This window comes from Dechloromonas denitrificans (assembly GCF_001551835.1).
In the GTDB taxonomy this organism is placed as follows: Bacteria; Pseudomonadota; Gammaproteobacteria; order Burkholderiales; family Rhodocyclaceae; genus Azonexus; species Azonexus denitrificans.
Genome location: NZ_LODL01000013.1, coordinates 1 through 54,680, shown reverse-complemented (window position 1 = coordinate 54,680; position 54,680 = coordinate 1). Strand labels below are relative to the sequence as shown.

General features: G+C 62.1%; 59 protein-coding genes (1 of these 59 running past the window's edge). 29 read left to right on the top strand and 30 right to left on the bottom strand.

Features of this window, described 5'->3' with window-relative positions; genetic code table 11:
• The 6 genes from ureC to AT959_RS06475 form a co-directional block, all read right to left on the bottom strand.
• Positions 1 to 1,282, bottom strand: partial view of an urease subunit alpha gene (gene ureC, locus AT959_RS06500; protein ID WP_066881864.1) — the 5' portion only. 425 nt of this gene lie to the left of the window's left edge; 1,282 of the gene's 1,707 nt are visible here — the first part of the coding sequence; it begins with the start codon at positions 1,280 to 1,282; its stop codon lies beyond the left edge, outside the window.
• Complete coding sequence (locus tag AT959_RS06495) at positions 1,279 to 1,584, bottom strand: urease subunit beta (protein ID WP_066881862.1); 306 nt, start codon at positions 1,582 to 1,584, stop codon at positions 1,279 to 1,281. The genes ureC and AT959_RS06495 overlap by 4 nt, the downstream gene beginning before the upstream one ends.
• Before the next feature lie 9 nt (positions 1,585 to 1,593).
• Positions 1,594 to 1,896, bottom strand: coding sequence for an urease subunit gamma (ureA, locus tag AT959_RS06490; RefSeq protein ID WP_066881860.1), 303 nt, complete (start codon positions 1,894 to 1,896; stop codon positions 1,594 to 1,596).
• 9 nt (positions 1,897 to 1,905) lie between these two features.
• Positions 1,906 to 2,760 carry an urease accessory protein UreD gene (locus AT959_RS06485; protein ID WP_066881858.1) on the bottom strand — a complete coding sequence of 285 codons (855 nt, stop codon included), beginning with the start codon at positions 2,758 to 2,760 and terminating at the stop codon, positions 1,906 to 1,908.
• A 173-nt stretch (positions 2,761 to 2,933) separates the two neighbouring features.
• Positions 2,934 to 3,512, bottom strand: coding sequence for a TMEM175 family protein (locus tag AT959_RS06480; protein ID WP_066881856.1), 579 nt, complete (start codon positions 3,510 to 3,512; stop codon positions 2,934 to 2,936).
• Between the two features lie 89 nt (positions 3,513 to 3,601).
• Complete coding sequence (locus AT959_RS06475) at positions 3,602 to 3,964, bottom strand: winged helix-turn-helix transcriptional regulator (protein ID WP_083518247.1); 363 nt, start codon at positions 3,962 to 3,964, stop codon at positions 3,602 to 3,604.
• A gap of 110 nt (positions 3,965 to 4,074) precedes the next feature.
• Between AT959_RS06475 and AT959_RS06470 the strand changes: the two genes are divergently transcribed.
• Genes AT959_RS06470 through AT959_RS06455 form a run of 4 tightly spaced genes read left to right on the top strand, consistent with a single transcriptional unit; the run spans position 4,075 to position 7,959 of the window.
• Positions 4,075 to 4,728: a hydrolase gene (locus AT959_RS06470; protein WP_066881854.1), complete on the top strand. Its 654-nt coding sequence runs from the start codon at positions 4,075 to 4,077 to the stop codon at positions 4,726 to 4,728.
• A gap of 50 nt (positions 4,729 to 4,778) precedes the next feature.
• Positions 4,779 to 5,477 carry a pirin family protein gene (locus AT959_RS06465; protein WP_066881852.1) on the top strand — a complete coding sequence of 233 codons (699 nt, stop codon included), beginning with the start codon at positions 4,779 to 4,781 and terminating at the stop codon, positions 5,475 to 5,477.
• 44 nt (positions 5,478 to 5,521) lie between these two features.
• A complete protein-coding gene (locus tag AT959_RS06460; RefSeq protein WP_083518246.1) occupies positions 5,522 to 7,348 on the top strand; it encodes an amidohydrolase in 1,827 nt (608 codons plus the stop codon).
• Between the two features lie 14 nt (positions 7,349 to 7,362).
• On the top strand, positions 7,363 to 7,959 hold the full coding sequence (locus AT959_RS06455) for an antibiotic biosynthesis monooxygenase (protein WP_083518245.1): 597 nt from the start codon (positions 7,363 to 7,365) through the stop codon (positions 7,957 to 7,959).
• A 23-nt stretch (positions 7,960 to 7,982) separates the two neighbouring features.
• Here the strand turns inward: AT959_RS06455 and AT959_RS06450 are convergent, their stop codons facing one another.
• From AT959_RS06450 to AT959_RS06405, 10 genes are all read right to left on the bottom strand, one after another.
• On the bottom strand, positions 7,983 to 8,330 hold the full coding sequence (locus AT959_RS06450) for a hypothetical protein (protein WP_153130742.1): 348 nt from the start codon (positions 8,328 to 8,330) through the stop codon (positions 7,983 to 7,985).
• Between the two features lie 103 nt (positions 8,331 to 8,433).
• Positions 8,434 to 8,943 carry a YkgJ family cysteine cluster protein gene (locus AT959_RS06445; RefSeq protein ID WP_066881846.1) on the bottom strand — a complete coding sequence of 170 codons (510 nt, stop codon included), beginning with the start codon at positions 8,941 to 8,943 and terminating at the stop codon, positions 8,434 to 8,436.
• Between the two features lie 17 nt (positions 8,944 to 8,960).
• Positions 8,961 to 9,800, bottom strand: coding sequence for an NADPH-dependent 7-cyano-7-deazaguanine reductase QueF (queF, locus tag AT959_RS06440; RefSeq protein WP_066881844.1), 840 nt, complete (start codon positions 9,798 to 9,800; stop codon positions 8,961 to 8,963).
• Between the two features lie 39 nt (positions 9,801 to 9,839).
• The gene (locus AT959_RS06435; RefSeq protein ID WP_066881842.1) at positions 9,840 to 10,349 is read right to left on the bottom strand and encodes an ureidoglycolate lyase; all 510 of its coding nucleotides are present in this window, start codon (positions 10,347 to 10,349) and stop codon (positions 9,840 to 9,842) included.
• Positions 10,346 to 11,368 (bottom strand): allantoicase, encoded by a 1,023-nt coding sequence (gene alc, locus AT959_RS06430; RefSeq protein WP_066881840.1) that lies wholly within the window; start codon positions 11,366 to 11,368, stop codon positions 10,346 to 10,348. The genes AT959_RS06435 and alc overlap by 4 nt, the downstream gene beginning before the upstream one ends.
• Positions 11,369 to 11,377: 9 nt before the next feature.
• Positions 11,378 to 12,106, bottom strand: coding sequence for an amino acid ABC transporter ATP-binding protein (locus tag AT959_RS06425; RefSeq protein WP_066881836.1), 729 nt, complete (start codon positions 12,104 to 12,106; stop codon positions 11,378 to 11,380).
• Complete coding sequence (locus AT959_RS06420; RefSeq protein ID WP_066881834.1) at positions 12,087 to 12,743, bottom strand: amino acid ABC transporter permease; 657 nt, start codon at positions 12,741 to 12,743, stop codon at positions 12,087 to 12,089. Before AT959_RS06420 ends, AT959_RS06425 begins: the two co-directional genes overlap by 20 nt.
• The gene (locus AT959_RS06415; RefSeq protein ID WP_066881833.1) at positions 12,740 to 13,408 is read right to left on the bottom strand and encodes an amino acid ABC transporter permease; all 669 of its coding nucleotides are present in this window, start codon (positions 13,406 to 13,408) and stop codon (positions 12,740 to 12,742) included. The genes AT959_RS06420 and AT959_RS06415 overlap by 4 nt, the downstream gene beginning before the upstream one ends.
• 45 nt (positions 13,409 to 13,453) lie before the next feature.
• Positions 13,454 to 14,245, bottom strand: a complete 792-nt coding sequence (locus AT959_RS06410) for a transporter substrate-binding domain-containing protein (RefSeq protein ID WP_083518244.1) — start codon at positions 14,243 to 14,245, stop codon at positions 13,454 to 13,456.
• Positions 14,246 to 14,271: 26 nt separating this feature from the next.
• Complete coding sequence (locus AT959_RS06405; protein WP_066881831.1) at positions 14,272 to 14,949, bottom strand: FadR/GntR family transcriptional regulator; 678 nt, start codon at positions 14,947 to 14,949, stop codon at positions 14,272 to 14,274.
• A 363-nt stretch (positions 14,950 to 15,312) separates the two neighbouring features.
• Between AT959_RS06405 and AT959_RS06400 the strand changes: the two genes are divergently transcribed.
• Positions 15,313 to 15,627, top strand: a complete 315-nt coding sequence (locus tag AT959_RS06400; RefSeq protein WP_066881829.1) for a hypothetical protein — start codon at positions 15,313 to 15,315, stop codon at positions 15,625 to 15,627.
• A gap of 26 nt (positions 15,628 to 15,653) precedes the next feature.
• On the top strand, positions 15,654 to 17,105 hold the full coding sequence (locus AT959_RS06395) for a DegQ family serine endoprotease (RefSeq protein ID WP_066881826.1): 1,452 nt from the start codon (positions 15,654 to 15,656) through the stop codon (positions 17,103 to 17,105).
• Between the two features lie 34 nt (positions 17,106 to 17,139).
• Here the strand turns inward: AT959_RS06395 and urtE are convergent, their stop codons facing one another.
• From urtE to AT959_RS06370, 5 genes are all read right to left on the bottom strand, one after another.
• The gene (gene urtE, locus AT959_RS06390; protein ID WP_066881824.1) at positions 17,140 to 17,832 is read right to left on the bottom strand and encodes an urea ABC transporter ATP-binding subunit UrtE; all 693 of its coding nucleotides are present in this window, start codon (positions 17,830 to 17,832) and stop codon (positions 17,140 to 17,142) included.
• A gap of 69 nt (positions 17,833 to 17,901) precedes the next feature.
• Complete coding sequence (gene urtD / locus AT959_RS06385) at positions 17,902 to 18,675, bottom strand: urea ABC transporter ATP-binding protein UrtD (RefSeq protein ID WP_205629857.1); 774 nt, start codon at positions 18,673 to 18,675, stop codon at positions 17,902 to 17,904.
• A 53-nt stretch (positions 18,676 to 18,728) separates the two neighbouring features.
• Positions 18,729 to 19,844: an urea ABC transporter permease subunit UrtC gene (gene urtC / locus AT959_RS06380; protein WP_066881820.1), complete on the bottom strand. Its 1,116-nt coding sequence runs from the start codon at positions 19,842 to 19,844 to the stop codon at positions 18,729 to 18,731.
• A 9-nt stretch (positions 19,845 to 19,853) separates the two neighbouring features.
• Positions 19,854 to 21,431 carry an urea ABC transporter permease subunit UrtB gene (urtB, locus tag AT959_RS06375; protein WP_066881818.1) on the bottom strand — a complete coding sequence of 526 codons (1,578 nt, stop codon included), beginning with the start codon at positions 21,429 to 21,431 and terminating at the stop codon, positions 19,854 to 19,856.
• Between the two features lie 130 nt (positions 21,432 to 21,561).
• Positions 21,562 to 22,449: a LysR family transcriptional regulator gene (locus tag AT959_RS06370; RefSeq protein WP_066881816.1), complete on the bottom strand. Its 888-nt coding sequence runs from the start codon at positions 22,447 to 22,449 to the stop codon at positions 21,562 to 21,564.
• 128 nt (positions 22,450 to 22,577) lie between these two features.
• Here AT959_RS06370 and AT959_RS06365 point away from each other — a divergent pair, with 128 nt between their 5' ends.
• From AT959_RS06365 to AT959_RS22095, 3 genes are all read left to right on the top strand, one after another.
• A complete protein-coding gene (locus AT959_RS06365) occupies positions 22,578 to 23,693 on the top strand; it encodes an S-(hydroxymethyl)glutathione dehydrogenase/class III alcohol dehydrogenase (RefSeq protein ID WP_066881814.1) in 1,116 nt (371 codons plus the stop codon).
• A 12-nt stretch (positions 23,694 to 23,705) separates the two neighbouring features.
• Positions 23,706 to 24,560: an S-formylglutathione hydrolase gene (gene fghA / locus AT959_RS06360; protein WP_066881812.1), complete on the top strand. Its 855-nt coding sequence runs from the start codon at positions 23,706 to 23,708 to the stop codon at positions 24,558 to 24,560.
• Between the two features lie 91 nt (positions 24,561 to 24,651).
• A complete protein-coding gene (locus AT959_RS22095; RefSeq protein WP_066881810.1) occupies positions 24,652 to 25,128 on the top strand; it encodes a VF530 family protein in 477 nt (158 codons plus the stop codon).
• Between the two features lie 16 nt (positions 25,129 to 25,144).
• Here the strand turns inward: AT959_RS22095 and AT959_RS06350 are convergent, their stop codons facing one another.
• Entirely contained in the window at positions 25,145 to 26,344 is a 1,200-nt protein-coding gene (locus AT959_RS06350) for a response regulator (protein WP_083518243.1), read from the bottom strand.
• A 386-nt stretch (positions 26,345 to 26,730) separates the two neighbouring features.
• On the opposite strand from AT959_RS06350, the gene trmA reads away from it, so the two are divergent.
• Positions 26,731 to 27,825 carry a tRNA (uridine(54)-C5)-methyltransferase TrmA gene (gene trmA, locus AT959_RS06345; RefSeq protein ID WP_066881807.1) on the top strand — a complete coding sequence of 365 codons (1,095 nt, stop codon included), beginning with the start codon at positions 26,731 to 26,733 and terminating at the stop codon, positions 27,823 to 27,825.
• On the opposite strand, the gene AT959_RS06340 is transcribed toward trmA, so the two are convergent.
• Positions 27,822 to 28,979, bottom strand: a complete 1,158-nt coding sequence (locus tag AT959_RS06340; protein WP_083518242.1) for a GGDEF domain-containing protein — start codon at positions 28,977 to 28,979, stop codon at positions 27,822 to 27,824. The two genes, trmA and AT959_RS06340, sit on opposite strands and share 4 nt — an antisense overlap.
• 157 nt (positions 28,980 to 29,136) lie before the next feature.
• Positions 29,137 to 30,399: an urea ABC transporter substrate-binding protein gene (gene urtA, locus AT959_RS06335; RefSeq protein ID WP_066881804.1), complete on the bottom strand. Its 1,263-nt coding sequence runs from the start codon at positions 30,397 to 30,399 to the stop codon at positions 29,137 to 29,139.
• 267 nt (positions 30,400 to 30,666) lie between these two features.
• On the opposite strand from urtA, the gene AT959_RS06330 reads away from it, so the two are divergent.
• Together AT959_RS06330 and AT959_RS06325 are read left to right on the top strand one after the other, a co-directional pair.
• The gene (locus AT959_RS06330) at positions 30,667 to 30,879 is read left to right on the top strand and encodes a dodecin (RefSeq protein ID WP_066881802.1); all 213 of its coding nucleotides are present in this window, start codon (positions 30,667 to 30,669) and stop codon (positions 30,877 to 30,879) included.
• 30 nt (positions 30,880 to 30,909) lie between these two features.
• On the top strand, positions 30,910 to 31,470 hold the full coding sequence (locus tag AT959_RS06325) for a lipid-binding SYLF domain-containing protein (RefSeq protein WP_066881800.1): 561 nt from the start codon (positions 30,910 to 30,912) through the stop codon (positions 31,468 to 31,470).
• 94 nt (positions 31,471 to 31,564) lie between these two features.
• On the opposite strand, the gene AT959_RS06320 is transcribed toward AT959_RS06325, so the two are convergent.
• Entirely contained in the window at positions 31,565 to 31,978 is a 414-nt protein-coding gene (locus tag AT959_RS06320) for a winged helix-turn-helix transcriptional regulator (protein ID WP_066881798.1), read from the bottom strand.
• A gap of 89 nt (positions 31,979 to 32,067) precedes the next feature.
• Here AT959_RS06320 and AT959_RS06315 point away from each other — a divergent pair, with 89 nt between their 5' ends.
• Positions 32,068 to 32,919 carry an SDR family oxidoreductase gene (locus AT959_RS06315; RefSeq protein ID WP_066881796.1) on the top strand — a complete coding sequence of 284 codons (852 nt, stop codon included), beginning with the start codon at positions 32,068 to 32,070 and terminating at the stop codon, positions 32,917 to 32,919.
• Positions 32,920 to 32,967: 48 nt separating this feature from the next.
• Here AT959_RS06315 and AT959_RS06310 read toward each other — a convergent pair whose 3' ends face one another.
• Positions 32,968 to 33,894, bottom strand: a complete 927-nt coding sequence (locus tag AT959_RS06310; RefSeq protein WP_066881794.1) for a LysR family transcriptional regulator — start codon at positions 33,892 to 33,894, stop codon at positions 32,968 to 32,970.
• A gap of 108 nt (positions 33,895 to 34,002) precedes the next feature.
• Here AT959_RS06310 and AT959_RS06305 point away from each other — a divergent pair, with 108 nt between their 5' ends.
• The 3 genes from AT959_RS06305 to AT959_RS06295 all read left to right on the top strand — a co-directional run bounded on the left by AT959_RS06305 (position 34,003) and on the right by AT959_RS06295 (position 36,084).
• Complete coding sequence (locus AT959_RS06305; protein WP_083518280.1) at positions 34,003 to 34,896, top strand: MBL fold metallo-hydrolase; 894 nt, start codon at positions 34,003 to 34,005, stop codon at positions 34,894 to 34,896.
• Between the two features lie 85 nt (positions 34,897 to 34,981).
• Positions 34,982 to 35,674 carry a DsbA family protein gene (locus AT959_RS06300; RefSeq protein ID WP_066881792.1) on the top strand — a complete coding sequence of 231 codons (693 nt, stop codon included), beginning with the start codon at positions 34,982 to 34,984 and terminating at the stop codon, positions 35,672 to 35,674.
• A gap of 14 nt (positions 35,675 to 35,688) precedes the next feature.
• Complete coding sequence (locus tag AT959_RS06295) at positions 35,689 to 36,084, top strand: nuclear transport factor 2 family protein (RefSeq protein ID WP_066881790.1); 396 nt, start codon at positions 35,689 to 35,691, stop codon at positions 36,082 to 36,084.
• Between the two features lie 55 nt (positions 36,085 to 36,139).
• Here the strand turns inward: AT959_RS06295 and AT959_RS06290 are convergent, their stop codons facing one another.
• Positions 36,140 to 36,472, bottom strand: coding sequence for a hypothetical protein (locus AT959_RS06290; RefSeq protein ID WP_157651229.1), 333 nt, complete (start codon positions 36,470 to 36,472; stop codon positions 36,140 to 36,142).
• Positions 36,473 to 36,696: 224 nt separating this feature from the next.
• Here AT959_RS06290 and AT959_RS06285 point away from each other — a divergent pair, with 224 nt between their 5' ends.
• Together AT959_RS06285 and AT959_RS06280 are read left to right on the top strand one after the other, a co-directional pair.
• A complete protein-coding gene (locus AT959_RS06285) occupies positions 36,697 to 37,374 on the top strand; it encodes a glutathione S-transferase (protein ID WP_066881786.1) in 678 nt (225 codons plus the stop codon).
• Positions 37,375 to 37,454: 80 nt separating this feature from the next.
• Positions 37,455 to 38,603, top strand: a complete 1,149-nt coding sequence (locus tag AT959_RS06280; protein WP_066881784.1) for a GNAT family N-acetyltransferase — start codon at positions 37,455 to 37,457, stop codon at positions 38,601 to 38,603.
• Here AT959_RS06280 and AT959_RS06275 read toward each other — a convergent pair whose 3' ends face one another.
• Complete coding sequence (locus AT959_RS06275) at positions 38,604 to 39,182, bottom strand: SCO family protein (RefSeq protein ID WP_066881782.1); 579 nt, start codon at positions 39,180 to 39,182, stop codon at positions 38,604 to 38,606.
• Between the two features lie 79 nt (positions 39,183 to 39,261).
• Between AT959_RS06275 and coxB the strand changes: the two genes are divergently transcribed.
• From coxB to AT959_RS06255, 5 genes are read left to right on the top strand one after another with little or no spacing between them, the layout of a single operon-like run.
• Positions 39,262 to 40,476 carry a cytochrome c oxidase subunit II gene (gene coxB, locus AT959_RS06270; protein WP_240481766.1) on the top strand — a complete coding sequence of 405 codons (1,215 nt, stop codon included), beginning with the start codon at positions 39,262 to 39,264 and terminating at the stop codon, positions 40,474 to 40,476.
• A 10-nt stretch (positions 40,477 to 40,486) separates the two neighbouring features.
• The gene (gene ctaD / locus AT959_RS06265; protein ID WP_066881778.1) at positions 40,487 to 42,082 is read left to right on the top strand and encodes a cytochrome c oxidase subunit I; all 1,596 of its coding nucleotides are present in this window, start codon (positions 40,487 to 40,489) and stop codon (positions 42,080 to 42,082) included.
• Positions 42,079 to 42,216 (top strand): hypothetical protein, encoded by a 138-nt coding sequence (locus AT959_RS21045; protein ID WP_157651228.1) that lies wholly within the window; start codon positions 42,079 to 42,081, stop codon positions 42,214 to 42,216. The genes ctaD and AT959_RS21045 overlap by 4 nt, the downstream gene beginning before the upstream one ends.
• A gap of 4 nt (positions 42,217 to 42,220) precedes the next feature.
• Entirely contained in the window at positions 42,221 to 42,832 is a 612-nt protein-coding gene (locus AT959_RS06260) for a cytochrome c oxidase assembly protein (protein ID WP_066881776.1), read from the top strand.
• A complete protein-coding gene (locus tag AT959_RS06255) occupies positions 42,829 to 43,701 on the top strand; it encodes a cytochrome c oxidase subunit 3 (RefSeq protein ID WP_066881774.1) in 873 nt (290 codons plus the stop codon). The genes AT959_RS06260 and AT959_RS06255 overlap by 4 nt, the downstream gene beginning before the upstream one ends.
• Here the strand turns inward: AT959_RS06255 and AT959_RS06250 are convergent.
• Positions 43,689 to 43,889, bottom strand: a complete 201-nt coding sequence (locus AT959_RS06250) for a twin transmembrane helix small protein (protein ID WP_066882311.1) — start codon at positions 43,887 to 43,889, stop codon at positions 43,689 to 43,691. The two genes, AT959_RS06255 and AT959_RS06250, sit on opposite strands and share 13 nt — an antisense overlap.
• On the opposite strand from AT959_RS06250, the gene AT959_RS06245 reads away from it, so the two are divergent.
• The 6 genes from AT959_RS06245 (at position 43,882) to AT959_RS06220 (ending at position 54,113) form a co-directional block, all read left to right on the top strand.
• The gene (locus tag AT959_RS06245; protein WP_240481764.1) at positions 43,882 to 44,664 is read left to right on the top strand and encodes an SURF1 family protein; all 783 of its coding nucleotides are present in this window, start codon (positions 43,882 to 43,884) and stop codon (positions 44,662 to 44,664) included. The two genes, AT959_RS06250 and AT959_RS06245, sit on opposite strands and share 8 nt — an antisense overlap.
• The gene (locus AT959_RS06240; RefSeq protein ID WP_157651227.1) at positions 44,634 to 45,248 is read left to right on the top strand and encodes a hypothetical protein; all 615 of its coding nucleotides are present in this window, start codon (positions 44,634 to 44,636) and stop codon (positions 45,246 to 45,248) included. Before AT959_RS06245 ends, AT959_RS06240 begins: the two co-directional genes overlap by 31 nt.
• A 134-nt stretch (positions 45,249 to 45,382) precedes the next feature.
• Positions 45,383 to 46,279 (top strand): heme o synthase, encoded by an 897-nt coding sequence (gene cyoE, locus AT959_RS06235; RefSeq protein WP_066881770.1) that lies wholly within the window; start codon positions 45,383 to 45,385, stop codon positions 46,277 to 46,279.
• Between the two features lie 4 nt (positions 46,280 to 46,283).
• Complete coding sequence (locus AT959_RS06230) at positions 46,284 to 47,330, top strand: COX15/CtaA family protein (RefSeq protein ID WP_066881768.1); 1,047 nt, start codon at positions 46,284 to 46,286, stop codon at positions 47,328 to 47,330.
• A gap of 273 nt (positions 47,331 to 47,603) precedes the next feature.
• Entirely contained in the window at positions 47,604 to 49,241 is a 1,638-nt protein-coding gene (gene pgm / locus AT959_RS06225) for a phosphoglucomutase (alpha-D-glucose-1,6-bisphosphate-dependent) (RefSeq protein WP_066881766.1), read from the top strand.
• Between the two features lie 267 nt (positions 49,242 to 49,508).
• A complete protein-coding gene (locus tag AT959_RS06220) occupies positions 49,509 to 54,113 on the top strand; it encodes an AAA family ATPase (RefSeq protein WP_205629844.1) in 4,605 nt (1,534 codons plus the stop codon).
• Positions 54,114 to 54,274: 161 nt separating this feature from the next.
• Here AT959_RS06220 and AT959_RS21770 read toward each other — a convergent pair.
• A partial coding sequence (locus AT959_RS21770; protein ID WP_240481762.1) for a helix-turn-helix transcriptional regulator occupies positions 54,275 to 54,680 on the bottom strand: 406 nt, incomplete at its 5' end.

Genomic DNA, 54,680 nt, shown 5'->3' with positions numbered 1-54,680 from the left:
CTTCGATGGAGCCGACGGTGTGCGCGATGCCGTGGGTCAGCGCCGGGTTGATGGTGTATTTGGCGATGTAGCGCTTGACGCGGAAGTTGTCGTTGCGGGCGTTGTCTTCCGGCAACGCCCCGCGCTGCAGCTTCATCTTGTGCGCCGCCTGCCAGGTGCGGATGATGACTTCGCCGACACGGCCCATCGCCTGCGAGTCGGAACTCATCATCGAGAAGGCGCCGAGATCGTGCAGGATGTCTTCGGCGGCAATCGTTTCGCGCCGGATGCGCGATTCGGCAAAGGCAATGTCTTCGGCAATGCTCGGGTCGAGGTGGTGGCAAACCATCAGCATGTCGAGATGCTCGTCGATGGTGTTCACCGTATACGGCATGGTCGGGTTGGTCGAACTGGGCAGCACGTTGGGCAGCCCGGCCGCCTTGATGATGTCCGGCGCGTGGCCGCCACCGGCGCCTTCGGTGTGGAAGGTGTGGATGGTGCGGCCCTTGAAGGCAGCAAGCGTCGCTTCGACGAAGCCCGATTCGTTGAGCGTGTCAGAGTGGATGGCGACCTGGACGTCCATCTCGTCGGCCACCGTCAGGCAGCAGTCGATGGCGGCCGGCGTCGTGCCCCAGTCCTCATGCAGCTTGAGGCCGATGACGCCGGCCTCGACCTGCTCGCGCAGTGCTGCCGGCAGGCTGGCGTTGCCCTTGCCGAGAAAGCCAAGGTTCATCGGGAAGGCATCGGCCGCTTCGAGCATGCGGTGGATGTGCCACGGCCCCGGCGTGCAGGTCGTGGCGAAGGTGCCGGTGGCCGGCCCGGTGCCGCCGCCGATCATCGTCGTCACGCCGGAATACAGCGCCTCGTCAATCTGCTGCGGGCAGATGAAATGGATGTGGCTGTCGATGCCGCCGGCCGTGACGATCATGCCTTCGCCGGCAATCACCTCGGTGCCGGGGCCGATGACGATGGTGACGCCGGGCTGGATGTCCGGGTTGCCGGCCTTGCCGATGGCGGCGATGCGGCCGTCCTTCAAACCGATGTCGGCCTTGATGATGCCGGTCACCGCATCGACGACCAAGGCGTTGGTGATTACCGTATCGACCGTTTCCGCCGAGACGCGCTGGCTCTGGCCCATGCCGTCGCGGATGACCTTGCCGCCACCGAATTTCACTTCCTCGCCGTAGATCGTGTGATCCTTTTCGACTTCGATGATCAGTTCGGTATCGGCCAAGCGCAGGCGGTCGCCGGTCGTTGGGCCGAACATTTCGGCATAGGCCTGACGGCTGATTTTCGTGCTCATAGCGCCCCCTGAATCAGGCCACGGAAACCGTAAACCTTGCGCTCACCAGCCAGTGCGACCAGTTGCACGGTCCGCGTCTGCCCCGGCTCGAAGCGCACGGCGGTGCCGGCGGCGATGTCGAGACGGAAGCCGCGGGCAGCGTCACGGTCGAAGCTCAGGCCGGCATTGGTTTCATAAAAATGGTAGTGCGAGCCAACCTGGATCGGCCGGTCGCCGGTATTGGCGACGACCAGCGTGATGGTCGGTCGACCGACATTCAGTTCGAGTTCGCCGGGTTCGGCGAGGAGTTCTCCGGGGATCATGTCTGCACCTCAAACGATGGGGTTATGCACGGTGACCAGCTTGGTGCCGTCCGGAAAAGTCGCTTCGACCTGGATCTCCGGGATCAGCTCGGCGATGCCGTCCATCACGTCGGCCCGGCTCAGCACCTGGGTGCCGGCGTGCATCAGTTCGGCCACCGTTTTCCCCTCGCGGGCGCCTTCCATGATCGCGCAGGTGATCAGCGCCACGGCTTCCGGGTAATTGAGTTTCAGGCCCCTGGCCTGGCGCCGTTCGGCAAGCAGGCCGGCGGTGAAGATCAACAGCTTGTCTTTCTCTCTTGGCGTCAGTTCCATGACGATTCCTCAGGTATTCCAGATTCTTGGGTTTACGGCCGGTCGACCGCAGCAGGCCGGGCGCAGGATCGCCCACAGGTCGGCGAACCACCGGCGGGCGGCTTCGCTGTTGTCGCCGAGATAGCGGGCGACGAGCAGGCCGGGCAAGGCGGTCAGCGCGTGACTGGCGGCATCGGCCGGCACCAGTTCGCGGCAGGCGGCCAGCATTTCGGGGGTGTGCGGGAAGGCAGCGAGCAACGTACCGCACACCGTTGCGCCAGCCCAGCCGGCCGGACTGTGCAGCATGGCGTCGTTACCGGAAAAGCCGCCGCGCTCCAGCCAGATCGGCTGACTGGAATAACCATTCCGCCGGTCGACCCGGTAAAACAGGTCAAAACGGCCGCGCTCGAAACGCTCGCCTGCCGCCGCCCGGCCGAGGCAGAGAATGTCCCAGCCGAGGTAACGGCTGTCTTCGGCCAGCGCAACGCGGGTTTCCATCCGCGCCCGCGCCCCGTCGAAAACGATGGTCTCCTGCGGCAGCCATTCCAGCGTGGCGCCCTCGTCCACCGTCCAGGCAATCTTCTGCGACGCTTCCGCCCCGGCCGAGCGGTACCACTTGCCGGCGCCCGGCGTCGTCAGTTGGGCGTGCGCACCGGTACCGATAACGGCCGAAATATTCAGTTGATCGCCACCGGCGATGCCGGACGGCGGGTGTAACAGGATGGCCTGGCAAACAGCCTCGCCTTCCGGGTAGAGCGCCTTCTGCACGCGCAACGGCCCCTGATGGCGATTTTCGCGCAGCACGGTGCGTTCACCAGCACAGGCAAAAGCCAGGTGCAACGAGGCATGCCAACTCGGCAAAGTCAGGGGAAGGCGCGAATTCATGCGGCGATTATGGCGAGAAGGCCGAGCGATGGGAATACGCAAGAGTACGCAGGGAGCGCGTTTCGAAGGAAATGGGCGGCCTGCCGACGGTCGACTTGTCGCAGGGGGCGAGCAACGAATTTCGCAGCATGGCGGACCAGCACGCCGCCAAACGCACTTCAAGCAGCCCGGCCTTAATTGCCGGCCAGCGCTTTCTCGATGCGGCGGTCCGGAATGAGCCAGATCAAGGCGACCAGGACGTACATGGCCTGCGCCAGCGATGGTGACCAGAAAGCCAGCAGCACACCGATGGCGTATGCCACCGGCGACGCCTTCCCCTTCCAGTCGCTACCCAAAGCTTCGCGCAACAGGGAAGCGCTGCCCTGCGCCGCGATGATGGTCTGCTCCAGTATCCAGTAGGCCACCGCCGCCATGAACAGCACCACACCGTAGACGGCCGACGGCATTGCCGCGAAGTGGTTCTCCCCCATCCAGCCGGTGACGAAGGGAAACAGCGAGAGCCAGAACAGCAGGTGCAGGTTGGCCCACAGGATCGGCCCGGTGACGCTGTGCGCCGTGTGCAGCATGTGGTGATGGTTGTTCCAGTAGATGCCGACGTAGACGAAGCTCAGCACATAACTGAAAAACACCGGAACCAACGGGGCCAGCGCTTCGATCTGCTCGCCATGCGGCACCTTCAACTCAAGCACCATGATGGTGATGATGATGGCAAGAACGCCATCGCTGAATGCTTCCAAACGCCCCTTGCCCATCGTGTTCTCCCCGATCCCCGTAGTCGCACTCCGGTAAGGACCGCAGCGCCAGCAATTAGTGCCCGCCAGGAAAGTCGGCGGCAGTCCGCTTAGCCTTCCTGACGCGGCGGGCGGTGCTGCTTCAGGCGCCGGGCGACCGCTTCCATGCTGTTGAGGACCGGCTCCAGTTCCCGACTCAACGCGGTCAGGGAATATTCGACCTGCGGCGGATTGCTGGGCAGAACCTGGCGCACGAGCAGACCGTGCGCCTGCATGACGCGCAGGCGATTGGTCAGCACCTTGGTCGACACCCGCGCCAGATCACGGCGCAGATCGCCGAAGCGGCGCGGGCCGGCGCGCAGAAACCACAGAATCTGCACGGTCCAGGCACCAGCCAGCAGGCTCAGCACATCTTCCAGCGGGCAGTCATGAGGCAGGGGCGGCTGGGTCGCCGGCTTGGGTCGCAAAGGCATGATGGATGGCTAATAGTTACCGTCAGGAACCTACTTTTAATAAAAATTCTTGCAACTAGACTGGGGGCTCGCACTCACAACGAGTGTTCCACAAGCGAAGGAGAATGACCATGCCCCAAGCCACGCCGACCCCGGGAAAAACCCTCCTCAACCCGAGCAACCACCTGCTGATCATGATCGATCACCAGTCGCAGATGGCCTTTGCCACCAAATCGATCGACGCCATCACGCTGCGCAACAACGCCGCGCTGGTCGCCAAGGCGGCCGACGAATTCAAGGTGCCGACCATCCTGACCACGGTCGCCGAAAAATCCTTTTCCGGACCGATGTTCGATGAAATCAAGGCGGTCTTCGCCGACGCCCCGGTGATCGACCGGACGACGATGAACACCTGGGAGGACGCGCGGATTGCCGAGCGGGTCAATCAGATCGGCAAGGCCAAGATCGTCTTCGCCGGGCTATGGACCTCGGTCTGCATCGTCGGCCCGACACTGTCGGCACTCGATCAGGGTTTCGAGGTTTATGTCATCGCCGATGCCTGTGGCGATGTCTCGGACGAGGCCCATCAGCGCGCCATGGAACGCATGATCCAGGCCGGCGTGCGGCCGATGACGGCGCTGCAGTACCTGCTCGAACTGCAACGCGACTGGGCACGCGGCGAAACCTACGACGCGACGGTCGCCACCTCGATTGCCCACGGCGGCAGTTATGGCCTCGGCCTGATCTACGCCAAATCGATGTTCGGCGGCAGCGAAGGCCACTGAAGCCCCCGCCCTGCCCGACGCCCACCACCTATCACCCCATCGAGATTGCCATGATTACCCTGCGCAAAAGTTCCGATCGCGGCCAGGCCGACCACGGCTGGCTGCACAGCCAGCACAGCTTTTCCTTCGCCGATTATTACGATCCGCGGGAGATGGGCTGGGGAGCGCTCCGCGTCATCAACGAGGACCGGGTTGAGCCCGGCCAGGGGTTCGGCACCCACGGCCACCGCGACATGGAGATCATCAGCTACGTCCTGGCCGGTGAGTTGGAGCACAAGGACAGCATGGGCAACGGAACGCTCATCCGCCCCGGCGACGTGCAGCGGATGAGCGCCGGCAGCGGCGTCCTGCACAGCGAGTTCAACCCCTCGCCCCGTTCGCCGGTGCATTTCCTGCAGATCTGGATCGAGCCGGCCACCCTGGGCATGGCGCCGAGCTACGAGCAGAAATTCTTCGCGCCCGAAGACAAGCGCGGCCGGCTGCGCCTGGTCGCTTCGCGGGATGGCCGTGAGGGCAGCGTCACCCTCCATCGCGACGTCGACCTCTACGCCAGCCTGCTTGCCCCCGGCGAACAGGTCTCGCACAGCCTGGCCGCCAAGCGCATGGCTTACCTGCATCTGGTGCGCGGGGCGGTACGCGTCAACGGCGTTCAGCTCGAAACCGGGGATGCCGCCAAGATTGAGATGGAACAGAAACTGACGATCGCGGCCGACGCCGATTCGGAAGTGCTGTTGTTCGATCTGGATTGAGCCCTGACGGCCGAACGGCCGTCAAACCCGACGCAGGAGGCAGCATGGCGAACATCACCAACGATCAGGCAGCGGCTGATCTTATCCTCCACAACGGCCGGATCGCCACCAACGACCCGACCCGGCCTTTCGTTTCCGCCCTGGCCATCGGCGCCGGCCTGATCCAGGCGAGCGGCGACGACAGCGAAATCATGGGTCACCGCGGTCCGCAGACCGAGGTCGTCGATCTCGGCCGGCGCACGGCCATCCCCGGCCTCAACGATTCGCACCTGCACCTGATCCGCGGCGGCCTCAATTACAACCTCGAACTGCGCTGGGACGGCATTCCCTCGCTCTCCCTGGCGCTGCAGATGCTCAGGGAGCAGGCCCAGCGCACGCCGCCCGGGCAATGGGTGCGCGTCGTCGGCGGCTGGAGCGAATTCCAGTTTGCCGAACGCCGCCTGCCGACGCTGGAAGAACTCAACGCGGCAGCACCCGACACTCCCGTCTTCATCCTGCATCTCTACTGCCAGGCCATGCTCAACCAGGCGGCCTTGCGCGCCGTCGGCTACACCCGCGACTCGCCCGACCCGCCGGGCGGCATGATTGCCCGCGACAAGGCCGGCCATCCGACCGGGCTGCTCCTCGCCAAGCCGAATGCGATGATCCTCTACGCGACACTGGCCAAGGGGCCGAAGCTGCCGCTCGAACAGCAGATCAACTCGACCCGCCATTTCCTGCGCGAACTGAACCGGCTCGGCGTCACCAGTTGCATCGACGCCGGCGGCGGCTTCCAGAATTACCCGGACGACTACCAGGTGGTGGAGGAACTCGATCGCCGCGGCGAATTGACGGTACGCATCGCCTACAACCTGTTCACCCAGAAACCCAAGGAAGAAAAGCTGGATTTTGCGCGCTGGATGAAGTTGACCGCACCCGGTGCCGGCAGCGACTTCTACCGGAGCAACGGGGCCGGCGAGATGCTGGTCTTTTCCGCTGCCGATTTCGAGGATTTCCAGGAGCCGCGGCCCGATTTGCCGGCAGTCATGGAAGCCGAACTCACCGAGGTGGTCAGCCTGCTCGCCGCCAACCACTGGCCGTTCCGGTTGCACGCCACCTACGACGAATCGATCAGCCGCTTTCTCGATGTGCTGGAGTCGGTGCACCGCGAAGTGCCGATCGACCGGCTGGGTTGGTTCTTCGATCATGCCGAAACGATCAGTGACCGCAATATCGAGCGCGTTCGGGCGCTGGGCGGCGGCATTGCCGTGCAGCACCGCATGGCTTTCCAGGGCGAGTATTTCGTCGAGCGCTACGGGGCCCGGGCGGCCGAGCGCACGCCGCCGATCCGCCGCATGCTCGAACTGGGCGTCCCGGTCGGTGCCGGCACCGATGCCACCCGCGTCGCCAGCTACAACCCGTTTGCCGCGCTTTACTGGCTGGTCAGCGGCCGCACCTGCGGCGGCCTGGCGCTCTATCCGGCCGCCAACCGGCTGAGCCGCGAAGAGGCGCTCCGCCTATACACCGTGGGCAGCGCCGGCTTCTCCGGCGAGGCCGCAAAGAAGGGGCGACTGGTCGCCGGCCAGTTGGCCGATCTCTGCGTGCTCTCGGCCGATTACTTCGCGATCCCGGAAGCCGAGATCAAGGCGCTGGAATCGGTCTTGACCATCGTCGGCGGCAAGCCGGTCTACGCGACGCAAGAGTTCCGGCGACTCGATCCGCCCGCGCTGCCGGTCCTCCCCGAGTGGTCGCCGGTCGCGACCTTTGGTGGCTACGGCGCCCCGCTCGCGTATCATCACGCGGCTGCCCGGCCAGCGCCCTGCCGGGCGCACCCGCACCCAGCGCCACACCTGCATGACGGGCTGGGCGGCTGCATGTGCTGGGCATTTTGAAGGCATTTGGAGGAATGATGAGCGACGAAGTGGCTTCAACGCCGGTACGCGGCAAAGCGTCAGACGAGAGCGTCACGCTGCATATCCAGCAGCGGGTACGGCCGGAGGCCCTTGGCCGCTACGAGCAATGGCTGCGCACCATCGCCGCCCGGGCGGCGGCGTATCCGGGGCATCAGGGCGTGCACATCATCCGCCCGACGCCCGGCCACAACGAATATACGATCCTGATCCGTTTTGCCAGCCTGGCCGATGCCGAGCACTGGACCGGCTCGACCGAGCGCCAGGACCTGCTTGCCGAGATTGCCGATGCCTTCGAACACGAAGACCGCTTTCACATCCAGCCCGGCATCGAGTTCTGGTTCACGCCCTCGTCCCCGGCCCAGAAGAAGCCGGCGCCGTGGAAGCAGTGGCTGATCACCACTTCGGTAATCTGGCCGCTAACCATGCTGATTCCACCGCTCTTCAAGCCCTTGTTCGAAGCCGTCCCGCTCCTGGGGACTTGGGGAATCAGCCACGGCATCATCGCGGCGACCATCGTTGCGCTGGTCGTCTTCGTGATCATGCCGCGCTACGTGCAAGCGGTCTCCCGCTGGCTGTTCGAGCCGCGCTGAGCGGCTCGCTTACCTGCTTTGGCTCAGTCCTGGCGGACCAGCAGATAGGGGCTGTGAAACTTCGCCCCCTTGATGTCGGCAACCGCGAAGGAACTGCCGGGCGTCGGCATCTTAATGCGGCCGATCACTTCGCCATCCGTCGTGGTTTCCTTCATTTCGACAATCAGCGGCTCCGGAGCGATCAGGCGGAATTCGAGCGTCGTATTTGGCACACCGGCCGCAGCCACCTTGACGCTGGCGTTCGGCCCGACCAGCGACACTGACTGTTTCAAGTTGCCCGCCAGGTAAATATCGATTTTGACTGCATCCGCCGCAAATGCGTGGAAGGGAGCGGCCAGCAAGGCGGCAATCAGCAGGGGTTGATATTTCATCATCTCATTCCGGTTATGAAGAGCAATCGGCACGATGCTCATGTAAACCGTAAATGGTAACGCCAGAACAATATTTGTTCAGTTACAAATTGTATTCATGCGCTCAAGCACCGCGCCCGGCCGATTCCCAACCCGCGAACCACTCGGTCAGCGGCCGGCTTTCGCCGAGGCCGGCGAGTCGATGATCGATGGCGTCGTGGTTGCCCCAGACCACATCGGCCAGGCGGCCATCGTCAACGCGGGATTCGATGTCATGGCAATAAAGCCCCAGCTCGCGTTGCGCGTAGAAGCCGTAAGTGCGGCAGGCAACCGGGCGCTGGGCATAGACGGGACAGGCGCCGGTAGATGAGTCGAGCAGCGGGCAGACAATGGGGCGCGCTGCGGATGCGCCCAGCGCAGCCATCTTCCGGCTGACTTCCTGCAGGCATTCCGGCGTCAGCGCGGCAAGGCCGTCGCGCAGCAATGCCCATTCCGTGGCGGTCAGTTGCGGCACCTCGGCGAGCCGCCGACAGCACTGGTCGCAGCCCTTGCCGCACAGCCAGTCGGGGTGGTTCTCGCGGATATTTTGGACGCGGGCATCGATCTCACGATGCAGCCGGGAGAGCGCGGTCATGTTCTCCACCGACAGCCTTACTGGCGTACTTCCCGCGTATTGTCGGGTGCGGCAAATTCGCCGCTGCTGCGGAAAGGATTGATGTCCAGCCCGCCGCGCCGGGTGTAGCGGGCGTAGACGGCGAGCGCCTCGGGCGCGCAGTGCTCGGTGAGGTCGCAGTAGATGCGTTCGACGCACTGCTCGTGGAATTCGTTGTGGCCGCGGAAGGAGACGATGTAGCGCAGCAGGCCGGCACGATCGATCGGCCGGCCCCGATAGCGGATGACCACCATCGCCCAGTCCGGTTGGCCGGTAACCAGGCAATTGGATTTCAACAGGTGCGAATAGAGCGTTTCCTCGACCAGTGGGCCATCGGTGGCGTGCAGCAGCTCCGGTGCCGGCTGGTAGCTGTCGCAGGCGATGTCGAGGTCGTCGAGCAGCTCGCCGGCGGGATAAGCGACCGAGACCTGCGGTCGACTGCCCAAAACGGCCACTTTTACCCCGATCTCTGCCCCGGCCGCAGCCGACAGGTCACGGGCCAGCGTTGTCTCGACGGCGTCCTCATCGGCAAAGACCGACTGGTTGAACGAATTCAGGTAGAGCTTGAAGGATTTCGATTCGACCAGATTCGGACTGTCGGCCGGCACCCGGAAAGTGGCCAGCGCAACGACCGGCTTGCCCTTCGGGTTCAGCCAGGAGACTTCATAGGCGTTCCACAGATCCTCGCCGACAAAAGGCAGCGCCGCGCCGCTGATCCCCAGTTCGTCCCGCTTCAGCTGGCGGGGAATCGGGTACAGCAGTTCGGGCGCGTAGTCGGCACGGTACTCGGTCGGCTTGCCGAGCGGGGAAAGGATGCTGGGGTCGTTGGCTGGGCTCATGAGGCCGGATTTTACCGGAGCCCGGCCCGGCCACCGAAATCAGCGTGCAATGCCGACTTGCCAGCCGGCGATATCGACTGCCTCGCAGTTGTCGCCGGGGCCGAGTCGGTCGGCGACCAGGAAATCGCCGGCACTCAGCGCGAGCAGCGGATGGTGCCAGACGCCCCGGCGAAAATTGATGCCCTGCCGGCCGTTGCTGACGAAAACACGCAGACTTTCCGGTGCCGCCCGCGCAGAGGTCGGCCTTGTCTCGGCAACAACCACCAGAAAGGCCTGCCCGTGCAACGGCATGAAGGCCTGCGAGCCAAGCGGGTGGCGCTCCAGGCAACTCAGCGCAAACGGCGCCTGGCGGGCTTCGGCCCGAAAGATGCTGAGCGCCAGTCGGCCCTCGGCATCGGCTTCGAGCTGGGCGAGATCGGTAAAGCGCTGGCTGCTGCCTTCGTTGATCGCATAACCGGCATGGCCGGCGCATTCGATGACCTGGCCGAAAGGCGCAAAGGCCTCGGCGCTGAGCGGCAGCGCCGGCAGCAGGTGGAGGCCGCCGTTCATGCCGGGCCGACCTCGCCCCACAGGCGCAGGCGGGAAACGCCGCCGTCCGGGTGGAGATTGAGCCGGACATGGCTGACCGTACCGAGAGCGGCCACCTGGTCGAGGAAGTTGTGGATGTGGTCGGCCTGCAGCTTCACTTCCGGCAGCAGGGTCGGCCAGAACTGCGCCTGTGCAACCAGCGCCTGGTCGCTCAGGCCTGGCGCGTAGCCGGCCTGCAGCGAGCAACGATCCGGGAAGTTGCCCTTGAAATGGGCGGTATCGACCTCGATGCGTCGGATCGTGCCGGGCTGACCGAGAGCGATGAGGCACCAGTCGAAGCCCGGCTCGCGCCGCCGGCGGGTTTCCCAACCATCACCCATGTCCACGCCGCGTCCGGGCAGCAGCAGGTTGCCGGCGACACCGAAATGAGCGTCGTTCCACGCCACCGGGTAGCCGCCATTGAGCGCGGCGACCAGGTCGACCATGCCGTTCTCGCCGGCAACAGGCGCCCCGCCCGGCCGCCCATAGACGCGCAAGCGAGCAACGCCGCCGTCAGGCAGGATGTTGAGGCGGAGATGGCTGAAGCAGGCCGTACTGTCGAGTGCCAGCAGATGGTGCTGGTTGCCACAGAGGGCGGTCGGCGGCAGCAGGCTTTGCCAGCTTTCGGCCAGCGCCGGGTCGCTGCCCTCCGGGCAGCCGTCAAGCGAGGCGGCCGGCGGATAGTTGCCGGTAAAGAAGCTGGTATCGATATCGACGCCGGCGATGCGCCCCGGCCGGGCCAGGCGGACGATGCACCAGTCGTGGCCGGGACCGCGCTTGCGGCGCGATTCCCAGCCGTCCATCCACTTGCCGTTGGCGTCGTACTTGCCCGGCACGAAAATGGCAGCCGAAGCCTGCAACAGGCGCGCCATCGGCGCAAAGAAGTCGTCGGAACAGGCGATCGCCTCGGCGCCCAGGCGCGGGTCGGCCAGGTTGATCTGCTGGCGCGCCCAGTCGGGCAGCGCGACGGCCGGAGCCGTCAGGATATTGGTGTGATCCATGGTGAAAACTCAGTTGATGGAGCCGATGAAACCGGCCAGTTCGGGCGTTTGCGGATTGCTGAACAAGGTCTGCGGATCGCCGGCTTCGTGGATGCGGCCATGGTGCATGAACACCAGCTTGTCGCCGACTTCGCGGGCAAAGCGCATTTCATGGGTGACCATGATCAGCGTCATGCCTTCGGCAGCCAGGGTCTTGACCACGGCCAGCACCTCATTGACCAGCTCGGGGTCGAGCGCCGAGGTGATCTCGTCGCAAAGCAGCACGCGCGGCTGCATGGCCAGCGCCCGGGCAATGGCGACGCGCTGCTGCTGGCCGCCCGACAGCTGATCCGGATAGGCGTCGAACTTCTCGTAGAGCCCGACTTTGAGCAGCATGGTGCGGGCGATGTCCTCGGCCTCCTTGTTGCCGATCTTCTTAACCACCGTGGTCGCCAGCATGACGTTCTGGCCGACCGACAGATGCGGGAACAGGTTGAACTGCTGGAAGATCATGCCGACCTTCTGGCGCAGCGTACGCAGATCGGTTTCGTGCGGATGCAGGTGTTCGCCATCGACCTGGATTTCCCCCTGCTCGAAGCTTTCGAGGCCGTTGATGGTGCGCAGCAGCGTGCTCTTGCCCGAACCGCTGCGACCGATCAGCGCGATGACCTGCCCTTCCTCGATCTCGAGATCGATGCCCTTCAGTACGTGGTTGCTGCCGAAATGCTTGTGCAGGCCGTTAATGCGCACGAGAGCCATGGATGTTCCTTTCGAGATAGCGGGAGTAGGCGGAAAGCGGATAGCACAGCGCGAAGTAGCCGAGCGCCACCAGCCCGAAGACCATGAAGGGCTGGTAGGTGGCGTTTGCCAGCATCGAGCCGGTCTTGGTCAGTTCTACGAAGCCGATGATCGAGGTCACCGCCGTGCCCTTGACCACCTGCACCGAGAAACCGACGCTGGGCGCGATGGCGATGCGCAAGGCCTGCGGCAGGATGACGTGGCGCATCTGCTCGAAATGGGTCAGTGCCAGGCTGGCCGAGGCTTCCCACTGCCCTTTCGGTACCGACTCGACGCAGCCGCGCCAGATCTCGCCAAGGTAGGCGCTGGTGAACAGGGTCAGACCGAGGGCAGCGGCCAGCCAGGGCGAAACTTCCAGCCCGAGCAGGCTGCTGCCGAAGAAGATGATGAACAGTTGCATCAGCAGCGGCGTGCCCTGGAAGACCTCGATATAGCCCAGGGCCAAACGCCGCGGCAGCGGGTGCTTGGCGATCCGGGCGAAGAGGACGAGCAGGCCGGCGCAGCCGCCGAGGACGAAGGCAGTCAGCGACAGCCCGAGCGTCCATAACAGACCGTCGAACAGATTGCGGACGATGTCCCAGTAGGAAATATCGCTCATCGGGCTCTCCGGGCGATCAGTCGCTGGCCGGCCTGGATCATCGCCTGGCGCACGGCGATGGCGAGCAGGAAATAGATGCCGGTGACGATGAAGTAGGTTTCGAAAGCGCGGAAATTGCGCGACTGGATGAAGTTGGCGGCAAAGGTCAGTTCTTCGGCGGCGATCTGCGAACAGACCGAGGAGCCGAGCATGACGATGACCACCTGGCTGCACAGCGACGGCCAGACTTTGAGCAGGGCCGGCGGCAGCACGACATGGCGAAAAAGCTGCGCCCGGCTCATCGCCAGCGACTGCGCCGCCTCGATCTGGCCGCGCGGCGTCGCCTCGATGCCAGCGCGGATGATCTCGGTACTGTAGGCACCGAGATTGACCACCATGGCCAGGATGGCGGCCTGCCATTCATTGATCTGGACGCCGAGCGACGGCAGTCCGAAGAAGATGAAGAAAAGCTGGACCAGGAAGGGCGTATTGCGGATCAGCTCGACATAGACCGTGAAGATGCGGTCGAACGGGGCCAGCCGCCAGGCGCGGGAAACCGCCCCGAAGATGCCGATGGCCAGCCCGCAGACGGCACCGACGGCAGTCAGCCCCAGCGTCTTGACGGTACCGGCGAGCAGCGCCTCGCGGTATTCGAGGACGGATGAAAAATCGAAAGCGTAAGCCATGGGCGGTTCTCCGGCGCCGTCACACGGGCGGCGCCATTAGCGTTATCAGAGATCGGCGGGCAGCGGCGCCTGCAGCCAGCGTTGCGACACCTGGTTGAGATCGCCGCTCTTCTTCAACTTGGCGATCACTTCGTTGACCTTGGCCAGCAAAGCCCCCTCACCCTTGTTCACGCCAACGTAATTGGGCGAGTTCTTGATCAGGAACTTGGTGTCGAGGCGGCGGATCTTGGTCCGTTCATTGACCGCGGCGGCGACCACGTTGCCGGTAGCGATCAGTTGTACCTGGCCGGACAGGTAGGCCGAAATGGTCGCGTTGTTGTCCTCGAAACGCTTGATCGTCGCCGTGGCCGGGGCGATCTTGCTGAATTCGAGATCCTCGACCGCGCCACGGGTGACGCCCACCGTCTTGCCGGCGGTGTCGGCGGCGCTCTTGATGGCGATATCGGGCGGCCCGAAGATGCCGTTGTAGAACGGCGCGTAGGCACTCGAAAAGTCGATCACCTTCTCGCGCTCGGCATTCTTGCCCAGCGTCGAAATGACCAGGTCAGCCTTGCCGGTCGTCAGGTAGGGAATGCGGTTGGTGCTGGTGACCGGGATCAGTTCGACCTTGAGTTTCAGTTCGCGCCCGATCAGGTTGGCGACGTCGATGTCGTAGCCGCGCGGCTTCATGTCGGGGCCGACCGTGCCGAAAGGCGGAAAGTCCTGCGGTACGGCGATGCGCAGCGTGCCGCTCTTTTCGGCATTGGCCAGCGCGTCGGCGTGCACGTTGGCCGATAGGACGGCGCTGCCGATCAGCGAGGCGCCGATCAGGGCATGGAGGAATTGGCGTTTTTTCATGGCGGGACTCCAGGGAAGGAACGAGGTCAGGGTTGGGTAAAGCGGATGCCGACCCGGCCGGCGGCCGAGCGCAGATGTTGTTGCATGGCCTTGCGGGCGGCGGCGGCATTGCCTGCCGCAACGGCGGCGAGAATGACGTTGTGTTCGTCCGCCGGATGCCAGATGTGGCTGCGGTCGGCGAAGGGCAGACGCAGGCTGTAGGCGAGTTGGGCCTGGAACTGCTGTGTGATCGCGGCGAGCGCCGGGTTGCCGGAGAGTTCGGCCAGCGCCAGGTGAAAGCGCAGGTCGCAGTCGGCAGCGGTGACCAGATCGTTGGCGCCGAGCGCCTTCTGCATTTCGCTCATGCACTCGCGCAGGGCGTCGAGCCCTTCGGCACTGCGGGCGCGCGCCGCCAAGCTGGCATTGGCCGGCTCGATGACGAAACGCATCTGGAAGATGGCGTCCGGCGGCATCGCGCTCGGCCCGGCCGGCAGATCGCTGGCGCTGAGCTTGCTGCCAGCCGTGACGAAAACCCCCTTGCCGGGAAAAGAGCGCAGCAGGCCGAGCGCTTCGAGCATGGAGATCGCTTCACGCAGCGAGGCGCGGCTGATGCCGAGGTTTTCGGCCAGTTCGCGCTGGCCTGGAAGAGCCGCCCCGGCCGGGTATTGCCCGTCGAGAATGCGGCGTTGCAGGGTTTGGGCTGCGATGTTGGAAACACTAGGCATTTTGTTTAACAGTTCAGACCGGTCAGACCAGATGAGAGCTATTAAGCGTTATTCGTGCCAGGTAGATTCCGGGCAAAATTCATTCCATAAACCATTGTTTTATCTACAACAAAACTGGCAACACCGAACCGGGAATGCCTCTCGACAATGCCCCGTTCTAGGGAATATTTCCGACAATGCGTTTGTTTTTGGTGCGTTGCCTGAGCGAATTCTGTCTGTTGGCGAGGACCTCTTTTCCGGTTTTCCTTTTTTGCCGCAGGCAGCCGTTGAAAAAATTGGATACAAACCGTCGCACAAAGACAACTTGAAAATTTCGGCTTTTGCATAAAACTAGGGCTCGAAACGAGACACAAGGAGCTTCCCATGCCAAACAATGAAACCCTTCAAGCCCACGTCATCGCCGGTTTCCTAATGACGGCCCGTCATCATTTCGGTTTGTCTTCCGTGGCACCGAGCAACATTCGCCTTCCCGCCCCGTTGAGCCGGCTGCGCCCCATGCTGCGCTCATTACTGGTAGTCGGTTCACTCGGCACCGTCATGACACCACCGACATTCGCCGCTGAACCGGTCTTCCCGGTGAATGAGTGCAAGGGCTCGGAAGGTTCGAGCAAACGTGAAGGCGGCACTTTGAAGATGCCGGCATTGCAGGCCGGCGCCGAAAAACCTTCCGAACACTGATTCCAGATTACGGAGGAGCACAGATCATGAAAGCAATGAAGATGACCGTTGCAGCAATGGCCGTGGCTGCCGCGATCGGTGGCGCCTATTCCTTCGGCCATCTGCAAGCCCTACCCAGTGCCCAGGCGGCAGGGTCGGTGACCAGTGCGGCTCCCGCCACGCCAGCGGTCATCGCCGCGCCAGCTGCCTTGCCCGACATGCGCAGCATCATCGCTGCCAATGCGCCGGCCGTCGTCAATATCAGCATCACCGGTACGCGCAAGACCGCGGCCACCTTGCCCCAACTGGACCCGGATGATCCGCTCTATCAATTCTTCCGCCGCTTCGGCGGGCAGATGCCGCAAGAATCGACGCCGACCCGGGGCCAGGGCTCGGGTTTCATCGTCGGCGCCGACGGCACGATCCTGACCAACGCGCATGTCGTCGAAGAGGCCAGCGAAGTTACGGTCAAGCTGAACGACAAGCGCGAGTTCAAGGCCAGGGTGCTGGGTGCCGACAAGGCGAGCGACGTGGCCGTACTGAAGATCGATGCGAAGAATCTGCCCACGGTGCGCGTCGGCACCTCGCTGCAGACCCAGGTCGGCGAATGGGTACTGGCGATCGGCTCGCCGTTCGGCTTTGAAAGCAGCGCCAGCGCCGGCATCGTCTCGGCCAAGTCGCGCACGCTGCCGGACGGCAGCTACGTTCCCTTCATCCAGACCGACGTCGCGGTCAATCCGGGCAACTCGGGTGGGCCGCTGTTCAACATGAACGGCGAGGTGATCGGTATCAACTCGCAAATCTATTCACGCAGCGGCGGCTACCAGGGGCTTTCCTTCGCCATCCCGATCGAGGTGGCGATGAACGTCGAGCACCAGATCATCAGCACAGGCAAGGTGCAGCGCGGCAAACTCGGCGTCAGCATCCAGGAAGTCAATCAGGCGCTGGCCGACAGCTTCGGCCTTGCCAAGCCGGCTGGCGCACTCGTCTCTTCCGTTGAAAAAGGCAGCCCGGCGGCCAAGGCGGGGCTGGAACCGGGCGACGTGATCCTCGGCGTCGATGGCAAAACCTTGAATTCCGCGGGCGATCTGCCGGCCACCGTCGCCCTGAAAAAGCCGGGCGAATCGACCCGCTTGCAAATCTGGCGCAAGGGCGGCACCCACGACATCGACGTCAAGATCGGCAGCTTCAACGAGGAGAAGCTCGCTAGCGCGGAAACGCCGAGTGCCGACAAGGGCCGCCTGGGTGTCGCCGTGCGTCCGCTGACACCGGACGAGAAACGCCAGGCAGAGGTCAATGGCGGCCTGCTGATCGAACAGGCCGGCGGCGCCGCAGCCCGGGCCGGCATCCGGCCGGGCGACATCATTCTCTCGGTCAATGGTCAGCCCATCGACAGCGTCGATCAGTTGCGCGGCATCATCGCCAAGTCGGGGAAAAAGGCGGCCATTCTGCTCGAACGCGGCAATGCGCGCCTTTTCGTGCCGGTCGACCTCGGCTAAGCGCCAACATGCGAAACGGCGCTGACGGCAGTTTTCAAACCGCCAGCGCCTCCCGTACCCCATCCTGCGGCATGGTTTCTCCCCTGCCCCGCATGATGAACTCGCCACGCTCCATCAGCAGGTACTGGTCGGCCAACGATTCGGCGAAATCGTAGTACTGCTCGACCAGCAGGATCGCCATTTCGCCGGTTTCGGCCAGCATGCGGATGGCGCGTTCGATGTCCTTGATGATCGAGGGCTGGATGCCTTCGGTCGGCTCGTCGAGTATCAGCAGCTTCGGGCCCATGGCCAGCGCCCGGCCGATGGCGAGCTGTTGTTGCTGGCCGCCGGACAGGTCGCCGCCACGGCGGTGCATCATCTGCTTCAAGACCGGGAACATGTCGAAGATGCGCTGCGGAATCGGCGTGCTGCCCGGCTTGGTGGCCAGGCCCATCAGCAGGTTTTCCTCGACGGTCAGGCGCGGAAAAATTTCGCGGCCCTGCGGCACGAACCCGATGCCGGCCTTGACTCGCTCGTGCGGCGGCAGGTGGGTGATGTCCTTGCCGTCGAAGCTGATACTGCCCGATTTGGTCTTGACCAGCCCCATCAACGACTTGAGCAGAGTGGTCTTGCCGACGCCGTTGCGGCCGAGCAACGTGGTCACTTCGCCGGTTTTGACCTCGAAAGACAGGCCACGCAGGATGTGGCTGCCACCGTAGGCCTGGTTCAGGGTGTCTACTTTCAGCATGATGGTTTTTCCGGTTGCACGGGCGATTGCTGCGGTCGACCCGCGAAAAAGCCCAAAAATGAAAGGCGCTCAGCGGCCAAGATAAACCTCGATCACCCGCTGGTCGTTCTGCACGGTGGCAAGGTCGCCTTCGGCCAGCACCGAGCCTTCGTGCAGCACAGTGACCAACCCGCCCAGCTTCTCGACGAAGGCCATGTCGTGTTCGACGACGACCAGCGAATGCTTGCCGGCCAGCGAGACGAACAGTTCGGCGGTGCGCATCGTTTCGTCATCGGTCATGCCGGCGACTGGCTCATCGAGCAGCAGCAGCTTCGGCTCCTGCATCAGCAACATGCCGATTTCCAGCCACTGCTTCTGGCCATGCGAGAGCAGCCCGGCCTGACGGTCGGCTTCCTTGTCGAGACGGATCAGGCGCAGGGTTTCGGCGATCTTGTCGCGTTCGTCGCCGGCCAGCCAGGCGAGCAGGCTTTTCCAGACGCGCTTGTCGGTCTTCATCGCCAGTTCGAGGTTTTCGAACACCGTGTGCTGCTCGAAGATGGTCGGTTTCTGGAACTTGCGGCCGATGCCGACGTGGGCAATTTCCGGTTCGGTCAGCCGGGTCAGGTCGATGGTCTGGCCGAAATAGGCCTTGCCGGAATCGGGCCGCGTCTTGCCGGTGATGACGTCCATCATCGTCGTCTTCCCTGCCCCGTTCGGGCCGATGATGCAGCGCAGTTCGCCGGCGTCGATGGCCAGGTTCAGGTTGTTCAGCGCCTTGAAGCCATCGAAGCTGACGGTGATGTCTTCGAGGTAGAGCGCGACGCCGTGCGAGAGATCGAGTTCGCCGGTGACGAAGTGCCCCATCTGGTCGGCGCCGTCGCTGCCTTCCGGGCGGTCGTCGAGGGTGGTTTCGAGGATCATGCTGCGGCTCCTTCTTTTTTGGCCATCAGTTTCTTCCACAGGCCGACCAGGCCTTGCGGCAACAACAGCGTCACGACGATGAAGAGCAGGCCGAGGAAGAACAGCCAGTATTCGGGGAAGCTGACGGTGAACCAGCTTTTGGCCAGATTGACGACGAAGGCACCGATGATCGGGCCGATCAGCGTGCCGCGCCCGCCGACCGCGACCCAGATGGCGATCTCGATCGAGTTGCCGGGGCTCATTTCGGATGGGTTGATGATGCCGACCTGGGGCACGTAGAGCGCGCCGGCAATGCCGCACAGCACGGCCGAGATCACCCAGATGGTCAGCTTGTACCAGAGCGGGTTGTAGCCGATGAACATGACGCGGCTTTCGGCGTCGCGGATGGCGGTCAGCACGCGGCCGAACTTCGATTTGACCAGCCAGGCGGCGAAAACCAGCGTGGCGGCGAGCATCACGGCGGTCAGGCCAAACAGCACCAGCCGGGTTTCCGGTGAGGTGATGGTGACGCCGAGCACGCGCTTGAAGTCGGTGAAACCGTTGTTGCCGCCGAAGCCGGTTTCGTTGCGAAAGAAGAGCAGCATCGCGGCGTAAGTCAGGGCCTGGGTGATGATCGAGAAATAGACGCCCTTGATGCGCGAGCGGAAGGCGAAGTAGCCGAAGACGAAGGCGACGACAGCCGGCACGGCGAGGACCAGGAAACTTGCCCAGCCGAAGCTGTCGCTGCCGAGCCAGAACCAGGGCAGTTCCTTCCAGTCGAGGAAGACCATGAAGTCCGGCAGGTCGGCGCCGTAGCTGCCGTCGCGGCCGATCTGGCGCATCAGGTACATGCCGAAGGCGTAGCCGCCGAGGGCGAAGAACAGCCCGTGGCCGAGCGACAGGATGCCGCCGTAGCCCCAGATCAGGTCCATCGCCACCGCCACCAGCGCGTAGCACATGATCTTGCCGATCAGCGTGATGGCGTAGGTCGAGACGTGGAAAGCGCTATCTTCGGGAAAGTTGAGGTGGAGGACCGGGACGACGAGCAGCGCCAGGGCGAGGAAGATGCCGAGGGCGATCCAGCTTTTCGTGTCCAGCGCGGACAAAATTCGAAGGGTGAGAGGTTTGCGCATGGTTCAGCCTTACTCGACGAAGCGGCCCTTGAGGGCGAAGATGCCCTGCGGCCGTTTCTGGATGAAGATGATGATGCAGACGAGGATGCTGATCTTGGCGATGACTGCCCCGGCCCAGCCTTCGAGCAGCTTGCTGAAAATACCGAGGCCAAGCGCCGCCCAGACCGCGCCGGCCAGCTGCCCGACGCCACCGACGACGACGACCATGAAGGAATCGACGATGTAGCCTTGGCCCATGTCCGGGCCGACGTTGGAAATCTGCGACAGCGCGACGCCGCCCAGGCCGGCGATGCCGGCACCGAGCGCGAAGGCCATGGTGTCAATACGCGCCGTCGGCACGCCGACGCAACCGGCCATCGCCCGGTTCTGCGTCACGGCGCGGACGAACATGCCGAGCCGGGTCCGGTTCATCAGCACCCAGACGAGGAAAAGAACGAACATCGCGAAGCCGACGATGATGATGCGGTTCCACGGCAGGATCAGGTTGGGCATGACTTCGATACCGCCCGACATCCAGCTCGGGTTCGACACTTCGACGTTCTGCGCGCCGAACAGCACGCGGGCCGACTGGATCAGCACCAGCGACAGGCCCCAGGTGGCAAGCAGGGTTTCCAGCGTGCGGCCGTAGAGCCAGCGGATCACCGTGCGTTCCATGACGACGCCGACCAGCGCGGCGGCGAAGAAGGCAACCGGGATGGCGGCCGGCAGGTACCAGTCGATGTAGTCCGGTGCAAAGGCGCGGAACAGGCTCTGCATGCCGTAGGTGGCGTAGGCGCCAACCATCAGCAGCTCGCCGTGCGCCATGTTGATGATGCCCATGACGCCGTAGGTGATGGCCAGGCCGAGTGCGCCGAGCAGCAGGATGCTGCCGAGCGACAGGCCGGAAAAGGCGCGGCCGACGTTCTCGGCCATGGCCAGCCGGCTGTCGATGGCCTTCACGGCGGCAATGGCTTCGTAGCGCACCTTGTCGTCGGGCTCGCCGGCTTTCTCGGTCAGCGGCAGCAGCACGCTCTTGATGGTCGGCGAGGAAGTTTCGGCCAACGCCTTGACCGCCTCCAGCCGAGCGGCCGGATCGGTATTGGCCAGGTTGGCCTGGGCGTGGGCCAGGGTCAGCAGCGCCTTTATCTGCGCATCACTTTCCTGGTTCAGGGCGCGCGCCAGCAGCGGCGCCATTTCCGGCGTCACCTGGCTTTGCAGTTTCTGGGCCGAGGCGAGGCGGACGCCAACATCGGCGTCGAACAGTTTCAGGGCCGCCAGCGCGCTGGCCAATTCGCCCCGAATCCGGTTGTTAACCGTAGGACTCTCCGGGTTGGCCGGCATCTTGATCGCTTCACCGCTGGTCGCGTCGAAAGCCTGCTCGCCTTCGATGATGACGACCTTGTCGCCGGCCAGGAACAGGCTGTCCTCGGCCATGGCTTTCAGGACGCGCACGGCGTCCGGGTCGGCGGTCTGGGTCAGTTGCCGGATGGCGGCGACCTTGGCGCTGGAGTCTTCGGCCGCCAGCTGGCGCACCGGCGCCGGGTCGAGCACGGCCTGCGCCGGCAAAGTCGCGGCGCAAAGCAGTAAGGCTATTAAAGTTTTTTTCATCAAGGGTCCGTCCGCAATTTGTGCAGTGCAGCGACAGATTACGGGGCGGACCGGCGAGCGGAAATACGATGAATTGCGTAGTGCACCGCGGCACTGGGATCACGGCTTCATGCCGCGCCGGCGCCAGCCTTCAGCAATATTCCGGGCAAAGCGCCAGCCCGGTCTTCAGCGCCTCGATCAATAAACGCACCTTGGGCAAGGCATAACGCCGCTGCGGGTAGACGGCCCACACGGCGGCATTCGGCGGCTGGTGGACACCGAGCAGCGAGATCAAGTCGCCGCGCCGCAGTAGATCGAGCACGTAATAATCGGGCAACTGACACAGGCCGAAGCCGCGCAATGCTGCATCAAGCACTGCCTGACCACTGTTGCAGCGCCAGTTGCCGCTCGGCCGGAACTGGAATTCGCGGCCATCCTGCTGAAAGCTCCAGGTGTCGCCGGTGCCGATCAGACAATTGTGGCGGCCGAGTTCCGACAGCGTGTGCGGCCGGCCGTAGCGTTCGAGGTAGGCCGGGCTGGCGCACAGGTACATGACGCGCGGCGCGATACGGGTAGCGACCAGGCTGGATTCGTTGAGGCGACCGAGGCGGATGGCCAGGTCGAAACCCTCCTGCACCATGTCCAGCGTCCGGTTGGTCAGTTCGATCTCCAGCTTCAGTTGCGGGTGGCGGGCCATAAACTCGTTGGCCAGCGGCACAATGAAGCGCTCGCCGTAAGCCACCGCCGCGGTCATCCGCAACAGGCCGCTCGGCGCGCTCTGCAGGTCGCCGATACTCAGGAAAGCTTCGTCACGCTCCTCGATCAGGCGCTGGCAGCGGGCGAAAAAGCTCTGCCCGGCTTCGGTCAGCGACACGCGGCGCGTCGTCCGGTAAAGCAGGCGCGCCTGCAAACGGTCTTCGAGCAACGCCACCTTCCGGCTGACATGCGAGGACGACAGGCGCAGACGCTCGGCTGCCCGGGAAAAGCTGCCGCACTCGGCGACGGCGACAAACTCGTCCAGCCCTTCCCAACGACTCATTTTTGGTGCTCCTGGTTGCGGACGGCGATTATCCCCATACAGCAACAATCAATCCTTGAATGGCGATTTATTCACCCGGCAGCACTAATTATACTCAGCCCCATTGCCCCCCTTTCGAGAGCCTGCCCATGTCCATCAAGTCACGCGCCGCCGTTGCCTTTGCCGCCAACCAGCCCCTGCAGATCGTTGAAGTCGATGTCGAGCCGCCGAAAGCTGGCGAAGTCCTCGTCCGCATCGTCGCCTCCGGGGTCTGCCATACCGACGCCTTCACGCTGTCCGGCGACGACCCGGAAGGCATCTTCCCATCCATCCTCGGCCACGAGGGCGGCGGCATTGTCGAAGCGATCGGTGAAGGCGTCACTTCGCTGGCCGTCGGCGACCACGTCATTCCGCTGTACACGGCCGAATGCCGCGAGTGCAAGTTCTGCAAATCGGGCAAGACCAACCTCTGCCAGGCGGTACGCGCCACCCAGGGCAAGGGCCTGATGCCGGACGGCACCAGTCGCTTCTCCTACAACGGCCAGCCGATCTATCACTACATGGGCTGCTCGACCTTCTCCGAATACACCGTGCTGCCGGAAATTTCGCTGGCCAAGATCGCCAAGGAAGCGCCGCTCGAAAAGGTCTGCCTGCTCGGCTGCGGCGTGACCACCGGGATCGGCGCCGTACTCAACACCGCCAAGGTGGAAGAAGGCGCCACCGTCGCCATCTTCGGCCTGGGCGGCATCGGCCTGGCGGCAATCATCGGCGCCAAGATGGTCAAGGCTTCGCGCATCATCGCCATCGACATCAACCCGGCCAAGTTCGAGATCGCCCGGCAACTGGGCGCAACCGACTGCGTCAATCCGAAGGATTTCGCCAAGCCGATCCAGGAGGTCATCGTCGAGATGACCGATGGCGGCGTCGATTACTCCTTCGAGTGCGTCGGCAACGTGAACCTGATGCGTGCCGCCCTCGAGTGCTGCCACAAGGGCTGGGGCGAATCGACCATCATCGGCGTCGCCGGCGCCGGCCAGGAAATCAGCACCCGCCCCTTCCAACTGGTGACCGGCCGCGTCTGGCGCGGTTCGGCCTTCGGCGGCGTCAAGGGGCGGACCGAACTGCCGGGCTATGTCGAAAAGGCGCAGAAGGGCGAAATCCCGCTCGACACCTTCATCACCCACACCATGCCGCTGGAAGAAATCAACCGCGCTTTCGACCTGATGCATGAAGGCAAGAGCATCCGCACCGTGATCCATTTTTAGGCGGGGGAAGGCATGACGCTCGAAAACATATCCTGCCAGAAAAGCTTCGGCGGCTGGCACAAGCGCTACCGGCATCGCTCCAGCACGCTCAACTGCGACATGGTGTTCGCCGTCTATCTGCCGCCGCAGATCGAGCAAGGCGAAAAGCTGCCGGTGCTGTACTGGCTGTCCGGCCTCAGCTGCACCGATGAAAACTTCATGCAGAAGGCCGGCGCCCAGCGCATGGCAGCCGAACTGGGTATCGTCATCGTCGCCCCCGATACCAGCCCGCGTGGCGCCGAGGTGCCGGGCGATCCGGATGGCGGCTGGGATTTCGGCCACGGCGCCGGGTTCTACCTGAACGCGACGCAAGCCCCGTGGGCGCAGCATTACCGGATGCACGACTATGTAGTGCACGAACTGCCGGCACTGATCGAAGCCAGCTTTCCGGTATCCGAGCAGCGCGGCATCAGCGGACATTCGATGGGCGGCCACGGCGCGCTGGTCTGCGCCCTCCGTAATCCCGGGCGCTACCGGTCGGTCTCGGCCTTCGCGCCAATCTGCAACCCGATGACGGTACCCTGGGGCGAAAAGGCGTTTTCCCGTTACCTCGGCGAAGAACGTTCACAGTGGCGCGCCTGGGATGCCAGTGCCTTGCTGGCCGAGGCGACTGAACGCCTGTCCATCCTGATCGACCAAGGCGACCGCGACGATTTCCTGATCACGCAACTGAAACCGGAAACCCTCGAAGCCGCTGCCAAGGCCAGCAGCCATCCGCTGACCCTGCGCCGGCAAGCGGGCTACGACCACAGCTATTACTTCATCGCCAGCTTCATCGAGGATCACCTGCGCCATCACGCACTGGCGCTTGGCCGGTCGGTCGACTGAATCTACGACCGACTCAGGCGAGGCCGGGGGGCATCGAGCCCTCCGGCTGCGGCAGGTACAATGGCGGACTTATCCCAGCCCCCGCATCGCCATGAACACTGATATAAATTACAAGAACAACCCGCTCCACGGTCTTAGCTTAAAAAACCTGTTAACGGAAATAGTTGATTACTACGGTTTTGAGATTCTCTTTGCTTACTTGAATATCAATTGTTTCAAGAGCAACCCCAGCATCGACTCCAGCGTGAAATTCCTTAAAAAAACGGATTGGGCACGTGAGAAAGTCGAAGCCTTCTACTTGTACCAGTTCAAAAGCCTGCCGCGTGCCTCGGCCGAGCAGTTCGAACTGCCACCACGGGACCGCATTGTGCCGCCGGATCAAATACCGGGCGAGCCCGCTGAGTTAAGCCTGGAAGATGCCGAAAGATTGCGCGAAAAGCGGGCCAGGAAAGCCGCTCTGCATGACTCGGGAGCAGCCTATCCTTCCGGCTCAGGCAAGCGTCGGTCGAGTTATTCAAATCCCTCTGCTTCCAGCGACTCAGACCCGTGGGCGAAGTGGAAAAAATAAATCAGGCCTCGAAGCGCTAAAACAACTCAATCAAGTTCTCCCCACGGCCGGCACTCAAGGCCTGCATGACCTGGGCGAACAGGGTATCGAAATCACCGCCTCTGCCCAGCCGGCCGAGAACGCGTTGCACCGCATGCTCCATCGTCGAATTGATCGTCGTTTCTTGTGCCTGGCTGGTGTTTAGCCAGGTATAGGTTTTCTCGATATCGTCAATCAACTCCTGCAACAGCAAGCGGGTGTCCATCAGCATCGCGCGCTGGTTTTCAGCGAGTTCGTTCAAGGCGGCCTCTGCCCCGCTCAGCGCAATTTGCAGTTGTTCGGCACGCTTCTGTGCCTCCAGGCGCATATCCACATTCACAGCAAAAGCTTCAGCTGCTTCAGACAAAATGACCAGGTTATCGCGTAACCCGCCAGCGTGTACCGGATCGTCTGCTTCGTTCGGCATATCCTGAACAACGATAGAGACCCTATCGTTATTCACTACCAGACGCTGCTTGAACTGGAATACCCGCCCCATTTCCGAAGCGTTTTCAAGAATGGCGATCTCCAGTGGCGACAACGCGCCACGCGCCGTCACTGCCGTGCAGTCACCTTGATGCCGGATCTGGACGAGACAGCTCAGGCCAAAGTCCCGGGTGGCCGCCAAAAGTTCGTTGGCCAAGGCGTGGTAATCCTGGCAGACGATGCTTGACCGCATGAAATTCATCAGGGTGCCACTCTGGCTCGCGCTTGACAGAAAAGCCATGGCCATTTTTTCAACGGCCTTTTTTTCCTCGACCAGGGATTCAGCTGCCCGGTATTGGGAAATTGCAACAGTAACTTTGCGCAGCAGAATCTCGCTGCTGACCGGCTTGGTCACGATGTCGTTGCCGCCAACATCGTATGCTTTCAAGTGTTCTTCAAGGGATTGGTGCGAAGTTGCGAAAATGATCGGGATGCCCGTCCATTTGCGCAACAGGCGGCAGGTCTCGTAACCGTCAAGCACCGGCATTTCAACATCGAGCAGAACCAGATCGGGGAGCTGCTGCTGGCACAGAGCCAGCGCTTCGCTGCCCGTAGACGCGGTCAGGACATCGAAACGCCTGGCCAAAATGGCCCGATGCATCGCCCTGCTGACCTGATCATCATCAACCACCAATACCCGACCACTTAGCGCCAGTTCGTCGTTGGCAGGATTGCCTTTGCCATGATTACCACCGGGTGCAAACCTCAACATATCTGCTTATCTCACCTTGGCTAAAACCACGCGTTAATTGAAATTAATATTACAAATGATAATTTTACGATATCGATCGCGGACGACTTTATGACAAAAATCAATAGTTAACTATCACGACAATTAACTTGCAGGAGCTCCTGCTCCAGTCAGAAGTAGCCGTTTCGAATGGCACACTTGCAGTGTGATGATCGGCGCACGCTTGGCACCCCATCGCTGGCGACAGGAGTCAGTTAAAAGCAGCTAATTTGCCACCAAAAACACCCCCAAACAGGTATACCAGCGTATATTCCGCCGTCGCCTGACTGTCCGCATCTCCGGGCAAGCTGATTTCCGCTCACTGTGTCAGGCTTTTCGGCCGAAAACCGCTTCATACCGCTCAAACCATGCCATTACCCAGCATCGATCCCACCAATTACGCCATCCAGCTCGCCGACAAGGTCGCCCAATTCAAGCGCGACTTCGCACCGTTTGCCATCCCGGAGCCGGAGGTATTCGCCTCCGCCCCCGAGCATTACCGGATGCGTGCCGAATTTCGCATCTGGCATCAGGGCGATGACGTGAATTACGCGATGTTCGACCCGGAAAACCCGAAGCAGCCGGTGATGATCGAGCATTTCCCGATGGCGTCGACGTCGATCTGCGGCTTGATGCCGCGCCTGATGGAGCATCTGCGCGCCAGCCAGATGCTACGCAGCGGGCTGTTCCAGGCCGATTTTCTCTCCACCTTGAGTGGCGAACTGATGGTCACGCTGATTTACCACCGCCGCCTCGGCGAGGGCTGGGAACTGGCGGCCCGCGATCTGGCGGCCGATCTCGGCATCCAGGTCATCGGGCGCAGCCGCGGTCAGAAGGTGGTGCTCGACCGCGACTGGTTGCTGGAGGAGTTCGAACTGAACGGGCGCCAGTTGCGCTATCAGCAGATCGAGGGCAGCTTTACCCAGCCCAATGGCGGCGTAAACCGGCAGATGCTCGGCTGGGCCTGCGCCCGGGCAGCAACGCTGGGCGGCGACCTGCTCGAACTGTATTGCGGCAACGGCAATTTCACGATGGCCCTCGCCCCGCTGTTCGACAAGGTACTGGCGACCGAAGTCAGCAAGTCATCGGTTCATGCGGCGCAGTACAACATCGCTGCCAACAGCGTCGACAATGTCGCGCTGGTCCGGGCCTCCAGCGAGGAAATCAGCGATGTCCTGGCCGGTCGCGAAGTGCTCAAGCGCATGAAGGACATCGACCTTACCAATTACCGCTTTTCGACGCTTTTCGTCGATCCGCCGCGTAGCGGGCTGGATGCGACGACCCTCGAATTCGCCAGCGGTTTCGACAATATCCTGTACATCTCCTGCAACCCGCAGACCTTGCAGGAAAACGTCGCAGCGCTACAGGCTACGCATACGGTCAGTGCCTCGGCCGTCTTCGACCAGTTTCCCTATACGCACCATCTGGAGTGCGGCCTACTGCTCACCCGGCGCCAGGCCTAGGTCTGCAAGACAGGCTCGGCCGCGCCCTGGTTGGGCGCCCGTGCCTGCTCGTCACAGACCACCCGGTTCCGCCCCTGCGTCTTGGCGGCATACATCGCCAGATCGGCCCGATGCATCAGGCTGGACAGGCTGCTGTCGCCGGCTTGCAGCAGCGTAACGCCGATGCTGATCGTCGGTCGCACGATATTGCCCTGCACTGTCAGCACCAGCGCCTCGGTCGCCTGGCGCAGCCGTTCCGCTGTTTCCAGCGCTTCGGGCAATGAGGAATCGGGCAAGAGCAGCGCGAATTCCTCGCCGCCCAGACGGCCGAAACAATCACCCGTCCGCAGATGCTGGACACAGGCATCGACGACCGCCACCAGCACTTCATCGCCACCCAGATGGCCATATTGGTCATTGACCTGCTTAAAGTGGTCGAGATCGATGATCATCAGTGCCAGCGGATTGCCATGTTCGCGCGCCGCCTGCAAATGCTTGTCGGCGGCGGCCAGGAAATAGCGGCGGTTGACGATGCCGGTCAGCGAATCCCGCGAGGCCTGCGACTCCAGCTCCTGGATCAGGATCTCGTTGCGCTGGCGCAGTTGCAGGGCTTCCGTCGAGTAGGCATTGATCTGCCGGCCAACCTGGATCATCAGCGCGGTAAAGCCACCGCCGAGCAGGCTCAGGCCAAGATTGAACCAGTTCAGTTCGAGCAGCGGCAGTCCGATCAGGGCGAGCACCGGAAAGATCATGTCGAGCGTGAGCAGGCGCAGATGGGCGTTGCTCATCGAGGCAGTCAAGGCGATCAGGCCGATGTGCACCAGCATGATGAAGATCAGGCTGGGAAAGCTCTCCGGCTGCCAGGCCCAGAAGACGAGCGATGACCAAGCCAGCATGTGCGCCCCATGCGCCAGCGCGATGCGATTTGCCCATTGCGGCTCGTCACGGGGCTGTACGTCGCTGCGCTTGAAGACCCGATAAACGCGGATGTAGTTGGCGATGATCAGCAATTCGAGTCCAGCCCAAACCACCGCATGCAGCACCGGCACCCAGTTGGTCAACAGCGCGGCAACGACCAGGGTCAGCGGTGGCGCCAGGTAGCGGTCGTGGAGATGGATATCGACGTAAAGATGCAACTGGGCCAGCCGAATGCCCATCCTTGAGTCCGTCGTCATAAACCGCGTCTTTGATCCGAATTAAATATGCGCCGACTATGCCTGATCGGCTTGATATTGTCATCGCTCAAGCTACCCTCCCCCTTGCCCGCACTGTTTTCAAACGCAAAAACGGGGGCCAGGGCCCCCGTCGATCGCGACTGACATTACATCCGGATTACTTCATTTCCGGCTCGTCCTTCTTCTTGTCGTTGCCGGTGATGAACGGGCTCCACGGCTGGGCCTTGACCGGGCCGGGCGTCTTCCAGACGACATTGAACTGGCCATCGGCCTTCACTTCGCCGATGAATACCGACTTGTGCAGGTGGTGGTTCTTTTCATCCATCTTCGAGATGATGCCGCTCGGCGCCTTGAAGGTCTGGCCGGCCATGGCGGCGATGACCTTGTCGGTGTCGGTCGACTTGGCCTTCTCGACCGCCTGCTTCCACATGTGGATGCCGATGTAGGTCGCTTCCATCGGGTCGTTGGTGACGACCTTGTCGGCGTTCGGCAGCTTCTGCTTCTTGGCCCAGTCGCGGTACATCTTCACGAACTTGTCGTTTTCCGGGTTCTTCAGCGACATGAAGTAGTTCCACGACGCCAGGTGGCCGACCAGCGGTTTGGTATCGACGCCGCGCAGTTCTTCCTCGCCAACCGAGAAGGCGACGACCGGCACATCGGTGGCCTTCAGGCCGGCATTGCCGAGTTCCTTGTAGAAGGGCACGTTGGAGTCGCCGTTGATGGTGGACACGACGGCGGTCTTCTTGCCTTCGGAAGCGAACTTCTTGATCTTGGCGATGATGGTCTGGTAATCGCTGTGGCCGAACGGCGTGTAGTCTTCCATGATGTCGGCGTCAGCGACGCCCTTCGACTTCAGGAAGGCGCGCAGGATCTTGTTGGTGGTGCGCGGATAGACGTAGTCGGTGCCGAGCAGCACGAAGCGCTTGGCTTCGCCGCCGTCCTTGGACATCAGGTATTCGACGGCCGGGATGGCTTGCTGGTTGGGCGCGGCGCCGGTGTAGAAGACGTTCTTTTCGAGTTCTTCACCTTCGTACTGCACCGGGTAGAAGAGCAGGCCGTTCAGTTCCTTGTAGACCGGCAGCACCGACTTGCGGGACACCGAAGTCCAGCAACCGAAGGTGACGGCGACCTTGTCCTTGGTCAGCAACTGACGGGCTTTTTCAGCGAACAGCGGCCAGTTGGAAGCTGGGTCGACAACCACCGGCTCCAGCTTCTTGCCCATGACGCCGCCGGCCTTGTTGATTTCCTCGATGGTCATCAGCACGGTTTCCTTGAGCGCGGTCTCGGAAATGGCCATGGTGCCGGACAACGAATGCAGCACGCCGACCTTGATCGTGTCGGCGGCGTGGGCAGCCATGCCGATGGAAGACAGGGCGGCGGCAAGAACGGTTGCCTTGATGAAGTTACGACGATTGCTCATGGAAGCTCCTCGGAGGTAGGGAAATCTGGTCTGCGTTGTTGCAGTGCAGCGTCAGATTAAGTTCGCGGCGCCCATGGAGAAATACGTTAGATTGCGTAGCTGCAGATTCGGCAATCTGCATATCGTCTTCGCATAGACCGGCAGAATTCAGCCCCGTTATGCCTGGCAGTTTCCCCCTGGTACTTTCCCCTTATCTTGACCCTTGAGTTATCCGCGCTGGCACCTATGGTGAAGAAGTGAGCACTGTCGATTATCAAGGAGCCCGTCATGTCGGATCATGTTTACAAGGTGATTGAAGTCGTCGGGTCGTCCCGACTGGGTAGCGACGATGCCATTCGTAACGCGATTGAAACCACAGCCAAAACGATCCGCAATATTGACTGGTTCGAAGTGATCGAAACGCGTGGCCACGTGGTCGATGGCAAGGTCGGCCACTTCCAGGTCACGCTGAAGATCGGTTTTCGTTTCGAAGCCAACTGACACTTGCGGTCATTAAAGGAGGGAAATGCCATGAAGCTGAACCATATTTTTGCCATCGCAGCACTTGCGATTTTCTCGTTCGCCACGACTGGCGCAGTCGCGCAGTCCGAGAAGGAAAAAAATCGGGCCGAGGTCCAGACCAAGGTCAATCAAACACTGGCCGACTTCTACAAGGCCAAGCCGGAGCTCGAGGCCGAAGTCAAAAACGCCGCCGGCTATGGGGTATTTACCAGCTACGGCCTGAGTTTCCTGATTGGCGGCAGTGGCGGCAAAGGCCTGGTGCATGACAACAAGAGCAAGCACATCACCTATATGGACCTGGCACAGGCCAGCGCCGGCTTGCAGATCGGGGCTGCGGAAACACGTTACCTGTTCGTCTTCAAGGATGCGAAAGCCATGCAATCGTTCATCGACTCAGGCTGGGAAGCCGGCGGTGAAATCGGGGCGGGCGCTGGTGCCGGCAAGAAATCGGCGGGCGGCTCAGTCGGCCAATTTACCGGCGGCCAGATGTACAGCCTGACGAAAAACGGCTTTCAGGTGGGCGGCGCAGTGGCCGGCACGAAATTCTGGAAGGACAAGGACCTGAACTAAGCCGCTTGCTTACAGCGGATGCGACAAGCGGCGGCCGCCTGGATTGCGGCCGCCGGATTGACTTGTTTCGCCCAGCCCGGAGCACTCCGGAAACTCAGCGCCTCTCGGTCAGTTCTGCCCTAGCCTGGAGAATGCCGGACAGATTCAGTTCAATCCAGTCTGCCAGCCCTTGGACACGCAAGCCGACCTCCTGGCCCAGCGGCGTCAGGGAATATTCGACATGGGGCGGCACAACCGGGTAAGAGCGGCGCAGCACGAAGCCGTCCCCCTCCAGCCACTGCAGCGTCTGGGCGAGCATTTTCTCGCTCACCCCGCCGACCTTGCGGCGCAGATCGCTAAATCGGTGGGTGCCGGCCAGCAAGGCGACCAGGACCAGGACGCCCCAGCGACTCGTGACGTGCTTGAGTACCTCGCGGGAAGGGCATTGTTCGGCGAACAGGTTGCCGCGCAGCATTTGTGCCGAGAGGGTCAAGGGGGCTTCGGGCGCAGTCTCGTTTTGAGTGCTCATACACTAACCTTTAGGTACGTACTTACTAAATGTAAGTTAAGTGGCTATTCTGCTCCCTCACCCCGCAACCTACCAAGGAAATTTTGATCATGATCGTCGTCACTGGTGCTACCGGCCAACTGGGCCGTCTCGTTATCCAATCCCTGCTGACCAAGCTGCCCGCTGCACAAATCATCGCCGCCGTGCGCCAGCCGGAACGGGCGGCAGATCTCGCCGCGTTGGGTATCCAGCTTCGCCAAGCCGACTATACCAAGCCGGCCACGCTCGATGCCGCGTTCGCGGGCGCCGAGAAGGTTCTGCTCATCTCGTCCAGCGAAGTTGGCCAACGCACGGCGCAACACAAGAACGTGATCGATGCGGCCAAGCGCGCCGGCATCGCGCTGCTGGCTTACACCAGCCTGCTGCATGCGGATCGCTCGCCACTGGGTCTGGCTGCCGAACACCAAGCGACCGAAGCCTTGCTCAAGGCGTCCGGCCTGCCCCACGTCTTGCTGCGCAACGGTTGGTACACCGAAAATTACCTGGCCAGCATCCCGCCGGCCCTGCAGCATGGCGCCTATATCGGCAGTGCCGGGGAAGGTCGAATCGCCTCCGCCGCCCGTGCCGACTATGCCGAGGCCGCCGCCGCCGTCCTCACCTTGGCCGGGCAAGCGGGCAAGGTCCATGAGCTGGCCGGCGACGAGTCCTATACCTTGACCGAGTTTGCCGCCGAACTGAGCAAGCAAGCCGGCCAGAGCATTCCCTACGTCAACCTGCCGGAGGCCGACTACAAGGCGGCGCTGGTCGGCGCCGGCCTGCCGGCAGCGCTGGCGGGTTTGCTGGCCGACTCGGATGTCGGTGCCGCCCAGGGAGGGCTGTTCGACGATCAGCGTCAACTCAGCCGCCTGATTGGCCGCCCGACCACCGCGTTGGCGGCGCTAATCAAGGCCGCACTGCGCTGAGCGTCGGCGTGAGGCCCCGGCGGCCGGGGGATTTCGCTCACCGGCGATTCAGGCCGGCGTTTGCGCGGTAAGCGCCAGATCCCACGGTGCCGGTTCGCCGGTAAAGCGGGCCGCCAGAAAACCCACCAGCAGGCGCAGGGCCAGCGGCTGGTGCTGGCGCGAGAGATAGATGGCGTGGATGCCCAGCACGTCCGGCTCATGATCCGGTAGCAGATGGACCAGGCGGCCGGAACGCAGCTCATCACCCAGATAGTAGGTTGGCAGCATGCCGATGCCAGCGCCGGACAGCACCGCCCGGCGCAGAACCGCCGTCTCGTTGGTGTGGAAATTCCAATCCACCGGCACCGTGAGCGTCTCGCCGCCCCGCGTGAAGCGGTATTGCTTGCCGATGCCGAAGGCGTGTGCGATGCAGCGATGCTGGCGCAAGTCTTCGGCGCTGCGCGGTACGCCGTGCCGCGCCAGATAGTCGGGCGAAGCGCACAGCATCGAGCGACAGCGGCCGAGCGGCCGCGTAATCATCGTCGGGTCCAGTGTATTGGTGATGCGCACGGCCAGATCGACACGCTCCGCCACCAGGTCGGTCGCCTTGTCGCCCACCGACAGCACGATCTCCACCTGCGCGTACTGGCGCTGAAAGTCGACCAGAGCAGCCGTCAACTGGGCATCGGCAAAAGAGCTGGCGGTCGTTACGCGCAGCACGCCGGCCGGTTCACGGTTGCGTTCGGCCGCGATGTGCTGGGCCTCTTCGGCGATTTCGAGCAGTTGCCGGCAAGCGGGCAGCGCCGCCAGGCCGGCATCGGTCAGGCTGACCTTGCGCGTGGTCCGGTGCAGCAAGCGGGCATCGAACCACGCCTCCACCGCGGCGAGATAGCGGCTGACCATCGCGGCGGACATTTCCAGATGCTCGGCGGTCTGGGTCAGGCTGCCGCGATCGGCCACCTCGACAAAGACGCGTACTGCGGTCAGGCGATCCATTTCATCGATCCATGCAATAAACAATCAACTGATTCGAACTTTATCAACCATTACGCAAAATATACAGTTCGTTTCGCCGTCATTAGCCAAGCCTTCAAGGAGATCACCATGTCTTACACCCGCCAACTAAGCCGTTTCATGTTTCCCGCCCTGCTGAGCCTCGGCGTCGTTGCCTCGACCGGCGCCAGCGCCCAAGTCACCGCCCCGCTGACCGTCAAGGTCTATAACGCCGACGCCAACAGCTTTCATGTCAATGCCGTGGTGGTCAGCGGCAAGAGCGAAGCCATCGTGATCGACAGCGGCTTTACCCGCGCCGATGCCCTGCGGGTGGCCGCCAATGTGCTCGACAGCGGCAAAACGCTGAAGACCATTTTCATCAGCAATGCCGACCCCGATTTCTACTTTGGTGCCGAAGTGCTGCAGGGCATCTTCCCGCAGGCCCAGGTCCTGACCACGCCGGCTGTGCGCGAGAAGATTCAGGCCAAGCTGGCCGGCAAGCTGGCTTTCTGGGCGCCGAAGATGGGGGCCAACGCGCCGCACAAGCCGATCGTGCCGGAACTGCTGCAGGGTACGACCCTGAGCGTCGATGGCGAAACCATCGAAGTGCGCGGCACCACCGGTGAGCTGGCCCATCGCCCCTACGTCTGGATTCCGTCGATCAAGACCATCGCCGGCAACATCGCCATTTTCGGCAATCGGCATGTGTGGACCGCCGACACGCAGAAGGCGAGCGAACGCCAGGCCTGGTTCGCCCAATTGGATGAGATCGAAGCCCTGCAGCCCGCCACCGTCGTACCCGGCCACATGGCCCCCGGTACGGCACTGGATAGCAGCGCCATTCGTTTTACCCGTGAATACCTGCAGCGTTTCGATGTCGAAGCGACCAAGGCCAAGACCGCTGCGGAGCTGATCGAAGCGATGAAGAAGGCCTATCCGCAAGCCGGCCCGAGCATCGCGCTCGACATCGGCGCCAAGGTCAACAAGGGCGAAATGCAGTGGTAAACCGCTGAACGCTTGCCGGTACTGCTCAGTGGTGCCGGCAGCATTACTTTCAACATCCATCCAACAAATTGATCGAGCCAAAACCATGACGACAACCCTGCATTACATCTACGACCCGCTGTGCGGCTGGTGCTACGGTGCCGCCCCACTGGTCAAGGCGGCCCGCGCCATTCTCGACGTCCTGCCGCACAGTGGCGGCATGATGGCCGGCGCCCAGCGCCAGGCCGTGACACCGCAGTTGCGAGCCTACGTCAAGCAGCATGACGAGCGGATTGCGCAACTGACCGGCCAGCCGTTTGGCCTGGGTTATAGCGACGGCTTGTTGTGCGACACCGGCGCGGTCTTCGACTCCGAGCCGCCGACCGCCGCCATACTGGCTGCGGAACAGATGGCCGGCCGCGGGCTGGACATGCTGACGCAACTGCAAATTGCCCATTACGTCGAGGGCCGCCACATTGCCGAGCGCGCCACCTTGATTGCCGTGGCCGCAACGCTCGACCTCGATCCAGCCGCCTTCGCCGCGGCACTGGATCGCCAGTTTGGCGAGGCGGTGCAGACGCATATCCGCGCAACCCGCGAACTGATGGCTGAGGTCGGCGCCCAGGGTTTTCCCAGCTTTGTACTCGAAGCAGAAGGCGTCATGCAGAGCGTAGACATTGCCGGCTACCTGGGGCGGCCGCAAGAATTTCAGGACTGGCTGCGCGGCCAGACAAATCTAGCTGCGACGACCACCGATGCCGGCACCTTTGCTTGCGATATCAATCGCTGCGCCATCTGAAGCGGGAGAAAGGCATGAAAACCAATCTGCAGATCGTCGCCGACCACTACGCCGCATCGGCCTGCCAGGACATCGACGGCATGATGGCCGAGGTGGCACCCGATGTGGCCTGGACCGAGATGGCCGGCTTCCCGTGCGCAGGGACCTGGATCGGGCCCGATCAGGTCATCGCCAATGTCTTCGCCGTGCTCGGCAGTGAATGGGCGGACCACCGCTTCACGCTGGAGAAACTGATCGATGGCGGCGAACACATTATCGGCGTCGGCACTTATTCCGGTCGCCATCGCAGGAGCGGCAAGGCCATGCAAGCACGGGTGACACATATTTGGCGCTTGGCCGGAGCGCGGATTGTCGCCTTCGAGCAATTCACCGATACCTTGCTGGTCGTGCAGGCCATGCAGACCGAGTGAGTCGCGCTCAGTTCGTCAGCCACCACCTGCTTCTTTTCACACTTTTCAAGCAGCCTTATTGCGCAGGCGGAACAGCAACGGGCTCGACCTCCTGGCGGACCGTTTCAACCTCTTTGTTGTAGCCACGAAAATCGGACATGTCCTGATAGACGGGCTGGGCGCGGGGGGCGAAGGCGTCGCGAGAATCGTAGCGGTCCCGCGCATCGTACTGACTCAGGCTGCGGTTCGGATCGTTCGCCTTTTCCATCTCTTCAATTTGTTTCTGCAGAATCCAGCTCAGGGCGTTGATCAGGATCTTGTCTACCTGAGCATGCGCAGCCGCGCACGAGAACACGCCGAATCCCAGAGCAATCAAAACAACCAGTAGTCGCTTGAGCATGATCATCATCTCCATGGCTGGTTAAATCATGATAGTGCAGAAAACGCTTACTCGGGGGCTGCGCCAGCCGCCTAAAACAGCCCATTCCTGCGGTCGACCGCAGGAATCAGGCAATTTCTGCCCGATGGGCCGCCATTGAAGATGCTTGACGATCATGGTCGAAGGCATCGACCATAAGCCGGCAGCAGTTGCTCCACTCCGCAATTCATTCCGCTACGTGAAAGGACCCAGCCATGTTCGACCTCTATATCGGCAACAAGAACTACTCTTCGTGGTCGCTACGCCCCTGGCTGCTGCTCAAGCATTTCGGCATTCCGTTCCGGGAGCACATGGTTTCCGTCGCAGGTCGCGACTACAACGCCGCCCTCAAGCCGCTGGCCGGCAACGCCCGCGTTCCCTGCCTGCACGAAGACGGCTTTCAGGTCTGGGAGAGCATCGCCATTGCCGAAACCCTGGCTGAACGCCATCCCGCGATGTGGCCGGCCGATGCCCGGGCCCGGGCCCGGGCGCGCAGCATTTCGGCCGAGATGCATGCCGGCTTCACCGCTCTGCGCACGGCAATGCCGATGAACCTCAAACTCAAGCTCAAAGGCAAGCCGCCGACGCCGGCGGTGCAGCGCGATATCGACCGCATCGTCGAAATCTGGGAAGAGGCCCGCATGCAGTTCGCCACCGCCGACGGCCCCTGGCTGTTCGGCGCCTTCTCGGTGGCCGATGCCATGTTCGCCCCGATCGTCTGGCGCTTCCACGTGTACAACGTCGCCCTGCCGCCGCTGGCCGCGACCTATCGCGACGCCATGCTGGCCCATCCGGCCATGCAGGAATGGTATGGCGCAGCGCTTCAGGAAAGCGAGGCACACGCCCACTACGACTGCCTGGCCGACGAATACGGCGGGCCGCGTGCAGCCTGATTGCCGGTTAACTGCAAAGCGGACGGAACCGACGGTGGCGATTGCGCTCTGACCAGGCCTTCCCATCCAAACCTGCCTTGATGCCCGAGATCCCCATCACCACCGTCGCCAGCGCCCAGGATATCGACCGCGCTGCCTGGGCAGAACTGACGCCGGCCGGCCATCCTTTCCTCAATGCCGATTTCCTCGCCATCCTCGAACGCCACAACACCGCCGGCCCGGCCAGTGGCTGGCAGGCGCGGCACTGGCTGGCGCAGGCGGCGGACGGCACGGTACTCGGCCTGCTGCCGACCTATCTGAAAAGCAATTCGCACGGCGATTTCGTCCGCGACTGGTCGTGGGCGGCCGCCTATGCCCAACTGGGCAAACCTTATTTTCCGAAACTGCTCAGTGGCCTGCCGCACACCCCGGCCGCCGGCCCGCGACTGCTGGTCAAGGCCGGCGCGCTGGCCGAGCAGGTTCGTAACCGCCTGATCGAAACGGCCAAGGCGGCGGTCGGCGAACTGCAACTTTCCTCGTGGCATGTCGCCCTGCCCGCCCCCGAAGATGCCGCAGCCTTTCAGGCGCACGGGCTTTTGCTCAGCCACGACGTGCAGTTTCACTGGCGTAACCGCGGCTATGAAAATTTCGAGCATTACCTGGCTGCCTTTCCGTCCGAAAAACGCCGCAAGGTCAAGGCGGAACGGCGCCGGGTCGCCGAAAGCGGCCTAAGTATCGAAGTCCGTCACGGCGACGAGATCGACCCGGCGGAATGGCCAAGGCTCTACCACCTGTACGCCTCGACCTTCGACAAATACGGCAACCATGCGGCATTCTCGCCGGCCTGCTTTGCCGATCTCGGCGCCGCCCTCGGCCGCCGGATGGTGCTCTTCATCGCCCGCGAAGATGGTGAGGCAGTCGCCTTGTCGCTCTGTTTCCGCAGCGCCGACACCCTCTACGGCCGCTACTGGGGCAGCAGCGGCAATTACCACAGCCTGCATTTCGAACTGTGTTTCTACCAGGGCATCGCCTATTGCCTGGCCCACGGGCTGCAGACCTTCGAGCCGGGCGCCGGCGGCGAACACAAGGTGGCGCGCGGTTTCGAACCAACCGTGGTCAGCTCATGCCACTGGATCGAAGATCCCCGGATGCGCCAGTTGATCGGCCAGCACCTGGAGCGGCAGCATCACCATGTCGTCGCCTATGCCGACGAAGCGGCAACCCACCTGCCCTTTCGCGCCACTCCCTGATCAGCCGCGCAGCAACTGGCGAAGATCGGCCACGATGTCCTCGACCGGCGCCGTATCCTTGACGTAGAGGCGCAGGTGGCCGGCCGGATCGAAGACATAGGCGCCCGACGAATGATCGAGGACGTAGCCGAGTTCGCCGCCAACCTCCTTGCGCGCACTGAAGACGCGAAACTCATCGGTCACAGTCTTGATCTGCCCGGCATCGCCGCGCAGGCCAAGGAATGACGGATGAAACCAGGGAACGAAGGCTTTCAGCCGTTCTGCGCTGTCCCGCTCCGGATCGAGCGTGACGAACAGCACCTGGACGCGCCCCGCCTCGTCCCCCATCACTTTCATTACCTCGGCCAGGCGCGCCAGCGTGGTCGGGCAGATATCCGGGCATGAGGTGTAGCCAAAGAAAACGACCACCGCCTTGCCGCGGAAATCGGCCAGCGAACGAGGTTGACCGTGGTGATCGCTCAGTTCCAGCCCCCGCGCGAAGCTGGCCCCGGTCAGGTCGGTATTGCGCAAGGCCACCGGCGCCGGTTTGCAGGCGCCCAGCAGGGCGAGCGGGAGAGCGAGAAATAGGCGTCGGCGCATGATGTTAAATATTATGGAACTAATTACGTAATACCGATTCTCAACGCATAAGTCGGTTCTCACAAGGGGAGGGAACAGAATGGCGAGAACACCGCATCATTCACTGGCTGGCTGGCAAAGCCGTGTGTACGCTTGTGCCTGTCGAACAGGCCGCCTCGCTCTGGCCCCGGCCCTGCTCCTGCCGACGGTAGCCAGCGCAGCCTACAGCTTCAACTTCCCCGAACCGGTCACTCCGATTGCGCGGGAAACGCTGCATATCCACAACGAGTTCATGCTGATCATCACCATCCTGTTCGTGGTGGTGTTCGCCATCATGATCTACTCGATGATCAAGCACCGGAAGAGCATCGGCCACCAGCCGGCCAAGTTCGTCGGCCCGACCGGCGCGCTGCAGTGGTTCTGGGCGCTGATTCCCTTCGCCATCCTGCTCTTCATCGACTTCGTGCTGATGGGCATTCCAGCAGTGCAGGCCATCATCAATATGGAAGACACCAAGACCAAGGCGGACATGGTGCTCAAGGTAACCGGCATGCAGTGGAAGTGGCAGTACGAATACCCCGAATCCGGGCTCAAGTTCATCAGCACGCTGTCCACGCCGCGCGACCAGATCGCCAATGCCGAGGCCAAGGGCGAGCACTACCTGCTCGAAGTCGACAAGCCGGTCGTGCTGCCGGTCGGCAAGAAGGTGCGCATCCTGCTCACCTCGACCGATGTCATCCATACCTGGTGGGTACCGCAATTCGGCGTCAAGCGCGATGCCATTCCCGGCTTCCTGCGTGAAACCTGGGTGCTGATCGAAAAACCCGGCATCTACCGCGGCCAGTGCGCCGAATTGTGCGGCAAGGACCACGGCTTCATGCCGGTAGTCGTCCATGCCGTGCCGGAACCCGAGTATCTCGCCTGGCTGGAAGCTCAGAAGGCCGAGGCCAAGACAGCGGCCGGTGGCGCCGACCGGACCTGGAGCAAGGACGAACTGGTCGCCGAAGGCAAGGCGGTCTACGAAAAGGTCTGTGCCGCCTGCCACCAGCCTGACGGGAAGGGTTTGCCGCCGGCTTTCCCGGCGCTGGCCGGCAGCAAGGTTGTGAATGCACCACTGCTCGACATGAACGGCAAGGTGATCAAGGACAGCCATGTCGACCGGGTGCTGCACGGCAAGGCCGGCACGGCGATGCAGGCCTTCAGCGCCAGCCTGTCCGATGTCGAGCTGGCCGCCGTCATCACTTACGAACGCAACAGCTTCGGCAACCAGATGGGCGACATGATCCAGCCAGCCCAGATCAAGTCCCTGCGTTAGGAGACGAGCGATGAGCACAGCCACCACCCACGCCGCCGAACACCCGGCCGAACATTATCCCGGCGGCCTGATGCGCTGGCTGACGACGACGAATCACAAGGACATCGGCACGATGTACCTGACCTTCTCGCTGATCATGTTCTTCGTCGGCGGCCTGATGATCCTCGCGGTGCGCGCCGAACTGTTCCAGCCCGGCCTGCAGTTGATGCGCCCGGAATTCTTCAACCAGCTGATCGGCGTGCACGCGCTGGTGATGATCTTCGCGGCGCTGATGCCGGCCGCCACCGGCTTCGCCAACTGGATGCTGCCGCTGATGATCGGCGCCCCGGACATGGCGCTGCCCCGCCTCAACAACTGGGGCTTCTGGTTGCTGCCGCCGGCCGCCATTTTGCTCACCCTGCCCTTCACACTGGCCCTGTTCGGCATCGGCGACGGCGCGCTGGCCACCGGCTGGACCTTCTACGCGCCGCTCTCGGTGCAGGGCGGCATGGGGGTCGATTTCGCCATCCTCGCCGTGCACATCCTCGGCATCTCGTCGATCATGGGCTCGATCAACATCATCGTCACCATCTTCAACATGCGCGCCCCCGGCATGACCATGATGAAGCTGCCGCTCTTCGCCTGGGGCTGGCTGATCACCGCCTTCCTGCTCATCGCCACGCTACCGGTGCTGGCCGGTGCGGTGACCATGCTGCTCACCGACCGCCATTTCGGCACCCATTTCTTCGATGCGGCCGGCGGTGGTGACCCGATTCTCTTCCAGCACCTGTTCTGGTTCTTCGGTCACCCCGAGGTATATATCCTGCTGCTGCCGGTCTGGGGGTTGATGCCGCATGTCCTGTCCACCTTCTCGCGCAAGCCGGCCTACGGCTACACCGCGCAGGTGTACAGTTTCATCGCCATCGGCCTGCTCTCGGTGGTGGTCTGGGCGCACCATTTCTTCACCGCCGGCATGCCGATCCCGGCCTTGGTCTATTTCATGTTCAGCACCATGGCGATTTCGATACCGCTGGCCGTGCTCTTCTTCTGCTGGATCGCCACCATGTGGAAGGGGGCGATGACCTTCGAGACGCCCATGCTGTTCGCCGTCGGCTTCATCGTGCTGTTCGGCATCGCCGGGCTGACCGGACTGATCCTCGCCGACGTCGCGGCCGACGCACAGTATCACCACAGCTATTTCGTCGTCGCCCACTTCCATTACGCGCTGTTCGCCGGCGGCATCATGGGCGTGATGACCGGCGTTTATTACTGGCTGCCCAAGTGGACCGGCCACATGTACAGCGAAAAGCTCGGCAAGCTGCATTTCTGGCTGACCGTCTTTTCCTTCAACCTGACCTTCATTCCCCAATTCTTCCTCGGCCTGGCCGGGATGCCGCGACGCATTCCCGACTACGCACTGCAGTTCGCCGAGTTCAACGCGATCTCGACCTTGGGCGCCTTTGTCCTTGGACTTAGCCAGTTGCTCTTTGCCTGGAACATCTGGTGTTGTGTAAGGGGCGGCCCAAAGGTCGAGAGCCGCGTATGGGAGGGGGCGGAAGGGCTGGAATGGGAGCTCTCGTCGCCACCACCCCACCATAGCTGGGAAACCCAGCCCACCATCAAATGAGCGAGAACGACATGGCCCCCGCCTTCTCCGACGCCGACCTCGCCCGCCGCCGCAGCGCCGCCCGCCGCCTCGGCTGGCTGCTCGGCGCCGCCGTGCTGGCGCTCTACCTTATCGGGCTGTTCATCAAGCGCTAGCGCCATGGAACAGGTCCAGCCCACCTCCCCCAGCCACAACCGCCTGATCGGCAAGCTGTTGCTGATGGTGGCCGGGGCCTTCGCCTTTGCCTTCGCGCTGGTACCGCTCTACAACGTGCTTTGCGAAGCGACCGGCTTCAACGGCAAGACGGCCGGGCCGACGGTGATCCGCGACGGCTTCGGTGTCGGCGGCCTGCAAACCGGCACCACTCCGGCCCCGAAGGTCGATCTCGGGCGGACCGTCCGCGTCGAATTCACCGGCACCGTGATGCCTGGCCTGCCCTGGGACATGCGGCCGCTGACGATCAGCCTCGACATCCACCCCGGCGAACTGCAGCAGGTCAGCTACCTGGTACGCAACACCTCGGACCGGCCGATCACCGGCCAGGCGGTGCCGAGCGTGACGCCGGGCCAGGCGGCGCAGCATTTCGACAAAATCGAATGCTTCTGCTTTTCGCAACAGACCCTGGCTCCGGGTGAAGCGCGCGAGATGCCGCTCGCTTTTATCGTCAAACCGGAGGTCGACCGCAGCATTAGCCACATCACGCTGTCCTACGCCTTTTTCAGCACCGACGGACAACGCCAGACACTGACCAGCAGCGGGGAGGCACGATGAAAGCAAATCCAGCCCATGCCACAGCCGGGGAACACTACTTCGTTCCGCAACCCAGCCTCTACCCGGTGATCCTGTCCGGCGGCATGTTCCTGCTCGCCCTCGGCTTCATCCAGCTGATCAACAACTTCGGCCCCGGCAAATGGGTGATGCTGGGCGGCACGGCAGTCATCCTCTACGTGCTTTTCGGCTGGTTCGGCAAAGTCATCTACGAATCGCAGAGCGGCGCCTATCGCGACTGGGAAGACCGCTCCTTCCGCTACGGCATGATCTGGTTCATCGCCACCGAAGTGATGTTCTTCGCCGCCTTCTTCGGCGCCCTGTTCTACGTCCGGGTGATTTCGGTGCCGACGCTGGGCGGCATGCTTCCCGAACATGGCTTCAGCCTGTGGCCGGAATTCGCCGGCACCTGGCCGACCAGCGGGCCGAAAGGGGCGGCTTTCACACCGATGGGCGCCTGGGGCATCCCGGCCCTGAACACCGCCCTGCTGCTCAGTTCCGGCGCCACCGTCACCTGGGCGCACTGGGGGCTGCTACGCAACAAGCGCCGCCAACTGGCGCTCGGTCTGGCCGCCACGGTCTTGCTCGGCAGCGTCTTCCTCGGCTTTCAGGCTTACGAATACCACCACGCCTACAACGAACTTGGCCTGACCATGGGGGCCGGCGCCTACGGGGCGACCTTCTTCATGCTGACCGGCTTCCACGGTTTCCACGTCACGCTCGGCACCATCATGCTGCTGGTCATCCTGCTGCGCAGCCTGAGCGGCCACTTCAGCGCCGAGCGCCATTTCGCCTTCGAGGCGGTGGCCTGGTACTGGCACTTCGTCGATGTGGTCTGGCTGATCCTCTTCGTCTTCGTTTACTGGGTGTAGCCGGGAATGAGACCGAACCTGAAACCGGCCAGCAGCAACAGGAAGAGCGCGATCGACAGCCCGATGCGCAGGGTCAGCGCCCGCACCGTCCGCTCACCGGCCCCCTGGTCGCGGTAGAGATAGAAGAGCCCGGAGAATAGGCTGCCGACGATGGCCAACAACAGCAAAACGACCAGCAGCTTGAGCATCGGCGATACCTCCGAAGGAATTTCCGTCTCCCAGTATGCGCGCCGCCCGGGCAGAGCGGCAAGGGCCAGCCGCCGACAGGTCGCGCTGCTCGGCGGCCTGCTGCTCGCCTTCCTGTTGCCGGCCTTCATCTCGCTCGGCCTGTGGCAATGGCGTAAGGCCGAGGCCAAGACTGCCCTGCAAACAGAGTTGGACAGCCGCAGCCACGATGCCGCCATCGCCATGCCGATGACCCTGCTCAATGCGGCCGATATCGAGTCACTGCGCCACCGCCGAATCATGCTGCGCGGCACCTACGATGCCGCGCACCAGGTGCTGATCGACAACCGCCTGTATCGGGAACAGGCCGGCTACCACGTCATCACCCCGCTCCACCTGGCCGGTTCCGACCTGCACGTGCTGGTCAACCGCGGCTGGCTGCCGGCCCCGGCCGATCACCGTTTGTTGCCGGTCGCCGAAGTGCCGGCCGGCGAGGTCGAACTGACCGGCATCGCCGTGCAGCCCAGCCAGCGCTTCTTCAACCTGACGCCGCAGCCGACCAGCGGCTGGTCAGCGGTCTGGCAGAACCTCGATCTCGAACGTTTCCACGCCGCTGTGCCCTACCCGCTACCCCCTATCGTCATCCAGCTCGACGCTGCAGCAACGGGCGGCTTCGTCCGCGACTGGCCGCGTCCGGACGAACGAGCCGACCGCCACCGCAGCTACGCCCTGCAATGGTTCGGCTTCGCCGCCGCCAGCCTCGGTATATGGGGCTTTTTCCTGATTCGCCGACCATGAACAGCCTCGCCATCCATCCGCTCCCCAACCAACGCCAAGGCCGGCTGATGCTGGCGCTGATCGTCGTCCTGCTCGCCTTGCCCTTCGCCATCGGAGCCGGCCTTTACTTTGGCGGCTGGCAACCGCCCCGGAGCGGGCATCACGGCCACCTGCTCACCCCTCCTCTGAGGCTGGCGGACCTATTCCCACACCCCAAGGGTGCTTCCTTCGGGGCGCGGTCAACCGAAAAAAATGCCGAAAAATGGAAACTCGTGCTCCATGTCCGAGGCCCCTGCGCCACCGAATGCACGAGCCGGCTCGACGAAATGCGCCGCATCCACGTCGCCCTCTACAAGAACATGGGTCGCGTGAGTCGCGCCGTGTTGACCGATCAACCGGATGACCCTGTCCTGCTCGCCCTGCACGCCAGCCAACCCGACCTGATGGTCCTGACCATCCCGTCCGGCGCACTGTCCGAAATCACCGACCCCGTGCTGCTGGTCAATCCTCAGGGGCTCGTGATCATGAGCTACCCACCCGACGCCAGCCCCCAAGGCATGCGCGCCGATCTCGACCGCCTGCTCAAATACGCCTGGACCAGCTAGAGCATGGACGAGCCAAACAAATCTCCGTCATTCCCGCGCAGGCGGGAATCCAGTTCGTTGATTTTCTGGATCCCCGCCTGCGCGGGGATGACAAATAGGACACAGCCTGCTTAGCACCCTCGGGGAGAACAACCATGCACACCGTCGCCACACCCAGCCTCTCGCTCGGCCAACGCCTGACGGCCTTCAGCCACCTGTGCAAGCCGCGGGTCAACAGCCTGATCGTGTTCACCGCGATGATCGGCATGTGCCTGGCGACCCCGGATTTCCCGCCGCTCTTGCGCTTCACTGTCGCCTCGCTCGGCATCGCGCTGGTGTCCTTCGCCGCAGCCGCGCTGAACTGCCTGGTCGAGCGCACCGTCGATGCCAAGATGGCGCGCACCAGTTGGCGGGCAACGGCGCGCGGCGACATATCGCCGCTGGAAACCGTCACCCTGGCCACCGCCCTCGGCGCCGCCGGCCTCTGGCTATTGCACAGCTACATCAATGACCTGACGATGTGGCTGACGCTGGCCACCTTCGTCGGCTACACCGTCATCTACACGCTGATCCTCAAGCCGGCGACGCCGATGAACATCGTCATCGGCGGCGCCTCCGGGGCGATGCCACCGCTGCTCGGCTGGACGGCGATGACCGGCCAGGTCTCGGCCGAGCCGCTGGTTCTCTTCCTGATCATCTTCCTGTGGACGCCACCGCATTTCTGGGCGCTGGCCTGCTACCGGCGCGACGACTACGCCCGCTCCGGCCTGCCCATGCTGCCGGTGACGCACGGCATCGCCTTCACCTGCCAGCACATCCTCTGGTACACGGTGATGCTCGCCGCCGCCAGCCTGATTCCGGTCTCGCTCGGCATGAGCGGGACGTTCTACCTGATCGCCATCAGCCTGCTCGACCTCGTCTTCCTCGGCTACGCCATCGCGCTTTGCCGCAATTACAGCGATGGACTGGCCCGCCGTACCTTCCGCTACTCCATCCTCTACCTGACCCTGCTCTTCGCCGCCCTGTTCGCCGACCGCCTGATCGTCTTCTGATCCCATGCTTCTCTACCGCCGCCTGCTGCTTGCCGCAACGCTACTCGCCGTACTCGTCATCGGCCTTGGCGCCTACGTCCGCCTGTCCGATGCCGGCCTCGGTTGTCCGGATTGGCCGGGCTGCTACGGCCATTGGCTCGGTGTGCCCGAGGCGGCGCACGAACAATTGGCGGCCAGCCAGGCTTTTCCGCAGCAGGCAATCGACACCGGCAAGGCGTGGAAGGAGATGATTCATCGCTATTGCGCCGGCACGCTGGGCCTGCTCATCCTCGCCCTCTGCCTGCTCTCCTGGCGCGCCGAGTTTCGCCAGCGGCAGTCGCCGGCCCTGCCGACGCTGCTGCTCGGCATCGTCGGCCTGCAAGCGGCGCTCGGCATGTGGACGGTGACCCTGCAACTGAAACCGCTGATCGTCACGCTGCATCTGCTCGGCGGCATGACAACGCTGGCCCTGCTGGTCGCCCTGCTGCTGCGCAGTCAGGCCGGCGCAGCCAGGCCGCCGACCACAGCCGCCCTCCGCCTGAGCGCGGCCCTCGCCCTTGCTGTCGTCGTCGGCCAGATCGCCCTCGGCGGCTGGGTCAGCAGCAATTACGCCGCCCTCGCCTGCCCGGACTTTCCGCAGTGCCAGGGGCAATGGCAGCCGACCATGGATTTCGGCCAGGCCTTCAGCCTGCACCGCGAGTTGGGCCAGAGCGTCGACGGCAACCAGATTTCCAGCGCGGCGCTAACGGCGATTCACTGGAGCCACCGCCTCGGCGCCCTCGCCGTGCTGCTCGCCGTCGGCGCCCTGGGCGCGGTGCTGGTCAAAACCGGCTGCCGTCAATGGCAAGTTTGGGCGGCGCTGCTCTATGGTCTGCTCGGCCTGCAGATCGGACTGGGCATCGCCAATGTGCAGTGGTCGCTGCCGCTGGCCCTGGCCGTCGGCCACAATCTGGGCGCCGCCTGCCTGCTGACGGCCGTGCTGACCATCAACCTGCGCTGCCAGCCGAGCCGGGCAGCCGATCCTGCCCCCAAGAACGATCTGCTGCTGAACACAGGGTCCAGTCGCGGCTGATTCACTACTCCAGCAGCTCCCGTCCTAGTGTGACGCTTCCGAATTGCTGAAATCTTCGAAATACCAACCGGTCATTCCCGCGCAGGCGGGAATCCAGTCGGCCTATGGATCCCCGCCTGCGCGGGGATGACGGTTGCCTGTGAGATAGCACTGAGATTTGCGAAGCAGGCCATTAGCGACCCAAGTGCGCCGACAGTCTTGCCAATGGAATACAAAACCCGCACCATGTCGGCCGCCCCAGGCTACGCCCTGCTTCAACGAAAGAGATTACCGATGGCTCACCCTCTCGCCGGCCAGCCGGCTCCCCTGACCAGCCTGACCGACATTCCCGCGCTGCTCGCGGCTTACCGCACACAGCCCGACGTCAGCCAGCCGACCCAGCGCGTCGCCTTCGGCACCAGCGGCCATCGCGGCTCGGCCTTCAACGGCAGTTTCAACGAGGCGCACATCCTCGCCATCACCCAGGCTGTTGCCGAATACCGCGCCCAGGCCGGCATTCGCGGCCCGCTGTTTCTCGGCATGGACACCCACGCCCTGTCCGCCCCCGCCCAGCAAAGCGCCCTCGAAGTGCTCGCCGCCAATGGCGTGCTGACCCATCTGCAGGCCAACGGCGGCTACACGCCGACGCCGGTCATCTCGCGCGCCATCCTCGCCCACAATGCCGACGCCACCGCCGAACGGGCCGACGGCATCGTCATCACGCCCTCGCACAACCCGCCGCAGGATGGCGGCATCAAGTACAACCCGCCGCACGGCGGCCCGGCCGACACCGATGTCACCGGCTGGATCGAACAGCGCGCCAATGCGCTGATGGCCGACGGCAACCGAGGCGTCAAGCGCCAGCCCTACGCCCAGGCGCTGGCCGCGCCGACGACCCATGCGGTCGACCTGATGAAACCGTACATTTCCGAACTAGGCAGCGTCATCGACATGGAGAGCATTCGCCGGGCCGGCCTGCGCATCGGCGTCGATCCCATGGGTGGCGCCGCCGTCGCCTACTGGCAGCCGATCGCCGAGATGTACGGCCTGAACATCGAGGTCGTCAATACGGCGGTCGATCCCGCCTTCGCCTTCATGTCACTCGACCATGACGGCAAGATCCGCATGGATTGCTCCAGTCCCTACGCGATGGCCGGCCTGGTCGCGCTGAAAGATCGCTTCGACATCGCCTGGGGCAACGACGCCGACGTCGACCGCCACGGCATCGTCACGCCCTCGCTCGGCCTGATGAACCCGAACCATTACCTGGCGGTGGCGATCAACTACCTGCTGACCCACCGGCAACACTGGCCGCGCAACGCGGCGGTCGGCAAGACGCTGGTGTCGAGCGGCCTGATCGACCGCGTCGTCAATGGCCTGGAGCGTCGCCTGCTCGAAGTGCCGGTCGGTTTCAAGTGGTTCTCGGCCGGCCTGCTCGACGGCAGCATCTGCTTCGGCGGCGAGGAAAGCGCCGGCGCCAGCTTCCTGCGCCGCGACGGCACGGCATGGACGACGGACAAGGATGGCATCATCCTCGGCCTGCTCGCCGCCGAAATCACCGCCGTCACCGGCCGCGACCCGGGCCGTCATTACCTGGACCTGGCAGAGCGCTACGGCACGCCGCATTACCTGCGCATCGACGCCGCCGCCAGCCCGGCCGAAAAGGCCGCTTTCAAGCAGTTGACCGGCGACCGGGTCAGCGCCGCGACGCTGGCCGGCGAAGCGATCACCGCCCGCCTGACGCGCGCCGCCGGCAACGACGCACCGATCGGCGGCCTGAAGGTGACGACGGAAAACGGCTGGTTCGCCGCCCGCCCGTCCGGCACCGAAGACATCTACAAGATCTACGCCGAGAGCTTCAAGAGCGAAGCGCACCTGCAACAACTGGTGGCAGAAGCGCGCGAACTGGTCAGCGCCGCCCTCGCCGGCTGAGCCTGACTGACGAGGGCTGCCAGGGCAGCCTTCAGTTGCCGCTGACCGGAAACAATAAAGTCTGTCGAGCATTAAATAAACAAGGCCCAGCAAATGCCGGGCTTTGTTTTTTTTGATTTTCAGCTATTTGGCCTGAGCAGCTGTTGGTCTGAGTATTAAGTCGCTCTGCAATCAGCAGCTTAGCCGCCACACAGATCGCAGTGTGACTACTAATCCGAGGCAACCCATGGCAATCGTCATAAACTGAGCGTTATCTGAATCAGGGTAATGGATACCCTATCAACGGGAATCAAGATGAGTATTGCAGGCATACGCTCCAATCGAGGCGATGGATACCAGACCTTGGTGGCATTTGATTGGGCATTGACAGTTTTATCTGACGAAAACTACCAATGGCTTGAAATTGATTCGATAACTTATCTAGTCGACGACGTGGTCGTCGGTAAGGCCGACGGCACATTGATCGCTTGCCAGTGCAAAAAAAATCAAATCGATTTCGAGGCATGGTCGATAACTCACCTCGCCGATGAACTGGAGAAAGCTGCCAGATTGCTCAAACAGAATAAAGCTGCCGAAGTTCGATTCTATTCGCGCAACAACTTCGGCGAACTTGGAAAGCTGAAAGAACACAGTGCGACTCAGCACGATGCGAGCACCTATCAAACCAGTTTGGGCATCGCAAATCAGAAAACAGATACTGCCCTCTCGAAATTACTTTCCACCGCCGCTCCAGGTCTTTCAACCTACGAACTCATACGCCGTACTGAGTTTGAAACCAGCAGTGCTCTGGATCGCATGGAAAGTCAGCTACGTGAACGTTTGCGTAGCATGGCCAGCAATCCAGATGCCGCATTCAATGCGCTCTGGTTTCGTCTAGATCAATTGGGTGCGCGTATGAGCGGCGATGGTTCATCCGCAAACGCTCAGCATCGATTCACCAAAAATGATCTCGAAGCTATTCTTCTCAAGGCGGGAGCGCTGTTGGTTCCTCCCGTGAATATTGCCGAGGTACGTGCATCATTTTCCAATACCTCAGCTATCGGCAGATCGTGGCGGCGTGATGTGGCAGGTCAGCGGATACCCAACCCGGTGGTAAACGAACTGCTGGCTGCAATCGATGCTGGGAAACGCGCCATCTTGCTCACTGGTTTGCCTGGTTCGGGAAAAACCTGTGTGATGCTTGAGGTACAGGACACCTTGGAGCGACACGCACAAACCCGCTCAGATATCGTGGCGCTTTTCATCCAGTCGCGCGAATTTGCTGATATAGGGACTTCACAGGATCGACAAGCTTTTGGCCTGTCTGAGCATTGGGTCAAGCAAGTTGCTCGTATGGCGGAAAGTGCGAAGGTGATTGTCGTAATCGACTCTCTGGATGTGCTGTCTATCGCCCGCGATCATCGGGTACTAAGCTACTTTCTGGCTCAAATAGACCAACTCCTGTTGATTCAAAACGTAAGCGTAATCACCGCTTGCCGTGACTTTGACCGAAAGTACGACCATCGAATTGCAGAAAGAAAATGGGATTGCGAATTCAAGTGTCTCCCCTTGGACTGGGATGGCGACATTGCGCCTTTAATTGAAGGGCTGGGGATTGCATCTGCCAATATAGATGCCGTTACACGAGAGCTGATTCGAAACCCTCGGGAACTGACGTTGTTTGTCGAGTTGGCGCAGCGAGAGGGTGGGTTCAGCGTCGTAACCAGCCAAGCTTTGGCACAGCGTTATCTCGATGTGATTGTGCGGGCCAACGCTTCGCTTGGTGATTCTGCAATACAAGCAATTGAAGTTATCGCCGCTGAAATGCTCGAATCACGTAGCTTGGCCGTACCTTATCAGCGCTTTTCTTCCTCGCAGGAGATTCTGCGGGCACTGTGCAGCCTTAACGTTTTGCAAGAAACCCAAGATGGCAAGCTGACCTTCGGGCATCAGACCCTGCTTGACGTTTTGGTCATCAGTAGAGCCTTGCGTAGCGGCATTACGCTGAATCAATTCATACAGAGCTTGCCTCCAGTTCCATTTGTCCGCCCCAGCATCCGTAGCTTCGTCGCACAGTTGGCTTTGGGTGAGCGACGTGAATTCAGAAAACAAACACGGGCAGTGTTGACTGGTAACGCAGCCTTCCATATCCGACGCTTGGTCGCCGAGTCGTTTTCCGAACAGATACCTGTAGACGATGACTGGCCCTTGATGCGTGAATTGCGCGAAAAGCACCGCGATGTTTTTCAGGTGATCTATGCGTCGGCCAAGGCGATTGAGTGGCACCGTTTTTGGCTCAAGTATCTGCTACCAGTTTTGAAAGCCGAACGGGATGCTGAAGGTTATGCTGGGCATGCCTATCAAATTGCACGATGGAAGAATGAAGATACTCAGGGTGTCTTGTCATTCTGGCAGGAGGCGCTTTCTCTGGAGTGGATTGATAGCAATCGAATCGCCGGGCAACTTCCGTTTTATCTATCTGAAATCACATCGGAAAACTTGGCACTGGTTGTGCCATTGCTTCAACGACTGCTAGATATGCCGCATCCCGATCACAGCTTCCTGGGGCGATCCATTGCTCGCTGCGTAGAAGCTAGTGTCGTAGGAGATGAGCTACTTTGGCGCTATATGTTAGGTGGGGTTAGCGAAAATGACCTTCTAGAATACCGATTCGATAACAAATTGCATTGTCAGGCGCATGAATTTGGCGACCGTCAGGACGACTTCGTCCGACAACGTATGGAAAAATCCACAACATTGCTTGATCTGGCCGTGGCGTCTATTGAGCAATGGAGCAATGCACGTGCATCGCGCTACGGAGAAACGCGTATAGGCTACCGATATGGTTTTCTGAGCGAAACATCGTACGAAAATACGCACAGTCTGCGAGACATACACCACGTAGAGAATATGGATGCCCTGCTTGATGCGGTTGAAGCCTCCATTCTTCACCACGCAAAAACGCATTCATACTGGTGGCAAAACAACCGCGAACGCCTGTGCTTCAACCGCGAGGGGGCCTTGCTCTACTTCGCCGTGAAGGCTTGTACTGAGACACCTGAGGCCAATATTGACCTGATAGGTCGCATGTTATGCGATCAATACATGCTTGAGTTCGAACTGAGCTACGAGCTGGGGACACTAGTTCAGTCGGCATTCAATGTTCTCGACGAGGCGGCACAAGATGCTGTGACAACGACCATCTTAACCACATGGAAAAAGTATGCGTCTGAAGACTCCGAGCGCTATTGGGTATTGAAAAAGCGTGCCGAGTTGATCAGCACAATCCCTTGCTGCCTACGTTCGCCAGAAGCACAAGCAGTGATTGATGAATATGAGAATAAGGCCGGAGTACTTGTTCGCCAGCCGGATATTCGCTCTCGTGGCGGTAGCGTCAGAGCACCATTTTCATTTGAGGCATTTCTTGGCGCTAGCGATAGCCAAGTATTGCGCCTGCTAGCTCATTACAACGGTCATTCAGATTGGCATGGGCCCGACTTTCTGGTGGGCGGCGAGCGCGAGGTTGGTGGGCAACTTCGAGAGGCCTCCTCTCGCCATCCCACTCGATTTTTGGGGCTGTTGCCAACCTACTGGGCGGATATTCCACCGAGATTTCGCGATGACATTATGGATGGCGTCGCCACATACCTAGCCTATCGCTTTGGCAACTTGCAGACGAACGAAACATGGCAGCCTATCGATGAGCCGGATCCCCATGTCTTGGCTAGTCATATTCTCGATGAACTAGAAAGGCATCCGCTACATTGGCAGCTCCGACGCCCAGCAGCCAAGGTCTTGGAGGCGTGCGCCAACGTCGTACGAGACCCGGAAAGTGGCGAGCGGCTGGTATTTTTGGCCATAGGCTTTGAGCGACTGGATGAAGACGCCCCGATCAAGGGTGATAACGTCGGTTTGACCTCTCTGGGGATCAATATGGCCAAAGGAGACGTTGCCGAAGCCTTGGTGATTCTGGCAACCAATTTTCGAAAATTCGGAGGCGTATTACCTGAGCTGCTACAACCCGCATTGCGCCGTTTTGCAGGAGACAAACATCCTGCGATTCGCGCCGTGATCCTTCGTCGCCTGCCTTATTTGCAAAGCAAGAATTTCGAGCTGGGTTGGAATTTGTTTCACCTTGCCATGCATGACGCAGAGGGACTTTGGGAAATAGCCGAACCCTGTCTCTATTACGCTTATCACAATCACTTCGAGATGGTGAAGCCTTTACTGACACGTCTTCGTATCGAGGGAAGTGGCAAAGACCTTGAAACGTGGGGGCGTATTTCGGCTTTAGCTAGCATGACCCGGCACATCGACTTTGCGGAATTTTTGCGCGACTTGAGCGCTCTCGATGACACAAATGCTTGGCATGGAGCAACGACCGTCTGGACAAATACTGAAAATTTTCAACGACATCGCGAACAGTGTATTGCCGGCATGAATGCCGGCATGAATACGGGAGGCATTCATGCCTTGGCTGTTGCCAGACAAATTGACCATATTTTCAGAGATGAGACGGCCATGATTTCTGTACCGTTAGAACTCATTCGAAGCTGTTTTTCTGTATTCGAGAGCGACAGCGAGAGCGAAAACAAACACCATCGGCTTTTCGGTTTCCATGAATGGCTTAATACAACCGCTCAGAATAATCCTGGGCAAGCACTGGCTGCAGCCAAAATCTATCTGGCTTACGTCAGCCGTTGCAAACCATATCTCTATGACCATAAAGATAGTCTCACCCAACTGATGACCCGACTTTTTGCCGAGGCAGAAGAACGAGAAGAGTCCGACGGAGGTGCGATGCTAAAAAGCGTGGTAGAGATACAAGACACGCTACTTTCGCTTGGAGTCAATGGTGTAACAGATTGGCTAAGAGCAGCCGAACGCCCCTGAACTGCCCAGAAAGCCGTAGCTACTCCACAGTTCGAGCTGGCAGCTAAGCAGTTGATTGCAGCCCGTTCAACACGTCAGGCCAATGTCTGTACCGATAACTAGGCGCTCAGAATCCAAGCTATATCCGGCCCCGACAGACTTTATTCTTCGCCACCATCGCCTCAGTTGCCACGCATCTTGCTCAGCGCCAGGTTGGCCGCAGCGGTCCGCGTTTCGACGCCGAGTTTCTCGAAAACATGCTCCAGGTGCTTGTTTACCGTCCGTGGGCTGTTGCCGAGGATGTCGCCGATGTCGTTGCTGGTCTTGCCCTGCACCACCCAGTAAAGCACTTCGGCCTCGCGCTGGGTCAGCCGGAAGGCGGCGATCAGCGATTCGATGGCCGAGGCGTCGTTTTCCTCGCGCAGTACGACCAGCCACTCGTCGTCGCCGGTCTGGTCGTGGAAGGAAGCCAGTAGCCGGCGGTTGCCCTCGGCGACCAGCAGGGTATTCGGCTCGCGGCTGTCGCGGCGGGCCAGGTTGGCGCCGGCAATCCATTGCAGCAGTTCTTCCGGCGCCACTTCCTCCGGG

Bases quoted from the DNA above. Each gene is read 5' to 3' on its own strand.
- AT959_RS06495 (WP_066881862.1), bottom strand. From the start codon at position 1,584: ATGATCCCCGGAGAACTCCTCGCCGAACCCGGCGAACTCGAACTGAAT.
- ureA (WP_066881860.1), bottom strand. From the start codon at position 1,896: ATGGAACTGACGCCAAGAGAGAAAGACAAGCTGTTGATCTTCACCGCC.
- AT959_RS06485 (WP_066881858.1), bottom strand. From the start codon at position 2,760: ATGAATTCGCGCCTTCCCCTGACTTTGCCGAGTTGGCATGCCTCGTTG.
- AT959_RS06480 (WP_066881856.1), bottom strand. From the start codon at position 3,512: ATGGGCAAGGGGCGTTTGGAAGCATTCAGCGATGGCGTTCTTGCCATC.
- AT959_RS06475 (WP_083518247.1), bottom strand. From the start codon at position 3,964: ATGCCTTTGCGACCCAAGCCGGCGACCCAGCCGCCCCTGCCTCATGAC.
- AT959_RS06470 (WP_066881854.1), top strand. From the start codon at position 4,075: ATGCCCCAAGCCACGCCGACCCCGGGAAAAACCCTCCTCAACCCGAGC.
- AT959_RS06465 (WP_066881852.1), top strand. From the start codon at position 4,779: ATGATTACCCTGCGCAAAAGTTCCGATCGCGGCCAGGCCGACCACGGC.
- AT959_RS06460 (WP_083518246.1), top strand. From the start codon at position 5,522: ATGGCGAACATCACCAACGATCAGGCAGCGGCTGATCTTATCCTCCAC.
- AT959_RS06455 (WP_083518245.1), top strand. From the start codon at position 7,363: ATGATGAGCGACGAAGTGGCTTCAACGCCGGTACGCGGCAAAGCGTCA.
- AT959_RS06450 (WP_153130742.1), bottom strand. From the start codon at position 8,330: ATGAAATATCAACCCCTGCTGATTGCCGCCTTGCTGGCCGCTCCCTTC.
- AT959_RS06445 (WP_066881846.1), bottom strand. From the start codon at position 8,943: ATGACCGCGCTCTCCCGGCTGCATCGTGAGATCGATGCCCGCGTCCAA.
- queF (WP_066881844.1), bottom strand. From the start codon at position 9,800: ATGAGCCCAGCCAACGACCCCAGCATCCTTTCCCCGCTCGGCAAGCCG.
- AT959_RS06435 (WP_066881842.1), bottom strand. From the start codon at position 10,349: ATGAACGGCGGCCTCCACCTGCTGCCGGCGCTGCCGCTCAGCGCCGAG.
- alc (WP_066881840.1), bottom strand. From the start codon at position 11,368: ATGGATCACACCAATATCCTGACGGCTCCGGCCGTCGCGCTGCCCGAC.
- AT959_RS06425 (WP_066881836.1), bottom strand. From the start codon at position 12,106: ATGGCTCTCGTGCGCATTAACGGCCTGCACAAGCATTTCGGCAGCAAC.
- AT959_RS06420 (WP_066881834.1), bottom strand. From the start codon at position 12,743: ATGAGCGATATTTCCTACTGGGACATCGTCCGCAATCTGTTCGACGGT.
- AT959_RS06415 (WP_066881833.1), bottom strand. From the start codon at position 13,408: ATGGCTTACGCTTTCGATTTTTCATCCGTCCTCGAATACCGCGAGGCG.
- AT959_RS06410 (WP_083518244.1), bottom strand. From the start codon at position 14,245: ATGAAAAAACGCCAATTCCTCCATGCCCTGATCGGCGCCTCGCTGATC.
- AT959_RS06405 (WP_066881831.1), bottom strand. From the start codon at position 14,949: ATGCCTAGTGTTTCCAACATCGCAGCCCAAACCCTGCAACGCCGCATT.
- AT959_RS06400 (WP_066881829.1), top strand. From the start codon at position 15,313: ATGCCAAACAATGAAACCCTTCAAGCCCACGTCATCGCCGGTTTCCTA.
- AT959_RS06395 (WP_066881826.1), top strand. From the start codon at position 15,654: ATGAAAGCAATGAAGATGACCGTTGCAGCAATGGCCGTGGCTGCCGCG.
- urtE (WP_066881824.1), bottom strand. From the start codon at position 17,832: ATGCTGAAAGTAGACACCCTGAACCAGGCCTACGGTGGCAGCCACATC.
- urtD (WP_205629857.1), bottom strand. From the start codon at position 18,675: ATGGGGCACTTCGTCACCGGCGAACTCGATCTCTCGCACGGCGTCGCG.
- urtC (WP_066881820.1), bottom strand. From the start codon at position 19,844: ATGCGCAAACCTCTCACCCTTCGAATTTTGTCCGCGCTGGACACGAAA.
- urtB (WP_066881818.1), bottom strand. From the start codon at position 21,431: ATGAAAAAAACTTTAATAGCCTTACTGCTTTGCGCCGCGACTTTGCCG.
- AT959_RS06370 (WP_066881816.1), bottom strand. From the start codon at position 22,449: ATGAGTCGTTGGGAAGGGCTGGACGAGTTTGTCGCCGTCGCCGAGTGC.
- AT959_RS06365 (WP_066881814.1), top strand. From the start codon at position 22,578: ATGTCCATCAAGTCACGCGCCGCCGTTGCCTTTGCCGCCAACCAGCCC.
- fghA (WP_066881812.1), top strand. From the start codon at position 23,706: ATGACGCTCGAAAACATATCCTGCCAGAAAAGCTTCGGCGGCTGGCAC.
- AT959_RS22095 (WP_066881810.1), top strand. From the start codon at position 24,652: ATGAACACTGATATAAATTACAAGAACAACCCGCTCCACGGTCTTAGC.
- AT959_RS06350 (WP_083518243.1), bottom strand. From the start codon at position 26,344: ATGTTGAGGTTTGCACCCGGTGGTAATCATGGCAAAGGCAATCCTGCC.
- trmA (WP_066881807.1), top strand. From the start codon at position 26,731: ATGCCATTACCCAGCATCGATCCCACCAATTACGCCATCCAGCTCGCC.
- AT959_RS06340 (WP_083518242.1), bottom strand. From the start codon at position 28,979: ATGACGACGGACTCAAGGATGGGCATTCGGCTGGCCCAGTTGCATCTT.
- urtA (WP_066881804.1), bottom strand. From the start codon at position 30,399: ATGAGCAATCGTCGTAACTTCATCAAGGCAACCGTTCTTGCCGCCGCC.
- AT959_RS06330 (WP_066881802.1), top strand. From the start codon at position 30,667: ATGTCGGATCATGTTTACAAGGTGATTGAAGTCGTCGGGTCGTCCCGA.
- AT959_RS06325 (WP_066881800.1), top strand. From the start codon at position 30,910: ATGAAGCTGAACCATATTTTTGCCATCGCAGCACTTGCGATTTTCTCG.
- AT959_RS06320 (WP_066881798.1), bottom strand. From the start codon at position 31,978: ATGAGCACTCAAAACGAGACTGCGCCCGAAGCCCCCTTGACCCTCTCG.
- AT959_RS06315 (WP_066881796.1), top strand. From the start codon at position 32,068: ATGATCGTCGTCACTGGTGCTACCGGCCAACTGGGCCGTCTCGTTATC.
- AT959_RS06310 (WP_066881794.1), bottom strand. From the start codon at position 33,894: ATGGATCGCCTGACCGCAGTACGCGTCTTTGTCGAGGTGGCCGATCGC.
- AT959_RS06305 (WP_083518280.1), top strand. From the start codon at position 34,003: ATGTCTTACACCCGCCAACTAAGCCGTTTCATGTTTCCCGCCCTGCTG.
- AT959_RS06300 (WP_066881792.1), top strand. From the start codon at position 34,982: ATGACGACAACCCTGCATTACATCTACGACCCGCTGTGCGGCTGGTGC.
- AT959_RS06295 (WP_066881790.1), top strand. From the start codon at position 35,689: ATGAAAACCAATCTGCAGATCGTCGCCGACCACTACGCCGCATCGGCC.
- AT959_RS06290 (WP_157651229.1), bottom strand. From the start codon at position 36,472: ATGATGATCATGCTCAAGCGACTACTGGTTGTTTTGATTGCTCTGGGA.
- AT959_RS06285 (WP_066881786.1), top strand. From the start codon at position 36,697: ATGTTCGACCTCTATATCGGCAACAAGAACTACTCTTCGTGGTCGCTA.
- AT959_RS06280 (WP_066881784.1), top strand. From the start codon at position 37,455: ATGCCCGAGATCCCCATCACCACCGTCGCCAGCGCCCAGGATATCGAC.
- AT959_RS06275 (WP_066881782.1), bottom strand. From the start codon at position 39,182: ATGCGCCGACGCCTATTTCTCGCTCTCCCGCTCGCCCTGCTGGGCGCC.
- coxB (WP_240481766.1), top strand. From the start codon at position 39,262: ATGGCGAGAACACCGCATCATTCACTGGCTGGCTGGCAAAGCCGTGTG.
- ctaD (WP_066881778.1), top strand. From the start codon at position 40,487: ATGAGCACAGCCACCACCCACGCCGCCGAACACCCGGCCGAACATTAT.
- AT959_RS21045 (WP_157651228.1), top strand. From the start codon at position 42,079: ATGAGCGAGAACGACATGGCCCCCGCCTTCTCCGACGCCGACCTCGCC.
- AT959_RS06260 (WP_066881776.1), top strand. From the start codon at position 42,221: ATGGAACAGGTCCAGCCCACCTCCCCCAGCCACAACCGCCTGATCGGC.
- AT959_RS06255 (WP_066881774.1), top strand. From the start codon at position 42,829: ATGAAAGCAAATCCAGCCCATGCCACAGCCGGGGAACACTACTTCGTT.
- AT959_RS06250 (WP_066882311.1), bottom strand. From the start codon at position 43,889: ATGCTCAAGCTGCTGGTCGTTTTGCTGTTGTTGGCCATCGTCGGCAGC.
- AT959_RS06240 (WP_157651227.1), top strand. From the start codon at position 44,634: ATGGGGCTTTTTCCTGATTCGCCGACCATGAACAGCCTCGCCATCCAT.
- cyoE (WP_066881770.1), top strand. From the start codon at position 45,383: ATGCACACCGTCGCCACACCCAGCCTCTCGCTCGGCCAACGCCTGACG.
- AT959_RS06230 (WP_066881768.1), top strand. From the start codon at position 46,284: ATGCTTCTCTACCGCCGCCTGCTGCTTGCCGCAACGCTACTCGCCGTA.
- pgm (WP_066881766.1), top strand. From the start codon at position 47,604: ATGGCTCACCCTCTCGCCGGCCAGCCGGCTCCCCTGACCAGCCTGACC.
- AT959_RS06220 (WP_205629844.1), top strand. From the start codon at position 49,509: ATGGATACCCTATCAACGGGAATCAAGATGAGTATTGCAGGCATACGC.